Source organism: Leifsonia sp. McL0627 (assembly GCF_058244615.1).
Genome location: NZ_JBZCGM010000001.1, coordinates 1 through 57,671, shown reverse-complemented (window position 1 = coordinate 57,671; position 57,671 = coordinate 1). Strand labels below are relative to the sequence as shown.

At 69.0% G+C, this 57,671-nt stretch carries 51 protein-coding genes and 2 pseudogenes (1 of these 53 running past the window's edge); 25 read left to right on the top strand and 28 right to left on the bottom strand.

From position 1 onward, the window contains the following. Positions 1–292: the 5' portion of a LacI family DNA-binding transcriptional regulator gene (locus tag AC37TH_RS00265; RefSeq protein WP_490762379.1), read on the bottom strand. The gene continues 788 nt to the left of window position 1, outside the view; only the first 292 of its 1,080 coding nucleotides appear in the window; it begins with the start codon at positions 290–292; the stop codon falls past the left edge of the window. A gap of 255 nt (positions 293–547) precedes the next feature. On the opposite strand from AC37TH_RS00265, the gene AC37TH_RS00260 reads away from it, so the two are divergent. The 5 genes from AC37TH_RS00260 to AC37TH_RS00240 all read left to right on the top strand — a co-directional run bounded on the left by AC37TH_RS00260 (position 548) and on the right by AC37TH_RS00240 (position 5,347). After that, positions 548–1,924: an ABC transporter substrate-binding protein gene (locus AC37TH_RS00260; RefSeq protein WP_490762346.1), complete on the top strand. Its 1,377-nt coding sequence runs from the start codon at positions 548–550 to the stop codon at positions 1,922–1,924. 4 nt (positions 1,925–1,928) lie between these two features. Beyond that, on the top strand, positions 1,929–2,852 hold the full coding sequence (locus AC37TH_RS00255; protein WP_490762345.1) for a carbohydrate ABC transporter permease: 924 nt from the start codon (positions 1,929–1,931) through the stop codon (positions 2,850–2,852). After that, on the top strand, positions 2,849–3,757 hold the full coding sequence (locus AC37TH_RS00250) for a carbohydrate ABC transporter permease (RefSeq protein WP_490762344.1): 909 nt from the start codon (positions 2,849–2,851) through the stop codon (positions 3,755–3,757). The genes AC37TH_RS00255 and AC37TH_RS00250 overlap by 4 nt, the downstream gene beginning before the upstream one ends. Before the next feature lie 43 nt (positions 3,758–3,800). Continuing rightward, entirely contained in the window at positions 3,801–4,835 is a 1,035-nt protein-coding gene (locus AC37TH_RS00245) for a DUF2804 domain-containing protein (RefSeq protein ID WP_490762343.1), read from the top strand. A gap of 158 nt (positions 4,836–4,993) precedes the next feature. Then, positions 4,994–5,347, top strand: coding sequence for a hypothetical protein (locus AC37TH_RS00240; protein ID WP_490762342.1), 354 nt, complete (start codon positions 4,994–4,996; stop codon positions 5,345–5,347). Between the two features lie 13 nt (positions 5,348–5,360). Here the strand turns inward: AC37TH_RS00240 and AC37TH_RS00235 are convergent, their stop codons facing one another. From AC37TH_RS00235 to AC37TH_RS00195, 9 genes are all read right to left on the bottom strand, one after another. Beyond that, the gene (locus tag AC37TH_RS00235; protein ID WP_490762341.1) at positions 5,361–6,371 is read right to left on the bottom strand and encodes a DUF2804 domain-containing protein; all 1,011 of its coding nucleotides are present in this window, start codon (positions 6,369–6,371) and stop codon (positions 5,361–5,363) included. Continuing rightward, on the bottom strand, positions 6,346–8,169 hold the full coding sequence (locus AC37TH_RS00230) for a glycoside hydrolase family 2 protein (RefSeq protein WP_490762340.1): 1,824 nt from the start codon (positions 8,167–8,169) through the stop codon (positions 6,346–6,348). The genes AC37TH_RS00235 and AC37TH_RS00230 overlap by 26 nt, the downstream gene beginning before the upstream one ends. Further along, on the bottom strand, positions 8,166–9,482 hold the full coding sequence (locus AC37TH_RS00225) for an MFS transporter (RefSeq protein ID WP_490762339.1): 1,317 nt from the start codon (positions 9,480–9,482) through the stop codon (positions 8,166–8,168). Before AC37TH_RS00225 ends, AC37TH_RS00230 begins: the two co-directional genes overlap by 4 nt. 80 nt (positions 9,483–9,562) lie before the next feature. Then, positions 9,563–10,192, bottom strand: a complete 630-nt coding sequence (locus tag AC37TH_RS00220; protein WP_490762338.1) for a hypothetical protein — start codon at positions 10,190–10,192, stop codon at positions 9,563–9,565. Positions 10,193–10,317: 125 nt separating this feature from the next. After that, a complete protein-coding gene (locus AC37TH_RS00215; protein ID WP_490762337.1) occupies positions 10,318–11,097 on the bottom strand; it encodes an SDR family oxidoreductase in 780 nt (259 codons plus the stop codon). After that, on the bottom strand, positions 11,094–11,645 hold the full coding sequence (locus AC37TH_RS00210) for a MarR family winged helix-turn-helix transcriptional regulator (RefSeq protein ID WP_490762336.1): 552 nt from the start codon (positions 11,643–11,645) through the stop codon (positions 11,094–11,096). Before AC37TH_RS00210 ends, AC37TH_RS00215 begins: the two co-directional genes overlap by 4 nt. A gap of 75 nt (positions 11,646–11,720) precedes the next feature. After that, positions 11,721–12,389, bottom strand: coding sequence for a response regulator transcription factor (locus tag AC37TH_RS00205; protein WP_490762335.1), 669 nt, complete (start codon positions 12,387–12,389; stop codon positions 11,721–11,723). After that, positions 12,386–13,429 carry a sensor histidine kinase gene (locus tag AC37TH_RS00200; RefSeq protein ID WP_490762334.1) on the bottom strand — a complete coding sequence of 348 codons (1,044 nt, stop codon included), beginning with the start codon at positions 13,427–13,429 and terminating at the stop codon, positions 12,386–12,388. Before AC37TH_RS00200 ends, AC37TH_RS00205 begins: the two co-directional genes overlap by 4 nt. Before the next feature lie 13 nt (positions 13,430–13,442). Further along, positions 13,443–14,345, bottom strand: a complete 903-nt coding sequence (locus AC37TH_RS00195; RefSeq protein ID WP_490762333.1) for a UbiA family prenyltransferase — start codon at positions 14,343–14,345, stop codon at positions 13,443–13,445. Positions 14,346–14,788: 443 nt separating this feature from the next. Here AC37TH_RS00195 and AC37TH_RS00190 point away from each other — a divergent pair, with 443 nt between their 5' ends. The 6 genes from AC37TH_RS00190 (at position 14,789) to arfA (ending at position 21,911) form a co-directional block, all read left to right on the top strand. Beyond that, on the top strand, positions 14,789–15,823 hold the full coding sequence (locus AC37TH_RS00190; protein WP_490762332.1) for a LacI family DNA-binding transcriptional regulator: 1,035 nt from the start codon (positions 14,789–14,791) through the stop codon (positions 15,821–15,823). Between the two features lie 113 nt (positions 15,824–15,936). Then, positions 15,937–17,199 (top strand): ABC transporter substrate-binding protein, encoded by a 1,263-nt coding sequence (locus tag AC37TH_RS00185; RefSeq protein ID WP_490762331.1) that lies wholly within the window; start codon positions 15,937–15,939, stop codon positions 17,197–17,199. Positions 17,200–17,262: 63 nt separating this feature from the next. After that, positions 17,263–18,213 (top strand): carbohydrate ABC transporter permease, encoded by a 951-nt coding sequence (locus AC37TH_RS00180; protein WP_490762330.1) that lies wholly within the window; start codon positions 17,263–17,265, stop codon positions 18,211–18,213. Continuing rightward, the gene (locus AC37TH_RS00175) at positions 18,213–19,091 is read left to right on the top strand and encodes a carbohydrate ABC transporter permease (protein ID WP_490762329.1); all 879 of its coding nucleotides are present in this window, start codon (positions 18,213–18,215) and stop codon (positions 19,089–19,091) included. Before AC37TH_RS00180 ends, AC37TH_RS00175 begins: the two co-directional genes overlap by 1 nt. A gap of 5 nt (positions 19,092–19,096) precedes the next feature. Beyond that, a complete protein-coding gene (locus tag AC37TH_RS00170) occupies positions 19,097–20,374 on the top strand; it encodes a family 1 glycosylhydrolase (protein WP_490762328.1) in 1,278 nt (425 codons plus the stop codon). A 13-nt stretch (positions 20,375–20,387) separates the two neighbouring features. Next, entirely contained in the window at positions 20,388–21,911 is a 1,524-nt protein-coding gene (gene arfA, locus AC37TH_RS00165; RefSeq protein ID WP_490762327.1) for an arabinosylfuranosidase ArfA, read from the top strand. A gap of 43 nt (positions 21,912–21,954) precedes the next feature. Here the strand turns inward: arfA and AC37TH_RS00160 are convergent, their stop codons facing one another. After that, positions 21,955–24,324 (bottom strand): ATP-binding cassette domain-containing protein, encoded by a 2,370-nt coding sequence (locus AC37TH_RS00160; protein WP_490762326.1) that lies wholly within the window; start codon positions 24,322–24,324, stop codon positions 21,955–21,957. 186 nt (positions 24,325–24,510) lie between these two features. Here AC37TH_RS00160 and AC37TH_RS00155 point away from each other — a divergent pair, with 186 nt between their 5' ends. Continuing rightward, positions 24,511–26,106, top strand: a complete 1,596-nt coding sequence (locus AC37TH_RS00155) for a phospholipase D-like domain-containing protein (protein ID WP_490762325.1) — start codon at positions 24,511–24,513, stop codon at positions 26,104–26,106. 61 nt (positions 26,107–26,167) lie between these two features. Here the strand turns inward: AC37TH_RS00155 and AC37TH_RS00150 are convergent, their stop codons facing one another. The 8 genes from AC37TH_RS00150 to AC37TH_RS00115 form a co-directional block, all read right to left on the bottom strand. Continuing rightward, positions 26,168–28,093: an arabinofuranosidase catalytic domain-containing protein gene (locus AC37TH_RS00150; protein WP_490762324.1), complete on the bottom strand. Its 1,926-nt coding sequence runs from the start codon at positions 28,091–28,093 to the stop codon at positions 26,168–26,170. Between the two features lie 146 nt (positions 28,094–28,239). After that, the gene (locus AC37TH_RS00145; RefSeq protein WP_490762323.1) at positions 28,240–29,337 is read right to left on the bottom strand and encodes a LacI family DNA-binding transcriptional regulator; all 1,098 of its coding nucleotides are present in this window, start codon (positions 29,335–29,337) and stop codon (positions 28,240–28,242) included. A gap of 49 nt (positions 29,338–29,386) precedes the next feature. Continuing rightward, positions 29,387–31,216: a glycoside hydrolase family 2 protein gene (locus AC37TH_RS00140; RefSeq protein WP_490762322.1), complete on the bottom strand. Its 1,830-nt coding sequence runs from the start codon at positions 31,214–31,216 to the stop codon at positions 29,387–29,389. Between the two features lie 4 nt (positions 31,217–31,220). After that, complete coding sequence (locus AC37TH_RS00135) at positions 31,221–32,546, bottom strand: family 1 glycosylhydrolase (RefSeq protein WP_490762321.1); 1,326 nt, start codon at positions 32,544–32,546, stop codon at positions 31,221–31,223. Beyond that, the gene (locus tag AC37TH_RS00130) at positions 32,543–33,397 is read right to left on the bottom strand and encodes a carbohydrate ABC transporter permease (RefSeq protein WP_490762320.1); all 855 of its coding nucleotides are present in this window, start codon (positions 33,395–33,397) and stop codon (positions 32,543–32,545) included. The genes AC37TH_RS00135 and AC37TH_RS00130 overlap by 4 nt, the downstream gene beginning before the upstream one ends. Further along, a complete protein-coding gene (locus AC37TH_RS00125; protein WP_490762319.1) occupies positions 33,387–34,337 on the bottom strand; it encodes a carbohydrate ABC transporter permease in 951 nt (316 codons plus the stop codon). Before AC37TH_RS00125 ends, AC37TH_RS00130 begins: the two co-directional genes overlap by 11 nt. Further along, on the bottom strand, positions 34,334–35,590 hold the full coding sequence (locus tag AC37TH_RS00120) for an ABC transporter substrate-binding protein (protein ID WP_490762318.1): 1,257 nt from the start codon (positions 35,588–35,590) through the stop codon (positions 34,334–34,336). Before AC37TH_RS00120 ends, AC37TH_RS00125 begins: the two co-directional genes overlap by 4 nt. 326 nt (positions 35,591–35,916) lie before the next feature. After that, a complete protein-coding gene (locus AC37TH_RS00115; RefSeq protein ID WP_490762317.1) occupies positions 35,917–36,261 on the bottom strand; it encodes a hypothetical protein in 345 nt (114 codons plus the stop codon). A 91-nt stretch (positions 36,262–36,352) separates the two neighbouring features. Between AC37TH_RS00115 and AC37TH_RS00110 the strand changes: the two genes are divergently transcribed. Further along, a complete protein-coding gene (locus AC37TH_RS00110; RefSeq protein ID WP_490762316.1) occupies positions 36,353–36,565 on the top strand; it encodes a hypothetical protein in 213 nt (70 codons plus the stop codon). 62 nt (positions 36,566–36,627) lie between these two features. Here the strand turns inward: AC37TH_RS00110 and AC37TH_RS00105 are convergent, their stop codons facing one another. Both AC37TH_RS00105 and AC37TH_RS00100 read right to left on the bottom strand, forming a co-directional pair. After that, complete coding sequence (locus AC37TH_RS00105; RefSeq protein ID WP_490762315.1) at positions 36,628–37,194, bottom strand: GIY-YIG nuclease family protein; 567 nt, start codon at positions 37,192–37,194, stop codon at positions 36,628–36,630. Between the two features lie 54 nt (positions 37,195–37,248). Beyond that, on the bottom strand, positions 37,249–38,433 hold the full coding sequence (locus tag AC37TH_RS00100) for an ROK family transcriptional regulator (RefSeq protein WP_490762314.1): 1,185 nt from the start codon (positions 38,431–38,433) through the stop codon (positions 37,249–37,251). Between the two features lie 243 nt (positions 38,434–38,676). Here AC37TH_RS00100 and AC37TH_RS00095 point away from each other — a divergent pair, with 243 nt between their 5' ends. The 7 genes from AC37TH_RS00095 (at position 38,677) to AC37TH_RS00065 (ending at position 45,852) form a co-directional block, all read left to right on the top strand. After that, positions 38,677–39,801 carry a substrate-binding domain-containing protein gene (locus AC37TH_RS00095; RefSeq protein WP_490762313.1) on the top strand — a complete coding sequence of 375 codons (1,125 nt, stop codon included), beginning with the start codon at positions 38,677–38,679 and terminating at the stop codon, positions 39,799–39,801. A 95-nt stretch (positions 39,802–39,896) separates the two neighbouring features. Beyond that, positions 39,897–40,907, top strand: coding sequence for a phosphotriesterase family protein (locus AC37TH_RS00090; RefSeq protein WP_490762312.1), 1,011 nt, complete (start codon positions 39,897–39,899; stop codon positions 40,905–40,907). Next, complete coding sequence (locus tag AC37TH_RS00085; protein WP_490762311.1) at positions 40,904–41,842, top strand: ROK family protein; 939 nt, start codon at positions 40,904–40,906, stop codon at positions 41,840–41,842. The genes AC37TH_RS00090 and AC37TH_RS00085 overlap by 4 nt, the downstream gene beginning before the upstream one ends. Beyond that, positions 41,839–42,819, top strand: a complete 981-nt coding sequence (locus tag AC37TH_RS00080) for an ABC transporter permease (protein WP_490762310.1) — start codon at positions 41,839–41,841, stop codon at positions 42,817–42,819. Before AC37TH_RS00085 ends, AC37TH_RS00080 begins: the two co-directional genes overlap by 4 nt. 8 nt (positions 42,820–42,827) lie before the next feature. After that, positions 42,828–44,054 carry an alanine racemase gene (locus AC37TH_RS00075; RefSeq protein WP_490762309.1) on the top strand — a complete coding sequence of 409 codons (1,227 nt, stop codon included), beginning with the start codon at positions 42,828–42,830 and terminating at the stop codon, positions 44,052–44,054. Further along, positions 44,051–44,806: an ATP-binding cassette domain-containing protein gene (locus tag AC37TH_RS00070; protein WP_490762308.1), complete on the top strand. Its 756-nt coding sequence runs from the start codon at positions 44,051–44,053 to the stop codon at positions 44,804–44,806. Before AC37TH_RS00075 ends, AC37TH_RS00070 begins: the two co-directional genes overlap by 4 nt. After that, positions 44,803–45,852, top strand: a complete 1,050-nt coding sequence (locus AC37TH_RS00065) for an SIS domain-containing protein (RefSeq protein ID WP_490762307.1) — start codon at positions 44,803–44,805, stop codon at positions 45,850–45,852. Before AC37TH_RS00070 ends, AC37TH_RS00065 begins: the two co-directional genes overlap by 4 nt. Here the strand turns inward: AC37TH_RS00065 and AC37TH_RS00060 are convergent. After that, positions 45,849–46,730: a LysR substrate-binding domain-containing protein gene (locus AC37TH_RS00060; protein ID WP_490762306.1), complete on the bottom strand. Its 882-nt coding sequence runs from the start codon at positions 46,728–46,730 to the stop codon at positions 45,849–45,851. The genes AC37TH_RS00065 and AC37TH_RS00060 overlap by 4 nt on opposite strands. Before the next feature lie 160 nt (positions 46,731–46,890). Between AC37TH_RS00060 and AC37TH_RS00055 the strand changes: the two are divergent. The 5 genes and pseudogenes from AC37TH_RS00055 to AC37TH_RS00035 form a co-directional block, all read left to right on the top strand. After that, positions 46,891–51,331: pseudogene (locus AC37TH_RS00055) on the top strand (ExeM/NucH family extracellular endonuclease); the annotation flags it as partial. Positions 51,332–51,421: 90 nt separating this feature from the next. Beyond that, entirely contained in the window at positions 51,422–51,895 is a 474-nt protein-coding gene (locus tag AC37TH_RS00050; RefSeq protein WP_490762380.1) for a hypothetical protein, read from the top strand. 180 nt (positions 51,896–52,075) lie between these two features. Then, positions 52,076–52,495, top strand: coding sequence for a hypothetical protein (locus AC37TH_RS00045; RefSeq protein WP_490762305.1), 420 nt, complete (start codon positions 52,076–52,078; stop codon positions 52,493–52,495). Beyond that, entirely contained in the window at positions 52,489–52,707 is a 219-nt protein-coding gene (locus AC37TH_RS00040; protein WP_490762304.1) for a helix-turn-helix transcriptional regulator, read from the top strand. The genes AC37TH_RS00045 and AC37TH_RS00040 overlap by 7 nt, the downstream gene beginning before the upstream one ends. Before the next feature lie 22 nt (positions 52,708–52,729). Then, complete coding sequence (locus AC37TH_RS00035; RefSeq protein WP_490762303.1) at positions 52,730–53,722, top strand: NAD(P)-dependent alcohol dehydrogenase; 993 nt, start codon at positions 52,730–52,732, stop codon at positions 53,720–53,722. Positions 53,723–53,740: 18 nt separating this feature from the next. On the opposite strand, the gene AC37TH_RS00030 is transcribed toward AC37TH_RS00035, so the two are convergent. The 6 genes and pseudogenes from AC37TH_RS00030 to AC37TH_RS00005 form a co-directional block, all read right to left on the bottom strand. Then, positions 53,741–54,061, bottom strand: a complete 321-nt coding sequence (locus AC37TH_RS00030) for a CHY zinc finger protein (RefSeq protein ID WP_490762302.1) — start codon at positions 54,059–54,061, stop codon at positions 53,741–53,743. A 37-nt stretch (positions 54,062–54,098) separates the two neighbouring features. After that, complete coding sequence (locus AC37TH_RS00025; RefSeq protein ID WP_490762301.1) at positions 54,099–54,695, bottom strand: energy-coupling factor transporter transmembrane component T family protein; 597 nt, start codon at positions 54,693–54,695, stop codon at positions 54,099–54,101. Positions 54,696–54,702: 7 nt separating this feature from the next. Then, positions 54,703–55,431 carry an energy-coupling factor ABC transporter ATP-binding protein gene (locus AC37TH_RS00020; protein WP_490762378.1) on the bottom strand — a complete coding sequence of 243 codons (729 nt, stop codon included), beginning with the start codon at positions 55,429–55,431 and terminating at the stop codon, positions 54,703–54,705. Beyond that, positions 55,428–56,072 (bottom strand): thiolase family protein, encoded by a 645-nt coding sequence (locus AC37TH_RS00015; protein WP_490762377.1) that lies wholly within the window; start codon positions 56,070–56,072, stop codon positions 55,428–55,430. The genes AC37TH_RS00020 and AC37TH_RS00015 overlap by 4 nt, the downstream gene beginning before the upstream one ends. After that, positions 56,053–56,577, bottom strand: a pseudogene (locus tag AC37TH_RS00010) (thiolase family protein); the annotation flags it as partial. The gene AC37TH_RS00015 and the pseudogene AC37TH_RS00010, both read right to left, overlap by 20 nt. Before the next feature lie 32 nt (positions 56,578–56,609). Further along, positions 56,610–57,671: class I adenylate-forming enzyme family protein (locus AC37TH_RS00005; RefSeq protein WP_490762300.1), on the bottom strand; the 1,062-nt coding region annotated here is incomplete at its 5' end.

Genomic DNA, 57,671 nt, shown 5'->3' with positions numbered 1-57,671 from the left:
GCTCCGCCTCGGTCACCACTGCGTGCGCGAGCTGGGCGAAGTACGGGTGCGACACGAATGGCACGGAGAGCGTGAGCAGGTTGCTCCGGCCGCTGCGCAGCTGCCGCGCGGCGAGCTGGGGCCGGTAGCCGACCTCGGCGATGGCCGCTTCGACCTTGGCGCGGGTCGCATCGCTGATGTACTTGTGCCCGTTGACCACGTTCGACACCGTGCGATAGGAAACGCCGGCGAGCGCCGCGACGTCTTTGATCGTCGGCGCTCCTGAGCGGCGGCCCGGTGTCTGCTCGTCCATGCTGGTCACGCTCACATCGTAGTGAGGCTTTTGTTGCAACGTTGACATGAATCGATATTTCCACGTTGCAATATTCTGAGAACTCTGCTTGAGTGTCACTGCAGAGCAGCCCGTCGGGACCCGGCGTCAGCTCTCCGGCATCCACATTCCGGCCGGAAACCCGTTTCGCCCGCGACACCGAGGCACCCCCTCCTCGGCCGCGCCCAGCGGATGCCCGACCACGAACATCCATTCAATGACGAGGAGATGATCTGTATGACAGCAGGCACCCAACGGCGGCCGAGACGGCTCATGGCGGTCGCAGGCGCGGCAGCACTCAGCCTGATCGCACTCACCGCCTGCACCGGCACCGGCGCGAGCGACAAGCCGACCACGGTCGACGGCGGCGGCATCGGCACGGCCGACAAACACGTGAAGATCACCATGATGTCGAACGACGCGTTCGCCCAGCAGTGGCAGGACCAGCTCGTCCCCGAGTTCAACAAGGAGTTCCCGTACATCGACGTCACCATCGACGCCGTCCCGTACACGGAGCTGCTCGCCAAGGGCCTCCTGAACGGCACGGATCCCGAGCCCCAGTACGACCTGATCACGCTCGACGACCCGTGGACGCCCCAGCTGGCGAACGCGGGTGTGCTCCTGAACCTCAAGGACGACGCCAAGCAGTGGACGGACAAGTCGTACGACTGGGCCGACTTCAACGCGGCGCCGCTGGCATCGAGCGAGTGGGACGGCAAGCAGTACGGCGTCCCGCTGCGCTCCAACATGCTGCTGATGTTCTACAACAAGGACCTTTACAAGAAGGCAGGCCTCTCCGATCCCACGCCCGAGCTGACCTGGGACCAGTACGTGAAGGAAGCCCCCAAGCTGGTGCAGGACACCGACGGCGACGGCAAGGTCGACTCCTGGGCCGTCGGGCTCACCTGGATGCGCGGCGTGCTGTCCCCACCGGTCTGGCAGGCCGTCCTCAACTCCAACGGCGGCGCCCTGTTCGACAAGAACATGAAGCCGACGTTCGACACCAAGGCGGGCGCCGCCGCGCTGCAGACGCAGGTCGATCTGCTCAAGTACGCACCTCCCGGCGCGACGAACTACAACTACACCGAGCCTCTGGATGCGTTCCGCCAGGGCAAGGTCGCGTCCATCTTCACCTGGGGCAGCGCGTACAAGAGCGCGGCCGTCGACCCCGCCGTCACCACGCTGACACCGGACCAGGTGGGCATCCAGACGATGCCGGCCGGCTCGGACGGGCCGAGCACGCACCGCGGGATCTGGAGCGGCTCCGTCTTCAAGAACTCCGCGCACCCTGAGGCGGCGTGGACGTTCCTGCAGTGGATGACGTCGAAGAAGGGTGAGGTCTGGACGACCAACACGCTCGGATCGTTCCCTGCGCGCAAATCCACTCTCGCGAGCACCCCGACGCAGGACTGGCTGAAGCCGGTCTTCTCGACCATCCAGAGTGCGTACGACGTCGCGGACAAGGGTCAGATGTGGCGGCCCCGCAGCCCGGAGTCGAACGCGATCCAGGAGATCTTGGCCGACCAGACGAGCGCGGCCGTGCAAGGCCAGACGTCCTCGGCGGACGCGCTCAAGAAGGCCTCGGATCAGATCAACCAGCTCCTGAAGAAGTAGGACGATGACGGTCGAACTCACGAGACAGCGCGTGGACCGCGCTCGTCGGATCTCGCGCACGCGGGACATCTTCAGCAGATGGGCGTTCATGCTGCCGGCCACGGTGCTCCTCGCCGCTGTGCTCGCATACCCGTTGCTCTACACGCTGCAGATCAGCTTCTCCAAGTTCGACCTCGCCACGTTCTCCCCGTCGGAATGGGTGGGCCTCGAGAACTACACGGCCGCACTGCAGAACGAGACGTTCCAGAACTCCCTGGTCGTCACCGGCATCTACCTGGTGCTGGCTCTGCCGCTGCAGATCGTGCTCGGTTTCGGGATCGCCTATCTGATGAACGCCGAGTGGAGGGGGCGCGGCATCATCCGCGCCCTCTTCCTCATCCCGATGGTCGTCGCGCCCGTCGTCTCCGGCGGCATCTGGAAGATGATCCTCGACCCGCTCTGGGGCGTCGTCGGCTGGTTCCTCGGCCTGTTCGGCATCCCGGCGATCGACTGGTTCGGCAGCGCGAGCATGTCGATGATCAGCGTCGTCATCATCGACACCTGGCGCTCGGTGCCGTTCGTCGCCCTGATCGCAGCCGCCGCGCTGCTCGCCCTGCCGAAAGACGTCTTCGAGGCGGCCAAGGTGGACGGCGCGAACTGGTGGCAGACGCTCTGGTCGGTCAGCCTCCCCATGCTCGGCCCGATCATCGCGGCGACCTTCGTGGTGCGCTGGCTGGGCGCGGTGAAGATGTTCGACATCATCCTCGCGACCACGAACGGCGGCCCGGGCGAGGCGACCAACGTCGTCAACCTGTTCATCTATCAACAGGCGTTCCGATTGCTCAAGTTCAGTGAGTCGTCGGCGATGGCGGTGATCGTGCTCGTCATCACGATGATCCTGACCTTCGTGTTCCTTCTGGGCAGCAAGAAACTGGAGGACAGGCTGTGACCACCATCACCAGGAACCGCAACCGCGGAGACGAACGTGTCGCCGACCGGGCGCCGGAGCCCCGCGTCTCCGCCGTCGTTCGCCGACGCCGCAGCGAACGGGCCCGCATCTGGTCCGGCGTGATCATCTGCATCCTGTTCCTGCTCCCGCTGGTCTGGATGCTCCTCACCTCGTTCAAGCAGCAGCGCGACATCTTCACGACGCCGCCGACGTTCTTCTTCGACCCGACGCTCAATCAGTATGTGCAGGCGTTCGTGGCGGGCGGGCTCGGCCCGAAGATGATCAACACGATCATCGTGGCGGGCGGGGCAGGCATCGTCTCGCTGGTCGCCGGAGCGATGGCCGGGTATGCGCTGTCCCGGCTCAAGATCAAGGGCGCTGCCACCATCGGCGTGCTGATCCTCGCCTCCCGCGGAGTGCCGCCGATCGCGCTGGCCGTGCCGATGTTCCTCGTCGCCCGCACCCTCGGCATCACGGACACGCACATCACGCTGATCCTGGCGTACTGCTCGTTCGTGATCCCGTACGTGATGTGGCTGATGCGCGGCTTCTTCCTCGGGCTGCCGAAGGAGCTGGAGGAGTCCGCCATGATCGACGGCTGCTCCCGGATGGGCGCGTTCTTCCGGATCATCGTGCCGCTCTCGGCGCCCGGGCTCATCTCGACTTTCATCTTCAGCATCATCCTGGCGTGGGAGGAACTCCTGTTCGCCCTGGTGCTGACCAACCGTCATGCCTCGACGCTCCCGGTCGCCATCGCCGGGATGGCGGGGGACACCGAGCACGGCGCGAACTGGGGAGCCCTGTCCGCCGCCGGGATGCTCACCGTGGTGCCCGTCGTGATCCTCGCGCTGCTCGTGCAGAAGTGGCTGATCCGCGGTCTCGCCGACGGCGCGACCAAGGGCTGAAGGCTGACGACATGACACCCACCGAACAGAAAGGCTGGAACGAGTGAGGCTACCTCTCAAACAGGTCGCGACAGGCGGCGAGGCTGTCGCCGAGCGCGAGATCACGGAGACCACGGAGCTCTGCCTCCCTTCGGGGAGGCTGAACCCGGCGGCCGTCGGCTGGACGCGCACGGCGCTGCACAGGACGGGCCTCACCGGCTGGGGCCGCAACAAGCGCTTCGAGTACTGGTCCATCGTCACGCCGACCTCCATCGTGACGATGAACATCTCGCACCACGACTACCGGGCGAACGTGTCCGTGACCTATCTCGACCGTGCCACCTACGGCGAGATCGTGCAGGGCGGCAACACCTGGTTCCCCGCGCACGGCGGGATGCGCGACGACACGAACACGGAGCCGATGGAGGCGAGCCGGAAGGACGTGCTGGTCCGGATGACCCCGCGCGGCGTGGGCACCGTGCTGCACGCGGAGTCCCCGCGGATCTCCGTGGATCTGCGCATCGTCGGAGAACAGGACCACGAGTCGATGGGCGTCGTGGTGCCGTGGAGCGACCGCGCCTTCCAGTACACCAAGAAGGACAACTGCCTCCGGGCGCAGGGCGTCGTCATCGTCGACGGCGTCACCCATCGCATCGAACCGGACGAGTCGTATGCCGTGCACGACCGCGGCAGGGGCCGCTGGCCGTACTTCACCTTCTGGAACTGGGGCGCAGGCAACGGCGTGAGCGTCGACGGCCGCGAGATCGGCCTGCAGTTCGGCGGCAAGTGGACGGACGGCACCCCGTCGACCGAGAACTGGATGCGCGTCGACGGCCGCCTGCACAAGATCAGCTCGCACCTCGACTGGCGGTACGACCCCACCCAGTGGCTGAGGCCGTGGACGCTCGTCGGCCCCGGCGTCGATGTCACCTTCACCCCTGTGCACCACACCAGGCATCTGTTCGACCGCTGGATCGTGATGAGCAGGGGAGACACCTGCTTCGGCCACTACGACGGTCGGATCACGCTCGAGACCGGGGAGACGATCGAGTTCGCGAACGTCTTCGGTCACGTCGAAGAGGTCGAGCGCCGCTGGTGACCTGACCGTCCCATCCTGAGCACCCCCACCCCCAGACCGCTCCGGACCCCCCTGCGGAGGTCCACTGACGCAGCCGGAGCCGAGCGGGGCGCCGTACCGATATGCGGCGCCCCGCTCACCATCACCAGCCGAACACCCACCGAACGGAAGGCAGGCCCATGTCAGCGAAGACCACCCGCGCCACCCGCGCCACCCGCGCCACCCGCGCCACACCCAGCGTGCTGCGCGTCTCAGATGCCGCGCTCGCGATCGCCCATCCGCGTTCGGGCGACGACCGCGGTGGATGCACGGCGTGGCTGAGCGGGCCGGCCGGCTCCGGCACGGCGCGCATCCTGCACCTGGATGCGAACGCGCCGCACCACGAGCTGATCGTGGTCGACTACGAGAGCGCGAGCGGCGCATACAGCAGGTCGTGGGTGCTGCACAGCGTCGTCGGCGAGCTGGCCGTCTACAGCATGCTCGCCGAGTCGCCGTCGTCGTTCCCCGGCCGGGCGCACGCGCTCGCCGGGTGATCGTCACGGCCTGTCACCAGCGGTTTCGAACGTCCTCCGCCCAGCCGGGCAGCGCATCGACGTGGATGCGCCCCTCTTCGGTGTCCACCCATCCGGAGTAGTGCCCGAAGCACTGGTGACCGCGGCTGCCGAAGACGAGGAGCTCCGTGGAGCTGACGTGGTCCCAGAACGGCACGAATTCGAGGTCGAGGCTCGCGCCCTGGATGTGCCACGGGGCCAGCCAGTTGCTCTCGTCGTAGAGCCAGTCGAGCTCTTCGCTGATCTTGTGCAGCCTGCCGTCGACGAGCACACCGTTCTCGGTCGAGCCGCTTCCGTCCGTCCACTTCCCGCCGAGCTGCAGACCGATCGTGCGTCCGTCGACGACGCCGGACGCCGCTCCCCAGTTCCACTGCATCCGGTACGGCCAGCGGCCCCTGCCGTGGTCGAGCACGGCCCAGCTCTCGCCGGACGGCAGGTCGACGGTTCCTCCGTCGACCTCCAGCCAGCCGACGGCCGGGCGGCCGACGTCCTTGACCGTGTACTGGAAGCGCGTGTCCGACCAGGGCACGACGACCGCGAGCACCTCGTACCCGGCCGGCCGCTCGGCGGTGATGTCGAAGGCGACCCCCTCCGCGCGCCCGCGCAACCGGGTGCCGGACGGCAGCTCGTCGATGTCGATCGAAAGCGACCGTGTGCGCGCCAGCGCCGACGAGGCGCCGAGGCGTGCCGGGAGGGTCGCGCTCGACCCGAGTGGTGCGACAGCGCCGCGCTCCACCGTCGCCCCCGACCGGATGTCGTGGACCAGGATGCCGTGCACCGCCGCGTAGTCGAGCGACGAGACGGTCAGCGACACGATGTGCGTCGGCGTGGTGACCGCCCAGTACTCCCAGCGCTTGTTGCGGCCCCAGACCCTCCGGCCGTCGATGCCGGAGGTGTCGTGCAGCGGGGTCCTGCTCCAGCCGACAGCCTCTGGGTTGAGCTTCCCGTTCGGGAGGCACAGCTGCACCGGTTCCGTCAGCTCACGCTCGTCGATCCTGCGACCCATCCGGGACCCCTTCCTGTGTCGGCGTGCTCGGTCGCGCGACCTGCGCGAACCGCTTGGCGAGCTCCTGGTTGACCGCGCGGACGATGGCTGCGTCCGCCTTCGAAACGGTGCGGTCGGCGGTCAGGAGGCCGTTCAGCTCGTCCTCGACATCGGCGAGCTGCGTGTACACGATCCCGGAAAGTCCGGCGTCGATGGCGGGGAGGATCTCCTCCCGGTGCAGCTTCGCGAACGCGTCGCCGAACGCCTGCGTCGTCGGCAGCTTCCGGTAGCCGAACTCGCGGTCGCTGAATTCGTGCCCGGGCAGGCGAAGGCTGTACCCGCCGTACTCCGACACGACGACGGCGCGCCCGTCCCTGCCCCAGCGCCGCCCTGGACGCACCCGCCGGAAGTAGATGTGGAAGCTGCGCAGGTCTCCACCGCCCTGATCGTGCCAGCCGCTCGCGTGGTCGATCACCCGATCCTGGTCGATCGCCCGGATGCGCGCGACGGCGTCGAGGGCGTCGAACTGCCCCCAGCCCTCGTTGAACGGCACCCAGACCACGACGCTCGGCACGTTCTTCAGCAGCAGCACGGTCTGGTCGAGTTCCGCACGGAACTCGTCCCTGCCCGCGGCGTCCTGGCGGCCGAACGCGCGGTGGCGGCGGTCGTCCAGCCGCACGGGCAGCAGGACGGGGGCGGTGATGACGGCCGGGTTGTAGCGGCGGCCGCCGTTGACCATGTCCTGCCAGACGAGCATCCCGAGCCGGTCGCAATGGTGGTACCAGCGCAGCGACTCTATCTTGATGTGCTTGCGCAGCATCGTGAAGCCGAGCTCCTTCATGCTGCGGATGTCGTGGATGAGCGCGTCGTCGGACGGCGCCGTCAGCAGCCCGTCCGGCCAGTAGCCCTGGTCGAGGACGCCGGCATGGAAGTACGGACGCCCGTTGAGGATGAGCCGCGGCCTGCCAGCGCTGTCGCGCTCCACGCCGACCGACCGCATCCCGACGTAGCTGGTCACCGTGTCCGTTCCGAGGCGCACCTCGATGTCGTAGAGGTACGGGTCCTCCGGGCTCCATTCGCGGACATCGTCGATGGGCAGGACGATCGGCCGGCCCGTCCGTCCGTCGGCGGTCGCGACGATCTCGCCATCGGCACGCAGCACGACGGCGGTCGCCGCGTCGGCCGCCTCCGCGCTTCCCGTCACCGTGATCTCGACCGCCAGGTCGGAGAGCAGCGGACGGATGTCGAGCCTCTCGATGTGGCGGAGCGGCACGGACTCGATCCAGACGGTCTGCCAGATCCCGGACTGCGCGGTGTACCAGATCCCGCCGCGGCGCAGCGCCTGCTTTCCCCGGGAGCGGTGGCTCGAATCGCTGACGTCGACCACATCCACCGTGAGCACGTGCTCGTCGCCGTCGGAGAGAGCGGATCCGACGTCGATGGCGAACGGCAGGAATCCGCCGGAGTGGCCGCCGACCAGCTCGCCGTCGACGAAGACGCGGCAGTCCTGATCGACGGCGCCGAAGTGCAGCAGAACGCGCTCGTCTGCGAAGCCGTCCGGGAGGCGGACGGTGCGCCGGTACCAGAGGTGCTGCCCAGGCAGGAGCTGGCGGTCCACACCGGAGAGCGCAGCTTCCGGCGAGAACGGGACGAGGATCTCCCCGTCGAAGCCGGCCGGGTGCTCGTCGCTGCCGGTGATCGCGTACTCCCACCGGCCGTTGAGGTTGAGGTAGCTCGCGCGCGCCAGCTGCGGGCGCGGGTACTCCTGGAGGACGGCATCCGGATCGATGGCGTCCGCCCACGGTGTTCTCAGGCTCACGGGCGCACCAGCTTCGCACGCACGGCGACGAGCACGGGCACCAGCACGAGCACGACGGCCGCTGCGCCGAAGATCTCCGGCCCTGGCACCGGCTGGACGACGCCGAGGGACGTGTAGGTGTTCTTCGCTCCGGAGATCACGGCGGCGCCGAGGAACGGCCCGACGATCATCGGGATCATGACCGCCAGGATCATCCGGATGCCCTGCACGGAGCCGGCGCGGTCGCTGGGGGTGTGGTCGCGGGTCATCGCAGACACCGTCGCGAGCGACGCCATCATCCCGGCCATCATGATGGTCGCGGCGATGATGACCATCGGCAGCTCTCTGGCGAACGCCATGGCGATCAGCCCGATCGCGAACACGCCGACGGCGGGCAGCAGGAACGTGGTCTTGCCGATCCTGTCCATCAGCCGCCCGGCGACGATGCTCAGCACCGAGGCGAGGATCAGCACGATGCCGAGCGCGAGCGCATACGCCTCGATTCGGAGGTAGCGCTGCAGGTAGATGATCACGTACGGCAGGAAGACCTGCGAGCTGGTGCCGATCACGGTCCAGAGCGCGAGCGTGAGGTAGAGCGCAGGCTGCGACCTGATCGTGCTCGGGCGCAGGCCGTGCAGGACGGCCGTCAGGATGCGGTCGTTGCGCGCGAGGATGCCCCTGTCCGTGACGAGGAACCAGGACAGCGCGCCGGTCACGATGGTGACGATTCCCACGATGCCGAAGAAGAGCTTCCAGTCTCCGGCGTGGGTGAAGCCGTCGAGGAGCCCGAACACCAGCAGCATCGCGACGAGCGGAAGCACGGCGAGCGCCCCGTCCACGCGACCCCGGTTGGCCGGCGCCGTCGAGTCCGTCACCCAGGCCGTGAACGCGGCGTCGTTGGCTCCCGAACCGAACATGCTCATCACACAGTCGAGCACGACGATGGCGACGATCGCGCCGACGAGGGCGGCTCCCGTCGGCAGCGCGCCGCCCGCCGGGGCGCCGACGAAGCCGAAACCGGCGGTGCAGATCCCCCAGGCGATGTAGCCGACCGAGATGATCGCGCGGCGTCGGCCCATCCGGTCGGACCACGCCCCGACCAGAATCGTCGCGACCGTCGCCGCGACGGCGCTCGCCCCGACCAGGATGGCGATGACGTTCGGGTCAGCGGAGATCGTGTCGTACACGTACACATTGAGGTACATGTTCTCGACCGTCCAGGCCAGTTGGCCGACCAGGCCGACGACGATCATCGCCAGCCAGGTCCTGCCGCCGATCGCTGGTCGGGTCGAGCGGAGTGCTTCGGGGGCTGAGGGTTCGATTCGTGGACCCATCACATCCTCATCGTCGAGAAATTGCAACGTGGAAATATCGTTCCGACAATAGCAACAAAATCGAGGGCGCTGCGACGTCCTCAGATCTTGATCGGGAACGTCAGCCCCACGACGATGCCGACGAGCGCCACCACGACGCCCAGGCCAAGGAATGTCCAGGCCGCCCAGTCGCTGATGCGGCGTTGCGACATCGCGGTGAGGAAGAGGACGAGTGCGAACAGGACGGTGAGCAGCGAGTAGTTGTCGCCGCGCTGGTTGTCGACGAGAGCGGTCGCGTACCTCGCGTCCGCCCGCTTGTTCCACTGGGCGGCCTCCGTGGTGCCGGCCGGAACGTATGCGTCCACCGCGAGCGGCGAGTTCTCGACCTTCCCGTCGGCGACCCAGGCGTCGAATGCGACGGCGAATTCGGGGGTGAACCTCGCCTGGATGTAGTCGGCGAGCTGGGTGTTCCCCGCGAAACCCGCTTCGACCCACTGGGCGTAGATGGTCAAGTCGAACTGGCGTGCATCGCGCGCCTCGCCGTCGTAGTTGCCCGCCTGGGTGCGGGCGCTCGACGCCTGGCTGAACGCGATCGACATCTCGCCGCCCCACTTCGAGGCCTCGAACCCGCACCACGCAGTGAGGACGGCGGTGACGGAGAGCAGGACGACGGCGAGGATCTCGCGAAACTCGCCCATCCGGTGTTTCCGGGTCTGTGCCTGATCGGTCATCGTGCCCCCCCCTGGACTCGCAGTCATCCTCCACCCCGGATGCGTCCGGCGAGTGCGGACACGCTCAGAAGGTGTCGCTGAGACTGTCGACGACAATGGCGATCAGGCGTCGGCGCCCAGCGGCATCACCAGGTGCTGTCGCCGCGAACGGTCACGTCGTATCCGCCGTCGACGAAGACCACCTGTCCGCACAGGTGCGAGTTCTCCTCGCTCGCGAGCCAGACCAGCAGCCGGGCGGCGACCTCGGCATCGAACGGGCCGTTGAGCGGCATCGGAACCTGCTCGTTCAAGCGCGCGCGTCCCTCCGGGGTTGCGACGAGCTCGGCCGTCATCGGGGTGAGCACGACGCCGGGGGCGATGGCGTTGAGCGGGATGCCCGCCCCTGCCCACTCCGGTGTCGCGGCGTTGCGACGCAGCCACCGCGCGAGCGCCCGCTTGCTGGACGAGTAGATCTGGTGGACCGTCGCGGGCGACTCCGCGAGCACGGCGGCACGGTCGAGCGCATCCTGTTCGGTGCCGTCCAGGAGGAGCTCCACCAGCTGGTCGTCGTGGTCCTGCAGCGAGGCCATCGACGCCACGGCGACGGCACGCGGGGCCGTGGATTCGGTCAGCAGCGGGCGCAGTCCGTCGAGCGTTGCGATGGCGCCGTAATAGTTGACGGCCGCCGTCACCGGGATCCCGGCGCTGAGTCCTGCGACCGCGAGGACGCCGTCGAGCACGCCGCCGGACAGTTCGGTGGCCTGCTCGATCAGGGTCGTGCGCCCCTCCGGCGTGGACAGGTCGGCGGCGATGTCCACGCCGCGGAGGTCAGCGCCGATCACGCGGTGGCCACGGCTGCGGAGGAGTTCGGCGGTCGCTTTGCCGATGCCGCTCGCGGCTCCGGTGACGAGGTAGGTGCGGGTCATGATTCTGCTTTCTCGGGATTCTGCGGGGTGGTGGGTGTTGGCGACCGAACGGGCTCCGTGACACGCTCGGCGTACGAGACGGCCTCGTCTTTGAACCGGCGGAGGAGCCGGTCGAAGTCGGCGCGGTCGGCCTCCGGCCAGGACTGCAGCAGGTCGGCCATCATCGCGTCTCCGCCGCGGACGAGTGCGGCGGCGATGTCCAGGCCGTCCGGTGAGAGCGCGAGCAGGGTCGCCCGCGAGTCCTCCGGATCCTGGCGCTTCTCGACCAGGCCGTGAGCGCCGAGCCTGGCGCTCAGCTTCGAGATGGCGGACGCCCCGACGTGGAGCCGGGCCGCCAGGCTCGACGCTCTCTGCTCGCCGTCGCGGGCCAGCAGCGTGATTGCGACGATCGCCGTGGCGTCCAGGTCGATCCCGACGCCGGTGGCCAGCCCGCGGATGAACGCGCCGGACGACCAGAGCGAGAAGACCTCGAGCAGCGCGGCGAGCTGACCGGAGCGGTAGGGAAGGCCGGGCGGTTCACCGGGGACCGCATCCAGGGGGGAAGGCATGGGCCGGCCTTTCAGTCGCGGTTCAATATGCTGTCTTCAAGACAGTATATCCCTGTGTCGACTGGACGGCTCCGTTCAGCCGCGTAGCGATCCCGACCCAGGCGCATACGACTCCGGCGCATACGGCGCCGGCCCGTCGAGCAGCCCCAGTCGCGCGGCTTTGCGCACCGCGTCGATGCGCGAGGTCGCGCCGAGCTTCACGTACATGTTGGTGGTGTGGCGCTTCACGGTACCCTCTGCGATGTGCAGCTGCGCGCTGATGTCGCGGTTCGTGTACGCCTGGGCGATCATCCTGAGCACGTCGAGCTCCCGGCTGGTCAGGATGGCCTTCGCGCTCGCATCCACGTCGTCGGTGGGCGGAGTGCCGGAGGCGGGGGCCGGGCGTGCGCCCGAGACGATCATCGAGAGGTCGTCGCCGCTGATCTTCTTGGTGACGTAGTGGCTCGCTCCCGCCCGCAGCAGCTGGCGTTCGAGGGCGACGTCGTTGTGCATCGTGAGTACGACGACCGCCACGTCCGGGTGGTCGCGCCGGATGCGGGTGATCGTCTGCTCGGCGGGGATGCCGGGCAGTTCGACGTCGAGGAGGAGCACGTCGGGGGAGGTGTCGGCGACCAGCCGGAGCGCGTCGTAGCTGGTGCCGCCCTCGCCGACGATCTCGAACGTGCCTTCCAGCAGCGCGCGGACGCCCTGCCGGAACAGGCTGTGGTCGTCGATGATGACGATGGTGCGGCGCTCGGCGGTCATGCGACGGCCTCCTGGACGGGGATGATGAGCTCGACGTGGGTGCCTCGCCCGGCGCCCGGGTCGATCGTGAGGTCGGCGCCGATGAGCTCCGCCCGCTCCTGCGCCGCGATGAGCCCGAGCGCTCCGGAGCGGATCCTGTCGTGCTCGAACCCGCGCCCGTCGTCTCGCACCGAGAGGTGGACGCTCTCCGGCTGCCAGCTGGAACGGACGGTGATCGTGTCGGCGCGCGAGTGGCGGCGGGCGTTGTGGATGGCCTCGCGCACGATGATGAACGCCTCCTCCTGCGTGCCGGTGGACAGGCGGAACGGCAAGCCGTCGAGCTCGACCACCACGGGAGGGCCGGCCTCGTCGAGGTCGGCGACGTAGTCGTTCAGAGCTTCGTCGAGGCGTTTGTCCCCGACGAAGTGGCGCAGGTCGCGCGCGATGGCGCGGGTCTCGTCGAGGGCGCCGTCGAACAGCGCCATGGCGTCGGCGAGGCGCGCCTGGGCCGCCGTGCCCTCCGGGTCGGCGAGCCCGCTGAGGTCGACGCGCTGCATCCCCGCCGCGATGCTGTGGGCGACGCGGTCGTGCAGTTCGCGGGAGATGCCGAGGCGCTCCTCGCTGTGCGCGACGGCGAGCCGTTCCAGCAGCACGTTCACGTAGGCGACGGAGGCGGGGATCACGTTGCCCATGATCGAGGAGTTGAGCGCCCTGGCGACATCGTCGCGCCCGGCCTGGTCGCCCACCGCATCCACCAGGACGCCGAGGCTCAGGTCGAACAGCATCGTCGCGGCCCGCAGGCTGTCGACGGGATGCACGTTCTGGCGTGCCCGGCTCTCTCCCGTCTCTGCGCCGCGCGGCGCCTGCCGGGGTTCGGACGGCGGCAGCAGTCCGAGCGTGGCGAACGTCTGCGACAGGATGCGCTCGATCTGGGCGACGAACTCCGCCTCGATGTACGGGTCCGAGACGAGCGCGCTCTCGGCGGCGCGCAACGCGGACGTCACCCTCTCGATGATCGCGGTGCGGGCGGCGGAGAGGTCGTCGATCGGTCTGGTAGCCATCTCGGACTTTCTATCATGCGGCGGCCGCGACGCCGATGGCCAGGAGGTTGACGGCGTACTGGGACACCATGAACGCGCGGTACGGGCGGCGGAGGGAGCGACGGTCGGCACGCTGCCGTCGGAAAGCGAAAAGGCACACCATCACGCCGCACGGGCCGAGAGCCGCCAGCGACAGGAGCTCCGGGTCGAGGGCGGCGATCAGCATGCCGGCCCCGCCGAGCGTGACGGCCCCCACCGCGACGATCGCCCGCGCGGGAATCTCCCCGATGGCGATCGGCAGGGTCGCGCGTCCGGCGATGCGGTCGCCGACGGTGTCCCCGAAGTCTTTCGTGTGGCCGACGACCGCGATCCAGAGCGCCATCACTACGGCGAACCTCAGCACGGCCGGCGAGATCGTGGCGTGGAACGCCTCAGCCCCGGCGAGGTACGTCAGCATCCCGCCCGCCGCCGCGACGGCCAGGGCGGGAACGGCCCACTTCTTCGCAGCGTGCGCGCCCAGTGAGTACGTCAGTCCGAGGGTCAGCATCATGGCGACCAGCAGCAGGAACACCACGCCGACGTGCACGGCGATGCCGAGAGAGCCGAGGCCGAGCACGACGCTCCACACGACGGCGGCGTGCTCGGTCACCACTCCGGATGCGAGGGGCCGGCGCGACCCGTTCGCCCGGTCGCCGGCGATATCCGTGATGCCGTTCACCAAGTAGACGACCCACACGGCGAGGAACCAGGATGCCGCCCCGACCACAGCCTTGACGATCACGATCTCCCCGCCCAACGCCAGCATCCCGCCCGCGACGAACCGCAGGTTGAACACCCAGAGCACGATGGGACGGGCTTCGGTGTAGGACCAGCGCAGGGTACGCAGGACAGACTGGGGACCGTGCGGCGATGCGCGGCCCCCGAGGGATCGGGTCACCCGCTCATCATGCGTAGCCGTCGCGGCGAAAGACGATGCCGCGGACTACGACCAAAGTCACATCTTTGCTCCGCCGGCGATCGAAAATGCGACCAAAGTGCCATTTATGTATGCATTAGAGGCACTTACGGTGAGGGGGAGTGGCTTATTCGGCTTCGCTGCTCAGGCACCGACGGCGCTACGTCTCGGGTGGCGCAAGCGCCTCGCGCCTGTATGGGGGGATCGGTCAGACACTGGGTGAATACACCCGGTGTCTGACCGGCGGCGCGTCTTCTCCGGACTACGCTCATCCAGCGATCGAGTGGTCCCGAATTGCCGCGCGCGCGCATATCCCGCGCGGCAATTCGGGACCACTCGTTCGTGGCGGGTCCCTTGTCCTTCGCGAATCCTGCGCATCCTGTGCGAAGCTAGCAACGTTGTAAATCCGTCGAGGGAGGCGCCACATGGTCGCGACGCTGAAGGACATCGCCGCCGCGGCCGGCGTCTCGGTGAAGACCGCTTCGAATGTTGTAAACGGGTACGAGTTCGTCAAGGCGTCGACGCGCGAGAAGGTGCTCTCGGCCATCGACGAACTCGGTTACCAGCCGAATCTCGCTGCGCGGAATCTGCGTGCCGGCCGCACCGGTGTGATCGGTCTTGCCGTCCCCTCCCTTAGCTTCAGCTATTTCGCCGAGCTTGCCGACGCCGTGCTCGAGGCGTCAAGGAAGCTCGGCTTCGTCACCCTGATCGAGCAGACCGGCGGTGACCGGGAGGCCGAGCTCCAGCTCTTGCGGGGGCCCAGGTTGTCGATGCTCGACGGGCTCCTGTTCTCACCGCTCGGGATGTCCGACGCCGACGCCGAGTATCTCGACGTCGACTATCCGCTTGTGCTGCTCGGTGAGCGCATCTTCGGCGGCCCGACGGACCATGTCGTCATGCGAAATGTCGAAGGCGGATACGCGGCCACCGAGCATCTGCTCGCCTCTGGACGGCGCCGCATCGCGGTGCTCGGCGCGCACGTGGCGGAGCGGGTGGGGTCGGCCTCGCTGCGTCTGGAGGGTTATCGACGAGCGCTCGCCGACTTCGGCGTCGACACCGGCGACGAACTCGTCGTGTTCCGCGAGGGCTGGCACCGGACGGACGGGGCCGCCGCGACTCAGGAGCTGTTGGACACCGGCGTCTCCTTCGACGCGATCTTCGCTCTGAACGACGAGCTCGCGCTCGGCGCGCTGCGGGTGCTGCACCAGGAGAACGTCTCCGTGCCGGACGACGTCGCGGTCATCGGGTTCGACAACCTCATCGAGGGCCAGTTCGCCATGCCCAGCTTGAGCACGATCGATCCCGGTCGTGCCGACATCGCCGACCGCGCCGTGAACGCGCTCATCGAGCGGATCGGCGATCGCGACGGGGCCATCGGTGCACCGAGGGTGATCGATGTGCCGTTCGCGACAGTGGTTCGCGAGTCCACGAGCTCTCCTATCTCCGTCACCACTCGATAACGAACGTTGACATCGGGAAGAACGTGTTCCTATAATCCGATACAACGTTGTAAAAACAACGTTGTAAAAACCCGTGGATCGACGCTGCCGTCGGTCAATCTGAGAGGCATTCAATGAAGAAACTCATCGCGGCCGTCGCGCTCGCGGCGGGGGCGGCCGTCGCTCTGGCGGGCTGCTCCGGATCCGGCACCGGCTCATCCTCGTCCGCTCACGTCGACCTGACCTTCTGGCACGGATACACGGAGGCGGACGGCAAGGTTCTTGACACGATCGTCAACGACTTCAACAAGTCGCAGAAGAACATCACCATCACGACGACCACGAAGACCTGGGCCGTCATCGGCGACACCCTCCTTCCCGCGCTCAGTGCGAAGAAGGGTCCGGACATCGTCGCGCTGCCGGCAGAGAACCTTCCCGTCTACGCCAGCAAGGGCGCGTTCGCCAAGCTCGACGACTTCTACGCATCCGACAGCACCAAGAGCGCCAGCCTCAACCCGCGGGCGGTCGAGATGGAGAAAGTGAACGGCTCGTACTTCGGAGTTCCAACCGGATTCGTTCCGCTCTCCGTCATCTACAACAAGGGCCTCTTCGCGAAGGCGGGGATTACCACCTTCCCGACCACCTGGGACGAGTGGGTGGCGGACGCCAAGAAGCTGACGGTCGACGCCAACAGCGACGGCACCCCCGAGCAGTACGGCCTCGCCCTCCCCGACCACGCGACCGTCGGCAACGGCGTGTGGGCGAGCCTGTTCTACGGCAACGGCGGAGACATCGTCAAGAGCGGCACGTCCGCAGTCGACTCGGCCGCGAACGTCGAGACCCTGAAGTTCTGGTCGGATGCGGTGAAGACCGGACACATCTCGCCCACTGGCCTCGACGGGGTCGCCTCCGACAAACTGTTCAGCTCCGGCAAAGCCGCGATGGAGATTGGCGGCCCCTGGATGGCCGGGGTCGCCGCCGACGCGAAGATCGACTGGGGAATCGCAGCCATCCCGGCCGGACCGAAGGAGCAAGCCGCGTCCGCGATCGGCATCAGCGCGGCCGTGACTGCGCAGGCCGATCCCACCAAGCAGGCCGCTGCGAAGAAGTTCTTCGACTACTTCTTCACCAAGGAGGTGGCCACGAAGTGGTCGCTCGGCTCGGGCTGGCCGCCGCTGCGCACCGACATCCCAGCCTCCGCCGTGTCGTCGAACCCGGTCGTCGCCGACCTGACCGCCATCGCGGGGACGGCCCGCCCACTTCTCCCGGGGATCGCCAACAGCGTGGATGTGCTCACCGCGGTCGACGAGGCAACCCAGAAGTCGCTCGCGGGAGGCAACCCGAGCGATCTGCTATCGGCCGCGTCCGTCAAGGTCAAGCAGGCGCTGAGCAAGTAGACATTCCGACAACACGGTGGCCGCCGCCCGCAGGCGCGGCGGCCACCGACCTGGAGACACACCATGACAACGACCGTCCGACCGCCCAAGCGGGCATACCGGCCGCCGGCGCCCCTCGGGGGTCGCGGACCGATCAGGACGCGGCGCGGGTCCGTCCGCATCGCCCTGATCTTCCTGCTGCCAGCGCTCGTCATCCTGACCGCCTTCGTCGCCTGGCCGATGTTGTCCGCACTCCGCACATCGTTCACCGACAGCAGTGGGTTCGGCGCAGAGCAGTGGGTGGGGCTCGACAACTACGTCACGATCTTCTCCGACCCGAGCATCCTGGGCACACTGTCGACGACGGCCCTCTACGCGGTGCTGTTCACGCCGACAGCGCTTGTGGGTGCGCTCGCGCTCGCCCTCCTGCTCAACAACCCCCGGCTTGCGGGCCGCGGGTTCTTCCGCACCGCGCTGTTCGTGCCGTTCATCGTCTCGCTCGCAGTTGCCGCATTCGCCTGGTCGTACCTGCTCGACCCGCAGGTCGGACTCCTCAACTACTGGTTGCGGTCCGTCGGCATCCAGCTCGGCAACGTGCTCCAGGATCCGGTGCTCGCGATGCCGACGGTGGTGCTGGTGGCCGTGTGGAAAAGTTTCGGGTTCTACATGGTCATCTTCATCGCCGGCCTGCAGGAGATCCCGGTCAGCCTCTACGAGGCGGCACGGATCGACGGCGCGGGAGCGTGGAAGCGCTTCACGAACATCACCATCCCGCAGCTCAGCAACACCCTTGCGTTCGTCGTGATCTTCGCGCTGATCGCCGCACTGCAGGCGTTCGACCAGATCTACGTGATGACCGGCGGAGGGCCGTATCGCAGCACCCAGACCGTGGTGATGGAGATCTACCAGGAGGGCTTCAAGAAGCTCGACCTCGGGCTCGCATCCGCCCTGTCGTACGTGCTGCTGCTGGCGACGCTCATCCTCAGCCTCGTACAGTTCCGCTTCTTCGGCCGTCGTGAAAAGGACCTGAGCTGATGACTACCTCGACCCTCCAGAACCGCACCGGCACGGTGACGCGACCTCGCCTCCGCATCGGTAGACGCGCATCCCGCTGGTTGTTGTTCGCCGCGGTGCTCGCCTTGACGCTGATCGTGCTCCTGCCGGTGATCGTCATCGTCTTCACCGCGTTCAAGCCCTCCGCCGAGATCAACGCGTACCCGCCGACGCTTGCGCCGGGCGCATGGACCCTCGACAATTTCACGCGGATCTTCGCAGACCTGCCGTTCGCCCGGCTGTTCCTGAACAGCTTCGTGTTCGCGGGCGGTGTGACATTGTTCGCCCTGGTCTTCGATTCGCTGGCCGCGTACGCACTCGCCAGGCTGGACTTCCGCGGGAACCGCGTGCTCCTCATCGTGATCGTGGCCAGCCTGATGATCCCGTTCCAAGCGACGCTCATCCCGATCTATCAGCTGGTCGGCAACCTCGGACTGGTGAACACCTTCGCCGGGCTGATCCTGCCGCGGGCGGCGGATGCATTCGGGATCTTTTTCCTCCGCCAGTTCTTCATCGCCCTTCCGCGCGACCTCGACAACGCGGCCCGGATCGACGGGGCGAGTGAGTTCCGGGTGTTCCGGAGCGTCGTGTTGCCGAACGCGCTGCCTGCGCTGCTCACGCTCGGCATCTTCACGTTCGTGAACAACTGGAACGACCTGCTCTGGCCGCTGGTCTTCACCACGACCCCCGACATGGGAACGGTGACCTCGGGGCTCACACTCCTCACGGGCCCGAGCGGGATCATTCCCTACGGCACCATGATGGCCGGCTCGCTGATCGCGGTACTGCCGCTCGCCATCCTGTTCCTGATCGTGCAGCGCCGGTTCATCGAATCCGTCGCGACAACCGGATTGAAGTGATCGGCATGACCTCCACTCCCGCGCCCCGCTGGTTCGAGGACGGCAGGATGCACTTCGCGCTCGGCATCGAGGACACCTTCGTTCCGCAGTCGCGGCACGGTGAACGCGCCATCGACGAGTACGAACTGACCGAGCACTACGAGCGGTTCGACGACGACTTCCGGCTCGCCGCCGGGGTCGGCGCCGAACTACTCCGCTGGGGTGCACCGTGGTACCGCATCGCGCCGGAACGCGGACGGTGGGACTGGTCGTGGACCGACAGGGCGATGGCGAGCATGGCGGATGCCGGCCTGCGGCCGATCGTCGATCTGCTGCACTACGGCACCCCCACCTGGCTGGACGACCAGTTCGCACACCAGGACTATCCCGAGCACATCGCCGAGTATGCCGTGACGTTCGCGGAACGCTACGCCGACGTCGCGACCGAATACACACCCGTGAACGAGCCGGTCATCCACGCACTGTTCGCTGGCGAGTACGCGTACTGGCCGCCGTATCTCTCCGGCGCCCGCGGCTTCACGACCGTCGCCGCCAACCTCGCGCGCGGCTTCGTGCTGACGCAGCGCGGGATCGCCGAGGCAATCCCCGGCGCTTCCTTCGTCCACGTGGATGCGGCGATGACCTTCGCCGGGGCGGACACGGCTCCCGAGCACGCGACGGAAGCCGCGCGGCTCTCAGAGCAGGTTCATCTGGTCGAGGACCTCGTCACCGGCCGCGTCGGCGACGCCCATGCCCTCAGCGCAGCTCTCCGCAGCAATGGTCTCAGCGACGACGATCTCCGCTGGTTCGGAGAGAACGCGGTGAAGCCGGACGTCATGGGAGTCAACTACTACCCGAAGCACTCCACTGAGCTCTTCGAGGCCGGTGTGCACCACGCCGGTGGCTTCGCCGACCCTCGTCCCTCCGTCGACAGGGGGACCGACGGACTCAGGGAGGCGCTGGAGTCGTACGCGGTGCGCTACGGCGCTCCAGTGATGGTCACAGAAACCTGCGTCACCGGCAGCATCGCGGAGCGGATCGCCTGGCTGGACGACTCCGTCGCCCTGGTCCAGCAGATGTGCGACGAGGGCGTCCCGATCGTCGGATACACCTGGTGGCCGCTCTTCGACATGTACGAGTGGACTTGGCGGCACAGCGAGAATCCACGCTCCGACCATCTCCTGACGATGGGCCTCTACGACCTCGTCGAGACGAACAGCGGCCTTGTCCGCTCCGAGAACCCGGTCGCCGACCGCTATCGGCACCACGCCCTGTCCGCCCGCAGTATCACTGCGAACCCGTAACGGAATCCATCCCATGCACGCAGCACGACTCAGCATCAATACCGCAGCCAGGATCGGCGTCATCAACCCTCGGCTCTTCGGCTCTTTCGTCGAGCACCTCGGGCGCTCCGTCTACGACGGCATCTACGAACCCGGCCACCCGCTGGCGAACGAGGACGGCTTCCGAACCGACGTCATCGAACTCGTGAAAGAGCTCGGCGTCACCGCCATCCGGTATCCGGGAGGGAACTTCGTCTCCGGCTTCGCCTGGGAGGACAGTGTCGGCCCGCGCGAAGAGCGACCGAGGAGGCTCGACCTCGCCTGGCACACCACCGAGACCAACGAGGTCGGCCTGCATGAGTTCCAGCGCTGGCTCGATGTCGTGGGGAGTGAACTCATGCTCGCGGTGAACCTCGGCACGCGGGGGACTCCGGAGGCGCTCGAGTTGCTCGAATACGCCAACCTCGCCGAGGGCACGGCGCGTGCGGACCGTCGGGCGGCGAACGGCAGGACAGAGCCGTTCGACGTGCGAATCTGGTGCCTCGGCAACGAGATGGACGGGCCGTGGCAGCTCGGCCATCGGTCGGCAGACGACTACGGCAAGCTCGCGGCGCAGACGGCGCGCGCAATGAAGGCGTTCGATCCGGAGCTTGAGCTTGTCATCTGCGGGTCGTCCAGCTCGTCGATGCCGACCTTCGCCGAGTGGGAGCGCGTGGTGCTCACGCATGCGTACGACGCCGTGGACTACATCTCCTGCCACGCGTACTACGAGAACACCGGCGACCTGCCGAGCTTCCTCGCCTCCGGGATCGACATGGACCGCTTCATCCGCAGCGTCACGGCGACGGCGGACCACGTCAAAGCGGTGCGCGGCAGCGACAAGACGATCGACATCTCGTTCGACGAGTGGAACATCTGGTACAACAGCCGCTACGAGAATGTCGACAAGATCACCGGAGTCGACAATTGGCCCATCGCCCCCCGCCTCTTGGAAGACGAGTACACCGTCGCGGACGCCGTGGTCTTCGGGAGCCTGCTGATCACTCTGCTGAAGCACGCCGACCGGGTGACCAGCGCATCCCTCGCGCAGCTGGTGAACGTGATCGCGCCGATCATGACGGAGCCGGGAGGCGCATCCTGGCGGCAGACCACGTTCTTCCCGTTCGCCGCGACCGCGGTCAACGCGAACGGTGTCGCCCTCGACGTGACCCCGGTGAGCGGCACATATCCGACAGGGACGTTCGGCGAGGTCCCGCTGGTCGACGCCGTCGCGTGCCTCGACGAGAGCACCGGCCGTATTGCCGTCTACGTCGTCAACCGGTCGATGTCGGAGGGCTCCTCGCTCGAGATCGACCTGCCGAGCCGTGCGGGCGCCGGGGAGTACTCCGTCACGGCGCGCACCCTGAGCGACGACGACATCACCGCATCCAACAACAGGGAGCACCCAGAGCGCGTCGCCCTCGCCGACAACGAAACAGCGACCACGAACGGGAACGTCGTGCGGATCGACCTGCCTGCCGTCTCCTGGACCGAGATCCTGCTGACCCCTCGGGCGTGACGACGCGCGTCGACGGGAGTCGCCCTGCTGCCCCCGCCTCCGCTCACGCCCCCACGTACGCCGCCAGGTGCTCGCCCGTCAGGGTCGACCGCGCCGCGACCAGGTCCGCGGGGGTGCCCTCGAACACGATCCGCCCTCCGTCGTGGCCTGCGCCTGGACCGAGGTCGATGATCCAGTCGGCGTGCGCCATCACGGCCTGGTGGTGCTCGACCACGATCACCGACTTGCCGGAGTCGACCAGGCGGTCGAGCAGGCCGAGGAGCTGTTCGACGTCGGCCAGGTGCAGGCCGGTCGTCGGCTCGTCGAGCACGTAGACGCCGCCCTCCTCGGAGAGGTGGGTGGCCAGCTTGAGGCGCTGACGCTCTCCGCCGGAGAGGGTGGTGAGCGGCTGCCCGAGGCTCAGGTAGCCGAGGCCGACATCCGCGAGCCTGCTCAGGATGCCGTGGGCGGCCGGGGTGCGCGCGTCACCGCCGCCGAAGAAGTCCTCCGCCTCGATCACCGACATCGCCAGCACCTCGCTGATGTCTTTGCCGCCGAGGTGGTATTCGAGCACGGACGCCTGGAACCGTTTGCCTTCGCAGACCTCGCAGACCGTGGAGACGCCCGCCATGATGCCGAGGTCGGTGTAGATGACGCCCGCACCGTTGCAGTTCGGGCAGGCGCCCTCGGAGTTGGAACTGAACAGGGCGGGCTTCACGCCGTTGGCCTTGGCGAACGCCTTGCGGATCGGGTCGAGCAGGCCGGTGTATGTGGCCGGGTTGCTGCGCCGGGAGCCGCGGATCGCGGCCTGGTCGATGGAGACGACGCCCTCGCTGTCCGGGATGGAGCCGTGCACGAGGGAGCTCTTGCCGGAGCCGGCGACACCGGTGATCACCACGAGCATCCCAAGTGGGATGTCGACATCCACGTCGTGCAGGTTGTGGGCGTTCGCGCCGCGGATCGCGAGCGTGCCCGTCGCGGTGCGCACCGCCTCCTTCAGCCGCGCCCTGTCGTCGAGGTGGTGGCCGGTGAGGGTGTCGCTCGCGCGAAGCCCGTCGAGGGTGCCCTCGTAGGTGATCGTGCCGCCCGCTGCTCCCGCGCGGGGTCCGAGATCGACCACGTGGTCGGCGATCGCGATCATCTCCGGCTTGTGCTCGACCACGAGCACCGTGTTGCCTTTGTCGCGCAGGCGCAGCAGCAGCTCGTTCATCCGCTGGATGTCGTGCGGGTGCAGCCCGATGGTCGGCTCGTCGAACACGTAGGTGACGTCGGTCAGCGACGACCCGAGGTGCCGGATGATCTTGGTGCGCTGCGCCTCCCCGCCGGACAGCGTGCCGGCCGGACGATCGAGCGAGAGGTAGCCGAGGCCGATCTCCACGAACGACTGCAGGGTCTCGCGCAGCGACGTGAGCAGCGGCCCGACCGACGGTTCGTCCAGCCCCCGCACCCACTCGGCAAGGTCGCTGATCTGCATCGCGCACGCGTCCGCGATGCTGATGCCGCCGACCTTCGACGACCGGGCCGCCTCGCTCAGCCGGGTGCCGCCGCAGTCCGGGCAGGTGGTGAAGGTGACGGCGCGGTCGACGAACGCCCGGATGTGCGGCTGCATCGCCTCGCGGTCCTTCGACAGGAACGACTTCTGCACCTTCGGCACCAGACCCTCATAGGTGAGGTTCATGTCGCCGATCTTCACCTTGGTGGGCTCGTGATAGAGGAAGTCGTGCAGCTCCTTCTTCGTGTAGTCCTTGATCGGCTTGTCGCCGTCCACGAACCCGGAGCTGGCGTAGATCCGCACGTTCCAGCCGTCGGGGGTGTAGCCCGGGATGGTCAGGGCGCCCTCCGCGAGCGACTTCGATTCGTCGAACAGCTGCGTGAGGTCGATGTCATTGACACTGCCCATGCCTTCGCAGCGCGGGCACATCCCGCCGGTGATCGAGAAGCTCCTGCGCTCCTTGGTGGTGCTCCCTGCCCGCTCGATCGTGACGGCTCCTGCCCCGGACACCGACGCGACGTTAAATGAGAACGCCTGCGGCGACCCGATGTGCGGCTGCCCCAACCGGCTGAACAGGATGCGCAGCATCGCGTTCACGTCGGTCGCGGTGCCGACGGTGGACCTGGCGTTGGCGCCCATCCGCTCCTGGTCGACCAGGATCGCGGTGGTCAGCCCGTCGAGCACATCCACATCCGGCCGGGCGAGCGTCGGCATGAACCCCTGCACGAACGCGCTGTACGTCTCGTTGATCATTCGCTGCGACTCGGCGGCGATCGTCCCGAACACGAGGGAGCTCTTGCCGGAGCCGGAGACGCCAGTGAACACCGTCAGCCGGCGCTTCGGGATCTCGACGCTCACGTCTTTGAGGTTGTTGACGCGTGCGCCCTGCACACGGATCACGTCATGGCTGTCGGCGCGGTGTTTGTCGGCAGGCGTGGTCATCGTGGAGCTCCCTCAGTCTGGCTTGCGCCTCATCCTATGGTCGCCATCCGACAAGCCGCCCGGCGCACGGGGCAGGCGTCGCGGGACTCGTGCGAAACGTGCGGTGCGCACGGGTCTGACCGCGCCTTTCGCACGAGTCGTGCGCCCGTGCTGGCGCCGGGGCCGGAAGGGGAGTATCCCGGAGGTATGGCGAATCTCGGCACTGTCATCCGTGACCACCTCGACGCGTTCCGGCTGCCGGGGGCGCTCAGCGCCCGGCCGGGATACCTGCTGGTGGACGGGTGGATCACCGACACCCCGGCCATCGTGGTGACCATCGCCCGGGATGCGGCCGTGGCGGCCGTGCGCGCCGCCCTGCCACGCGAGGTCGGCGGCGTTCCGGTCGATGTCCGGGTCGCGTCGGCGGCGAAGGAGCGGATGCTGACGGAACCGGCCGCGTTCGCCCGCACCGCTGGGCCGGCGCCCGACCGCGGCGCCGTGCCGGAGTTCGCGGACGAGGTCGACCTGACCGGCGACCCCGGCCACCCCGGCGCATCCGGCGCATCCGGCGCATCCGGAGCCGTCGTCCCCGCGGTGGAGTTCGCCGCCGCCTCGAAACCCCAGCTCCCATACACGCCGCCCCACACCGCGGCCCTCACCCCGATCACCGGGTCCATGCGCGTCACGCTGAGCGCGAGCCCCGACTCCGGCTGGCCGACGCTCGGCGCTTTCCTCGCCGGTGTGCGCGAGACGCTGACCGTCGGCCTCTACGACTTCACGTCGAGCCACATCCTGCAGACCGTCGAGACCACACTCGCGGGCAAGACCGTGCGTCTCGTCCTCGACCATCCCGCCAAGAACCCGACCGCCGACCAGACCGACGAGCAGACCGTCGCAGCGCTCACGACCGCGTTCGGCGATCGGCTCACCCAGGCGTGGGCGCTCGACCGGATGGACCCGCTGGCCGCAGCGTGGATCTTCCCCTCGGCGTACCACATCAAGGTCGCTGTGCGGGATTCGTCGGCCGTCTGGCTGTCGAGCGGCAACTGGAACAACTCGAACCAGCCCGACATCGATCCGGTCACGACGCCGGGCGACGCGGACGCCGCCCGTTCGGGCGACAGGGACTGGCACGTCGTCATCGAGAACGCAGAGCTCGCGCAGACGTTCGAGACGTACCTGCTCAACGACCTCTCCGTCGCGTCCGCGCACCAGGCCGCCGGCCCGGTGGCGGTTCCGGCGGCTGCGCTGCTCGCGCCGCGGGCGACGACGCCGCCGTTCCAGCAGTTCTTCGCGGCGGACACCAGCACCCGAGCACTGACCGTGACCCCGTTGCTCACCCCGGATGCGGGAAGCTACGCGCCGCACATCCTCGCCCTCATCCGGAGCGCGCAGTCGTCGCTGCTGATGCAGTTCCAGTACATCGAGCTGCCGAAGACCGCCTCGGAGGCGACGGCCGGGTTCGCCGCACTGGTGGATGCGGTGGTCGAGCGGCAGAAGGCGGGCGTCGACGTGCGCATCATCATGAGCGAGTTCGAGACGGCGGGCTACCTGGAGAAACTGCAGGCGGCCGGCCTCGACGTCGTGAACAGGGTGAAGCTGCAGAACAACGTGCACAACAAGGGCATCGTCGTCGACGGCCGGGCTGCCCTGGTCAGCAGCCAGAACTGGTCGCCCGCCGGAACCCTGAGCAACCGGGATGCGGGCGTGATTCTCGAGAACACGGAGGTCGCCGCATACTTCACCCGGCTCTTCGAACACGACTGGGCCACGCTCGCCAGCCGCACGGTGGCGCCGGACTGACGTCAGAGAGGCGGCGCGACCATCTGGCCGCGCCGCTCTGACCTCTCTATACTCCCGTGTCTCAGTTGAGGACGAACTGCTGGGCGGGAGCCCCGTTGCACACCCAGATCCGCAGCGCCGTGCCGTTGGCCGTCGCGCCGTTCGGGGAGTCCAGGCAGTATCCGGATGCGGGGTTCAGCAGAGAGCCGTTGGCCTGCGGAACCCAGTGCTGACCCCCGACGTTGTTGCAGTCGTAGAGTTCGACGCCGGTGCCCATCGTGGTCGAGTTGCCGTTGATGTCGAGGCAGCGGCCGATGGTCCGGGCGCTCTGATCTGCCGGGTTGTACGTCCACTGCTGGTCGCGTGCCTCCGCTCGTCCGCCCGGCGCCCCGGTGACCACGTTCTGGCAGGTCCAGAGCTGCACCACCTGCCCGCTCCCGTTCACGTCGTCCCCGGCCACGTCGACGCACTTCGAGGCCGCTCCTGCCACGGGGTAGAGGATCGGCGTCGCGGCGGAGAACTTCTGCGCCGCCGCGCCGTTGCACGTCCAGATCCGCAGTGCCGTGCCGTTGGCGGTCGCGCCATTCGGGGAGTCCAAGCACAGGCCGGAGGCAGGGTTCTTGATCGACCCGTCGGCCTGCGGGATCCATTGCTGCCCAGCGGCCCCGTTGCAGTCGTAGAGTTCGACGCCCGTGCCGAGCGTCGTCACGTTGCCGTCGATGTCGAGACAGCGGCCGAGCGTGTTGAGGGTGCCTTCGCGGAGCGCGCTTCCGACCCAGTGCTGGTCGGCGGCGAGAGTCTTGCAGTCCCAGAGCTGCACCGTGGCGAGGTTGCCGCCGACGTCGTCTCCGGCCACGTCGACACACTTGCCGCCCGGGCCCACGATGGTTCTGCCTGGACCACCGCCCGTGCTGACGCCCTGATAGTTCTGGGCGACGATGTTGGTCTGGACGGAGTTCTCGGTGGCGTCGCCGGCATAGCCCGACGTCATCACACCCTCGAAGAACGACTGCGTGCCGCGGTTGGAGTTGTCACCGCCGGCGCCCAGCCCGATCGAGCCTTCGAGCTTCATCGGCTTCCAGGTGCTGCCGAAACGGTCGGTGCCGTCTGGCAGGGTCCCGTTGTACCAGGTGGAGAGGCCCCCGGACTGCGCGTTGCCGCCCTTGAGCGCGAACGTGTCGACGCCGTTGTTCTTGAGCACGGCAGTGACGAACTTCGAGGCGTTGCCCTGGTTGGGTGTCCAGACTGCCGTCTTGCCTTGGAAGACGCCCTCTTCGAGATCGGCCTGCACCCACGGTCCGTGCCCCGTGGCACCTGCGGCGCCGAGGGTCGAGAGGTTGAGCGTGTCCATGTGGCCCGCGCCGGTGTCGACCGTGTCGGTCTCGACGTTCCCGAAGTCGGAGCAGCAGGCACTGTTCACGTTGGTGCCGCTCGCCACCTCGTACATCGACTCGGGGTTCGCCCCGCGCGCAGTGCCGGTGGTGACGGTGCTGGAACGTCGGTATGCGACGCCCGGCGGCAGGTAGAGCCCGTACGCCTCGGTGCCCGCGATCGTGATCGGCAGAGCGGCGGCGTCGGCGGGAGCGTTCGCGGCGCCCTGTTCGCCCGCTGGCGCGGGGGTGAGGTCGTTGTGGTTGGGGGACTGGTCGTAGACGATCGGGATGACGCAGGTCGTGCCGGCGCAGAAAGTGTCCTGCTGGCTCGCGTCGGCGTAGCCGCCTGCGGAGAGCAGCCCCACGTTCCTGGTGGCGCCGTCTGAGGCGCGCTTCACCTGGTACAGCGGACCGTTGTATGACGCGTAGAGCGCACGCGCCGGGCTGTACGCGGCGACGCACGGGGTTCCTCCCGCCGCGTAGATGTCGCACGGCCCGTTGGGCGCGGCCGAGGCGGGGGAAGAGGCCGCCAGTGGCGAGGCGACGAGGGCGAGTATGAGAGTGAAGAGACCCAGCGCGGCGGCGAGATACCGCTTGCCGGTCGTTGTCGACACGATCTGCACGGTGTTGTCCATCCTTTCGAGCATCGTTGCTTGCAGGAGATTTATCGTTAAAGCACCCGATCGTCACTGGTCGGAGATGAGCATGCTTTAACGATTAAACAGAGTGTAGGGCAGTGATGGATCTGAGGGAAGAGGGGAAAGGAAGTGGTGCCGAGCGCTCAGCCCGGCAGCCCGCCGGTGCCGACCGGGAGCACGACCGCGTCGTCCTCCGTCGCGTCGGGGGACGTGCATCCACAGGACTGTCGCAACACCAGCTCGACGCCGACCTCGTGCCGCTGCCAGCCGTCCTCTCCCGCCATGATCTCGAACAGCCGTTCGCTCGCGATGCGCGCGAGGCGCTGGGCGGGGACGCGCACGGTGGTGATGCTCGGGGTGGTCACACGGGCCAGCCCGAAGTCGTCGAAGCCGACGATCGCAATGCTGCCCGGCACGTCGATGGATGCGCTCCGCAGCGTCGTGAGAGCACCGAACGCCATGTCGTCGTTGGCGGCGACGATCCCGTCGAACGCGTCGATGCCCGCCCCGAGTGCACGCAGAGCGGCGACGCCGGACACCTCGCTGAGGTCCCCCTCCACGACCGACGACTGCTCCTCGACGCCGTGCTCGCGCACCGCGTCCAGGAAGCCGTCGCGCCGGTCGGCGCCGGTCTGGTGGTCGAGCGGGCCGCTGAGGTGCAGCAGGCGGGTGCGTCCGTGTGCCGTGATCAGATGCTCGGTGATCGCGCGGGACGCCGCGCGGTCGTCGATGCCGACGGTGACCGCGCTCGGCAGGTACGGGAAGTTGCCGATCATCACCACGGGGAGGCCGCTCGCGATCAGGCGCTCGACCGTCGGGTCGTCGATCGCGGCGCTGGTGAGGATCGCGCCGTCCGCGCTGTTGGAGCGCATCACCCGCTCGTATGCGGCCAGGCCGTGTTCATTGTCCGGGTTCGTGGAGATCAGTAGCTGCACGTCGTTCTCGTTGGCCACCGAGGAGGTGCCTTCGAGCACGAGCATGAAATAGCTGTGCCCGAAGACGTGGGTGGCCGTCGTCGGGACGATCAGTGCGATGGTCCCGGCGTGCTGGCTGCGGAGGGCGCGGGCGGCCGAGCTGGGCACGTACCCGAGCTCGGAGGCGGCGTCGAGCACGGCCTTTCGGGTGTCCTCGCCGATGCGCGGCTTTCCGGCCAGCGCCATCGAGACGGCTGAGGGTGTTATGCCCACCTTGTCGGCGATGTCTCGCAGGGTGACGCGCCTGGCGCTCGCCCGTTCTGGCATGTGCGGTTCCTTCCCGTGGGGGCGTCGCCCGTGCGATCCCCACCGTAGCTCATGACCGCCGACCGGCTCCGGTGACGATCGCCCGGATGGTCTCCGCGTCGAGTTTCGGCATCCGGTCCTCTGTGCACAGGCCGTTGGCCTCCTGCATCGTGTCCGTGAGCTGCGTGTAGCACGTGCCGGCGAGGACGGTGCTGGCGTGCAGCGCCCCGTACAGCGAGCGCAGCCGGTCCTCGAACTGCTCGGCCGTCGCCGCACTGGAGTACCCCCAGCTGTCGTCCGGCGCCGTCCGGTCGTCCGCGATGAACTCGATGCCACCGAACTCGGTCAGCATCAGCGGTGCGTCTTCGCGGAGCGCGTCGGTGAGCACCATCGCGCGGCCGGCCGGGCCGATGCCGTGCCGGAGGGCGTCGCGAGCGTCGGCGTCGAGGTAGCGCGCGCGGATCGCGTCGGCGTCGTGGTCGTAGTCGTGAACGGTCAGGATGTCCGACTCCAAGTGCTCCCAGCCGTCGTTCGAGATCACGGGCCTGGTGGGGTCGAGCGCCCTCGTCAGCTGCGCGAGCCCGCTTGCGAAGGCCCGCTGCGCCGGGTCGTGCGCGACATCCTGGATGCCCCAGCTCTCGTTCAGCGGCACCCAGGTGACGACCGATGGATGCGACCGGTCGCGGTCGACGGCGCGCATCCACTCGGTGGTCAGCCGCTCCATGGCGGTCGTCGAGAACGTGTACGCGGACGGAGTCTCCGCCCACAGCAGCAGCCCGAGCCGGTCTGCCCAGTAGAGGAAGCGCGGATCCTCGATCTTCTGGTGCACGCGCGCGGAGTTGAAGCCGAGCGACTGGATGAGTTCGATCTCGGCGCGCAGCGCGACCTCGCTGGGGGCGGCGAGGTGGGACTGCGGCCAGTAGCCCTGACTGAGCACCGAGCGCAGCTCGACGGGCAGGTCGTTCAGCAGGAAGCGCCCGTCGCGCACCGCCACCGTGCGGAGGCCGAGGTAGCTGTACACCGTGTCCGCAGTGCCGCCGGGGGACTCGATGGTGACGGTCGCATCCAGGAGGGTCGGGGAGTCGGGTGACCACAGGATGCCTTCGCGGTCCTGCCCGTTGCGCAGCCGCGGCACGGTGATCGTACCGGTGTGGCGCTGGCCGCCCACCGCCGTGGTGAGCTCGGCGACGGTCTCGTCTCCGTGCGTCAGTTCGATTCGGCAGCGCGTGCCGGGGGCCGGCGGCCGGTTCAGGCCAACCTCGAACCGGACGACGCCGGCAGGCACTTCCGGGGTCAGGTGGAGGTGCTCGATGAACACCTCCGGGGTGGCTTCGAGCCAGACCGGCTGCCAGATACCGGTCGTGCGGCGGTACCAGATGACGTGCGCGTCCTCCTGCCAGTCCTGCTTGCCGCGGGGCTGCTCGACGTCCGCCGCCCTGTCTTCCGCGCGCACCACGACGTGCTGGACGCCGCCGTCGACGATCACGCGCGTGACGTCGAACGAGAACGGTGTGTGGCCGCCCTCGTGGCTCCCCACGAACGCGCCGTTCACCCAGACACTCGCCCGGTAGTCGACCGCGCCGAAGTGCAGGTGCAGCCGGGGACGGTCGCGGTGGTGGCCGGCTTCGAGCACGTTGTCCCACGAGACGTCGCGCTGATACCAGACCACGTCGTGGTAGCGGTCGTCTCCGACGCCGGAGGCCGGGCTTTCCGGCGGATACGGCACGGTGATGGTCCCGTCGAGGCGGTGGCCGGGAGCGTACCAGCCGTCGCGCTCCCCGACCTCCGCGTCGTCGTGCGCGAAGCCCCAGCGGCCGTCGAGCTCCGCCCAGTTCTCGCGGAGGAGCTGGGGCCTCGGACGCGCGACGGAGAGGCGGCTGGCCCGGAGGATGTCGTTCACGGTCTCAGTATCCTTCCGGCAGCGCAGCCGGCTCGCGCGGGAACGACGGCGCGGCCTCGGTCGGGGTGCGCAGGAGGGAGCCGTCGTCGTCTTCGCTGAGCTCGATCAGACCCATCCTGCGCAGGAACGGCTCGACGCCGCCCGCCGGATCGGCGAACGTCTCGGAGGTCGCATCGTGCGATGTCTCCGGATGCAGCACGAACTCCTCCACGTTGCGCCCGCCCGAGGCGAACGACCAGTCCACGAAGTCGAGCAGCGGCCACCAGGTCAGGCCGCGCACGTCGACGCCGTCCGCGTGCAGCTCGCGCACCGTCTGCGTCGCGGCCTCCAGCCACTCGCGGCGCACCGTCTGCGTGCCCTCGATGCTGGTCTCCGTGACGAGCATCGGCATCCCGTAGCGGTCCCGCCAGCGCAGGAGCACCGAGCGGAGACCGTCCGCCCACCGGTTCGCGGTGACCTGGCGGGTGGCGCCGTCGACCGACTCCAGGATGCGCGGCGTGAGGTCGGGGTAGTAGTTGACGCCCATCAGGTCGACGGCGGGAGCGCCCGCGCGCAGCTCGGCCAGGTGCTCGGCCGCCGCTCCGTGCTGGGTGAGCCAGCCCAGCAGCGGATGCGCGGGGTCGACCAGGCCCAGGATGAGGTCGGTCGGCAGGGTGGAGAGGGAGCGCAGCAGCTCGACTTCGCCGAGGAGACCGTCGTCCTCCGTCTCGTAGATCTGCGATGCCTCCACGTGCACGACCACGGCGCCCGGGTTCGCATCCCGGATCGCCGCGATGGCCCGCTGGACGCCCCTGGCGATCCCGATGGCCACGGTCGTCCAGCCGTCCCAGCCCGTCAGTGCCGGGGGCCAGACGCCGCGCAGCCCGCAGAACGACGCCGTGGTGATCGGCTCGTTGAGCGGGGTGATGTGGTCGACCACGCCGCGGTACCGCTCCGCGAACGCCCCGGCGAACTCCGCGAGCGCCTCGGGGAACATCGCGTCGGCGAACGACCCGTCGAGCCAGGACGGCGTGCCGTAGTGCACCAAGTCGGCGATCACTGTCAGGCCGTGCTCGTTCACGGCCACGTCGATCCGCTCGTCGAGCGCGCTCCAGTCGAACCGTCCTGGCGCGACGTGCACCAGCGGCCAGCTCACGCCGTAGCGGAGGCCCGTCGCGCCGAGCCCGGCGGCGGTCGCCAGGTCGTCGCGCCAGTGCTCGTCGTGCCCGGTGAGCGCGAACTCGTTCAGCGCGCCCATCGATGAACCGGGGGCCGGGTACACGCAGGTGTCCTCGATCCCGATCAGCCAGCGCAGCCGGTCGTGGGGGAAGCCGTCGATGAAGGTGGTCACTTGAGTCCTGTCGTTGCGACGCCGGCGACGAAATATCGCTGCGCGAGGAAGAAGGCGATGGCGATCGGGAGCAGCGAGATCACGGCTCCGGCCATCAGTACGGCGTGGTCGGTCACGTGCTGTCCGCCGAACAGCGCGAGCCCGGCCGGGAGGGTGCGCATCTCGGTCGAGCTCGTGACGACGAGTGGCCAGAGGAGGTCGTTCCAGAGTGCGGTGAAGTTGAGCACCGCGACGGTCGCGATGGCGGGCTTCGCCAGCGGCAGGATGATCTGCCAGTAGATTCGGAAGTGTCCTGCCCCGTCGATCCTGGCGGCCTCGTCGAGGTCGCGCGGGATGGAGACGAAGAACTGGCGGAACAGGAAGATCCCGAACGCGCTGGTGGCTCGCGGGATGATCAGCCCCTGATAGGTGTTCAGCCAGTTCAGGTGGAACAGCTCGATGAACACCGGGATGAGCGTCACTTGGAACGGCACCATCAGCGTCACGAGGACCAGCCAGAACGCGATGTTCCTGCCGGGGAAGTCGATCCTGGCGAGGGCGTATGCGCACATCGAGTCGAACAACAGCGTGAGCAGGGTGGTGATCCCGGCGAAGACGATCGTGTTGAACACCAGCAGCAGGAACGGCAGCTGCTCCCACACCCCCTGGTAGCCGTGCAGCGTCCATTCGGTGGGGAACAGGCTGGCGGGGTTGCTGAAGAGGTCCTTCTCGGTGCGGAACGAGGTGGAGATCATCCAGATGAACGGCACAAGCGCGAGCACGAGCCCGACGCAGAGGAAGATCCACTTCGAGGCGGCAGCGAGAGGCGACGGGGTCCGGACTGTGCGCCCGCGCAGCGTGTCAGTCGACATCGTTGTACCTGAAGATTCTGAGTTGGAGTGCGGAGATGATGACGATGACGAGGAACAGCGCCCACGAGATCGCCGCCGCGTATCCGGTGTGGAAGTTCACGAATCCCTCGCGGAAGAGCAGGGTGACCAACGTCTCGGTGGAGAACAGCGGGCCGCCGCCCGTCATCACGTAGACCAGGTCGAACAGCTGGAACGACTGGATCGTCATGATGAGGGTCGCGAAGAGCATCGTGGGGCGCAGCGCGGGGAGCGTGATGTAGCGCAGCAGCTGCACGGAGCCCGCCCCGTCGAGCCTGGCGGCCTCGTAGCGCTCGGACGGGACGCTCTTCAGCCCGGCGATCAGGATGATCATGACGAATCCGGCGTTCTTCCAGATGTTCACGAAGATGATCGTCGGCAGTGCGAGCTCCGGGGACTGCAGGAACCCGATCTTGCCGAGGCCGATGGCGGAGGTGATCCCGCTGACGAGCCCGAGCTCCGGGTCGAGCAGGAAGCGCCAGACCAGGCCGATCGAGGTCAGCGAGACCACTGTGGGGAAGAAGAAGGCCGAGCGGATGATGCGCGTACCGAGCCCCTCGGCGGCGAGCGCGATGGCGAGGGCCAGCCCGACCACGACGATCCCGACGACCGAGATGACCGTGATGAGAGTGGTGTGGACGAGGGCGTTCCAGAACGTCGGGTCCTGCGCGAGCGCGACGTAGTTGCCGAAGCCCACCCACGGCTGGTCGTCTGCGCCGATGGTCCAGTCGTGCAGGCTGTACCAGAACGAGACCAGGATCGGCCAGAGCACGAAGATGCCCAGGATCAGGAAGCTGGGAGCGATGAAGAGCAGGGCTGGGCCGAGCTGGAAGCGCCGGCGCCTTCTGCGCTGATCGACTGTCCCGGTGGGGCGGACCCGGGAGCCGCTGCGCGACTCCCGGGTCTTGGTGATGACGGTCATTTGCCGGAGCAGCCCGTGAGGTCGTTGATCTTCGTGGAGGCGGTCTTCGTTCCGTCGTCGATGGAGGTGCCTCTGGTGAGGCTCCCGATCAGCGGGACGTATGCGTCCGTGTCGACCTGGGTGGCGTTCGGCACCTGCGGCAGGTAGAGCCGGGAGTCCGGCACCTGCGACGAGAAGACTTTCACGACGGGGTTGGCCGCCAGGTCCGGATCGTCGGCGAGGTCGGTCCGCAGAGACGGGAAGCCGGTCGAGAGCGAGAACTTCTTCTGCGCGGTCTTGCCTGTCCAGTACGCCAGGAACTGCTGCGCCTCATCCGGGTGCTTGGTCTTCGCGGAGATCGCCAGTGGGGCGGTCGAGCCGAGCGTGACCGGCTTGCCCGCGGTGTCGACGGGCACCTGGACGATGCCGAGGTCGATGCCCGCCGACTTGTAGCCGGGAGCCGCCCATGGTCCGTTGATCTCCATCGCGGCCTTGCCTGCGGAGAACAGGGCGTCCGCTTCCGCACCGGTGAGGCCGACGGGCGAGATCTTGTCGTTGACGACGAGGTCGACCCAGGGCTTGAGGCTGTCGCGGCCCTTCGTGCTGTCGAGGACGCTGCAGTTCTTCTGGTCGACGATGTCGCCACCCTCGAGCCATTGCAGGACGGGCCACATCTGGATGGTGTTGTTGTCGGCCAGGACGAGCCCGTATGTGTCGCCCTTGGTCAGCTTCTTGGCCGCGGCCTTGAGTTCGTCGACGGTGGTCGGCGGGGTGACGCCGGCTGCCGTGAACAGGGCCTTGTTGTAGTAGAGGCTGAGCGTGGCGTAGTTGGCGGGGACGGCGTAGAGCTTCTTGTCGTAGGTGAATTCCTTCACCAGCGCCGGGGCGAACTTCGAGACGTTGATCGTCGTCGCCGAGTCCCCGGTGTTCGTGATCGGCAGCACAGACTTCGTCTTGACGTACTGCGCGATGACGTTCGGGTCGGAGGCGGGGGCTGCGATGTCCGGTCCCTGGCCGGTCATCCACGCGGAGGGCAGCTTCTGCTGGATGGTGTCCCACGGCTCGGCGGACATGGTGACCTTGATCTTCTTCTGGGACGCGTTGAAGTCCTTGACGATCTGCTCGTAGCCCGGTGCGTCGCCGCCTGTGAACCCGGTCCAGACCGTGAGCTGGACAGGCCCGCTGGAGTTGGAGCCGCCACCGGAGCACCCGGTGGCGAGCAAGCCGATCGCGGCCGCGACGGCGACGACCCCGAGCTGTTTCTTGTAGTGCATGGAGACTCTCCCTTGAGCGAATGACGATGATCGGATGAACGGTGCTTCATCGTTAAAGCACGATAGTAGACGAGGGCGGCGAGGAACACAATGCGGTCGCTGAATCGCGCTGAATCGCGCTGAATCGCGCTGAATCGCGCTGAATCGCGCTGAATCGCGCTGAATCGCGCTGAATCGCGCTGAATCGCGCCGATTCGCGCCGAATCGCGCCGATTCGCGCCGCGTAGTCCCGCATCGCGCCGCCTCCCGCCGCTCGACTCGTGCGAAACGTGCGGTGCGCACGGCCGAGACCGCACCTTTCGCACGAGGCGTGCGCCGCAGGAGCGCTAGTCGCTCGTGAACGCGACGACCGTCTCCGTGGTGCCCTCGTCGGCTGGCTTTCCGTAGACGCGCACGTGGTAGAGCTGCTCCGCGAGGATGCCGTCACCGCGGATGCCGTGGTCGATGGCCTGCACCAGCACTTCGCACGAGCCGCCGGGGAACCGTGCCGCTTCCGCCTCCGCCCAGGCGATGACCTCCGTCACATCGCGGGCGTCCGTGACGGCCCAGTCGTCGAGCATCCAGCCGGTGTACGGTTCGGGCGACGGCACCCAGATGCGCACGCGGTACACGGTCTGCGGGTCCCGCGCCCAGGTCGACGGCTCGCCGCCCGCCAGCCACGTCGCTTCCATGCAGCGAGCCTATCGGGGACGTGTGCGCATTCTCATGGCCCTGACTGCGGAACCGTGCCCGTTTGCCAGCCCGGCTCGCGAGACTCTGCTCATGCGTTGGTTCGGTCGGCCGGGGGATGCCGCGATTCGGGAGGCGGTCATCCCGCTGACCGGCGCGCCGGCGCTCGCCTCCGGGGGCGTGCCCGCCGCCTCCGGAGAAGCGGTCCGCGACCGCCTCTACCGACTCACCGAGTGCGTCCCGCCCTCCGTCTCCGCCGGCTGGTTGTCCCCAGCCCCGGCCCCCGATTCGCCGAGATACCAGTAACTGTCGCGAAACGCCCGGGATTCCGCGCAGTTACTGGTATCTCGCGGCCCGAGGGGTCTGTGCTACCCGCGCAGCGCGAGCGCCTCGCTCCGCCATCGCGCGAGCAGCGACCACGGATCGGCAACGCCGGCGCTCACCGCCGCGACGTGCGCATCCAGTGCGTCGCTGCGCTCGAACCACTCGGTGCGCGGGATGCGGTCGGCCGCGAACTGCGCGTGCCTGCGCTGCTCCAGCATCCGGTCGCCGCGCTCGAACGCGAGCACCTCGTCGTGCGGCAGGCTTGAGAAACGCACCCGCGGGTTGGCCGTCGTGCCGATCTTGATCCTGTCGCGGAACCGCAGGTAGTAGACCACGTCGACGCGCGGCGGAGGCAGCTCGCCGGACACGGTCTCGCCCACCCTCCACTCGCACACTGCACACAGCCAGCCGGACGGATACCGCACCCCGAGACGTGAGCCGCAGAACGCGCACGGCGACGGCAGCGCATCCAGGTGCCCGTACTCGTCGGCCACCCAGTCGGCCGCCGCCAGCAGGTGCTGCAGACACAGCGGCACCGGCGCCCCCGGATGCGCGGGGTTCGGGCATGCGTCGCCATCGACGACGATGGTGCACGCAGGGGCGTCGATCATGCCGGAAAGCGTAACCCCGGCTGCCGACACGGAATGCACCCAGGCGGGGAGTCGCTACCCGCGCGCCCTGGCCAGCGCGACCTCCTGTGCCACCAGCGCATCCCCGTTCGGAAGCTGCACGATGGTCGACTCCTCCACGCCCAGGCCGGCGTAGACCGTGTGCAGGGCGGCGACGACCGAGCCGACCGCTCCGGAGAAGTCTCCCAGTTGCGCGGTGGCGAGCTCGGGGGAGACGCGGAGGTTCTGCTCCAGGGCCGTCCGGTAGCGGTCGAGGGAGGAGGTGAGGGAGTTGGCGATGCCGCCGCCGAGCACGATGGTCTGCGGGTCGCAGGACACCGTGGTGGCGGTCAGTACGACGAGAAGCGCCTGGTCGAAGTGCGCTCGGAGGGATTGCAGGCCAGGTCCGGCGTCCGCGGCGAAGAGTTCGGCAGGGGCGTCGAGGTGCAGCCCGGCCTCTGCGGCGCGACGAAGGATGCCGCCGCCGGTCACGAGATGCTCCAGGCGGGTGCCGAGCGGGCCGATCGGAAGCTGGCCGAATTCGCCGATGAGTCCGCGTTCTCCTTGCAGGATGCGTCCGTCGATCGCGAGCCCGGCGCCGAGGCCGAAGCCGATCGTGAGCATGGCGGCGTTCGGTGCTCCGCGGGCGGCGCCGAAGTGGAGTTCGCCGAGGAGGGCGTAGTTCGCATCGTTGTCGAAGTGCATGGCGCGCCCCATCGCCCGCTCGACGGAGGCGAGGAAGGTCGGCGATTCGACCTCGGGCAGGTTGGGGGCGTTGGAGACGCTGAGGTCCCGTTGGTTGACGGCGCCGGGGAGGCCGAGGCAGACGTGCTCCACCCTGTCCCAGACCTCGGCCGCCGCTGCGTGCACAGTCGCGGCGATCCACTCGGCCAGGTCCGCTTCGGGCAGGGTGGCCGGTGTCGGGGTCTCGGTTGCGAACACCGGATGCGCGAGAAGGTCGGCGACGATGATGCGGGTGTTGGAGGCGCCCAGGTCCACTCCGACCACATATGCGCGGTCGGCGACGATGTCGAGCTCGACGGCGCGGCGGCCTCTGGCCTCGGAGACGATCTCGATGGTCTCCGTGACGATCCCCTCTGCGAGGAGCTGGTCGACCGACCGGGTCACGGTGGCGGCGGAGATGCCGGTGAGCTCTGCGATGTGCTTGCGGCTGGCCGGACGGGATCCGAGGAGGGCGGTGAGGACGGCGTTGCGATTGATCGCGCGGGTGTCCTGAACCATTCACGCCCCCTTTGTCTTCAACGTGAACTCAAAACTAGTCCACCTGTCGCCGCATTCGCCACTCTCAGCCCATTTTCGCCAGGTTTTACGGGCTCGAAACCTATTCGATACATTCAGGCGCTTGACTTTGATTGCTTGTTGAAATCAAAATGGCTTCAGCAAGTCAACGGTGACGGGGTCATGAGCTACCCGGGGGACGCCACCACGACAGGATTTTCAACCCGGTCCCGGAAGGTCACCCACATGAGCACAGCACGTCCCACCCGGCGGCTCCGCGCACGCGCCGCCGTCGTCGGCACACTCGCCATCGCCCTCGCACTCGCCGGCTGTTCCGCCGGAACACAGGCGTCGACATCGTCCACCCCGGCCGCCAAGCCCAGCTTGGAGTTCGCCGGCCCCAACGGTGAGAAGCCAGGCGCTCTCTCCGAGCTCTCGCTCACGAGCGACGAGCAGGCCAAGGTCAAGGAGGGGAAGTACACGGCGGCGTTCGTGTGGCACACCTCCTCCGACTTCGTCACCGCTGTGGAGAAGGGTGCCCGCGACGAGTTCAAGAAGCTCGGCATCGACGTCGTGGCCAGCACGCAGGCCAACTTCAACGCCGCGACGCAGGCGAACAACGTCCAGACCGTGCTCGCACTGCACCCGAGCATCATCGTCACCATCGCCGTCGACCCGACGTCGGCAGCGAAGGCGTTCAAACCGGCTGTCGACGCCGGAACCAAGCTCGTGGTGATGACGACGCCGCCCGCCGGCTACAAGGCCGGAAAGGACTTCGTCTCCATCGTCACCGAAGACCTCACAGCCGCAGGACGCGACAACGCCGAGATCCTCGGCGATGCTCTCGGCAAGAAGGGCGAGGTCGGCTACCTCTCCTACAACGCCAACTTCTGGTTCACCAACCAGCGGGACAAGGCGTTCAAGGACTGGCTCGCGTACGAGTACCCGGACGTGAAGATCGTCGACTCCGAGGGCTTCGCCGACGAGACGGCCACCCAGACCATCGCAGCGGCGATGATCGCCAAGAACCCGAACCTCAAGGGCATCTACGTGTCGTGGGCGACCGCGGCGCAGGGTGTCGTCGCCGCCATCAAGGCTGCAGGGCGCACCGACATCAAGGTCGTGACCAACGACCTCGACACCACCCTCGGCGCAGCGATGATGTCGGGCACCAACGTCGCCGGCATGGTCGGAAACGGGTCGATCGGCATCGGCGAAGGTCTCGCACTCGCCGGAGCGTACGGCGTGCTCGACAAGAACGCGCCGGAACTCGTCGCCTCCGTCCCGACCAAGGTCACCAAAGCCAACCTCGACGATGGCTGGAAGTCCGACTACGGCACAAAGCCGCCGTCGAGCGTCACCGGCGGCTGACCTCCCCCGACCGGCTGAGCGGCCGGACTCCCCCTCTGGCCGCTCAGCCTCTCCACGATCCAGATCCACGCACCACGCACCATGAAGGAGGACCGATGACACGGCACGTCATGACCGTGCTCGGCCCGGTCGACCCAGCGACCCTCGGGAGGGTCATGCCGCACGAGCACCTGCTGTCGCTCACACCCGGCCCCTGGCTCACCGGAGGCACCCACGACGACAGCGTCGACCGGGCGGTGGATGCACTGGCCGGCCTCCGCGGTCTCGGTTTCGGCACCGTCGTCGACCTCAGCCCGTACAACGTCGTCGGCCGCGACGAGAACGGGGACAACGCCGCCCTGCTGGCCGAGATCTCTCGGCGGAGCGGCCTGCACATCGTCTCCGGCACGGCGCTCTACCTCGAGTCGTACTCACCCGGCTGGGCGAAGACCGCCGACCTCGGCACGCTGACCGCCCGGCTGGTCCGCGATGCGGAGACGGGGATCGGCGACTCCGGCATCCGCGCCGGGGTCTTCGGGGAGCAGGCGACCAGCCTCGGCGAAATCACTCCGCACGAGGAGAAGTGCCTCCGTGCCGTCGCGAGGGCGCAGCGGGAGACCGGTCTCGGCATCATGACGCACACGACCCACGGCACCCAGGCGCTCGAACAGCTCGACATCCTCCGCTCGGAAGGTGTCGACCTCGATCGTGTCGTCGTCGGTCACCTGGACACGCAGCTCGGGATCGACCTCATGCGCCGGGTGATCGATGCTGGCGCCCGAGTCGCGGTCGACACCATCGGCAAAGAGGACTGGGAGTTCTTCCTCGGCCCCGTTCCAGATTTGCGAGCGGACGGCGAGTACGCCAAGCGGTCCTTCCACCGCTCCGACGAGGGCCGCGCCGATCTGGTCGCGCAGCTCGTCGCTGAGGGTCTGACGAACCGCATCCTGCTCGCTCAGGATCTGACCGGCGCCGAGGTCTGGATGAACCCCGGCACCCACGGCGCGCACGGATACTCGTATCTCGGTGCCGTCTTCGTGCCTGCGCTCGCCGAACGAGGCGTCCCGGACGACGCGATCGAGCAGTTGCTCGCCGCCAATCCTGCTGCTGTCCTGGAGGCGGCGTGAACGCCTCGGAGCCCGGCTACGTCGTCGGGATCGACCTCGGCGGCACCAAAGTCCGGGCCGGAATCGCCACGCTCGACGGCGTCGTGCTCCACCAGGCCACCGAACCCACCCTCGGCGGCCACGCCATCATCGCCCAGCTCGCGGAGATCGTGACCAGGCTGAGAGCCTCGGTCCACTCCCCGGGTCATTCCGCTGTCGTGGCGACTGCGATCGGCGGAGCAGGGGTGCCAGACGCCGAAGCCGGCCGCTTCGGACTCGCGCCGAACCTCGGCGACCTCACCGGCGTCGACTTCGTCGCCGAGCTCGAAGCGCGCCTCGGGCATCCGGTCGTGATCGACAACGACGTGAACATCGCCGCACTCGGCGAACTGCACGACGGGGTCGGAACCGAGCTCGACAGCTTCGCTTTCGTGTCCATCGGCACCGGGATCGGGGTCGGACTCGTGCTCGACCGCCGTGTCTGGCCCGGTGTGCGAGGCGGAGCGGGCGAGGTCGGCTACCTGCCGATCGGCGCCGACCCGCTCGACCCGCGCAACCAGCGCCGCGGCGCCCTCGAAGAGGTCGTGGCCGGCGACGCCATCGTGCGGCGTTTCCAGAGCGCATCCGGTCGCAGCAGCGCGACCGCGGTCGAGGTGTTCGAGCGGGCAGCGGCCGGCGATCCGGATGCGCAGGCCGCCCTCGACGACGAAGCACGCTGGCTGGCGCACGCGATCGTCGCCGTCGACGCGGTCGTCGATCCTGGGCCGTTCATCCTCGGCGGCGGCATCGGCAGCCGGGTGGAACTGCTCGCCCCCGTCCTCCACTGGCTCGGCCTACTCGGCCGGCCGGACATCGAGGTGCGCATCAGCCGCCTCGGCTCCCACGCACCCATCGCCGGGGCCGTGCGCCTCGCCATCGACGCCGCACGGCTCAGCACCGAAAGAGAAGCATCATGACTGTGACCACCACCGACGGCACGCCGACCGTCGGCGAACGGCTGCGCCACGCGGACTGGCGCCAGTACGTCGTCTACATCGGCTTCGTCGTCGTCTTCCTCTACTTCGCGATCACGCAGGGCGCGAACTTCCTCAACGGGACGACCCTGGTCAACATCATCACCCAGGCGACGCCGATCACGGTGATGGCGATCGGGACGGTCTTCGTCCTGAGCCTCGGCGAGATCGACCTCTCGATCGGATCGACCGTCGCTCTCGCCTCACTGGTCGCGGCGGTCACCCTGCAGTCGACGCACCAGTGGTGGATCGCCGCCATCGCGGGCCTCGCCGTCGGCGCTGCCGTCGGAGCGGTCAACGGGCTCTTCGTGACGCTCGTGCGGCTTCCGTCGTTCCTCGTGACGCTGGCGACGATGGGGTTGATCGCCGGTCTCGCCCAGCAGGCGACGAACCTCCAGTCGGTTCCGGTCACCGAGTCCGTGTTCGGCTGGCTGTTCGGCGGCGGGACGCTTCTCGGCATCCCGATCCTGATCTGGTGGTCGGTCGTCGTGACGGCGATCGGCTGGCACGTCCTGCGGCAGCGCGCGTTCGGCGCGCACGTCCTCGCCGTCGGGAACAAGGCGGCGGCCGCCTCGGTCAGCGGCATCAAGGTGAACAGGGTCAGGATGGCGGTGTTCATCCTGAGCGGCGTCACCGCCGCACTCGCCGGTCTGCTCTACGCCGGACGCCTCGCCGGGGCGACATACACGCTCGGCAGCTCCGACCTGATGAGCGTCCTCGCGGCGGTGATCGTGGGAGGAACCGCCCTCACCGGCGGGAAGGGCTCGGTGATCGGCGCCCTTGTCGGCAGCCTGTTCATGAGCATGATCAACTACGGCCTCCTGCTCGGCGGGCTCACCGTCGCCCAGCAGATGATCGTGCGCGGTGCGATCATCCTCGTCGCCGTGTCCCTGTCGCTCCGCGCCAAGAAGAGCAGTTAGGAAAAACGATGTTCCTCGACCTCCTCCGCCGCCGCAATCCCGCGCTGCTCGACGCCGCGATCCGGCTGCACCAGAGTGGTGCGATCCCGCCCAACACCTCCGTGATCGACCTGGATGCCGTCTCCCGCAATACAGCCTCCGTCGCTGCGGAGTCCGCGCGGCTCGGCCTCACCCCGTTCGCGATGACCAAGCAGATCGGACGGAACCCCGACGCGTCCAGAGCCATCGCAGCGGGCGGAATCCGGCACGCTGTCGGAGTCGACCTGGAGTGCGCCATCGCGGCGGCGGCCGGTGGACTCGCCACCGGGCACCTGGGGCATCTCGTGCAGATCCCGCGGCACCGTGCGTCGGACGCCGCAGCGCTCGAACCGCTGTACTGGACGGTGTTCTCCGAACAGAAAGCGCGCGAGGCCGGTGCTGCTGCCGCAGAGCGGGGGCGCGTTCAGGATGTCCTGCTGCGCATCACAGCGCCGGGAGACCGCTTCTATCGCGGCCACGAAGGCGGCTTCGACGCTGCGGAGATCGTGGCGGCCGCCGACCGGATCGACGCGATCGCCGGCGTCAGATTCGCCGGGATCACGACCTTCCCCGCCACCCTCTTCGATGCGCAGACCGGCACGGCCGTGTCGACGCCGAACCTCGGGACGCTGACGACGGCACTGCGAGCGCTCGAAGCGGCCGGGCGCACCGACGTCCAGGTCAACGCCCCGGGCACTACGTCGGTGTCGATCCTGGAGACCCTCGCCGAAGCCGGAGCGACCCAGGTCGAGCCCGGTCACGGCCTCACCGGGACGACGCCCCTGCACGCGGTGCAGGATCTCGTCGAGGAGCCGGCGATCGCGTACGTCTCCGAGGTGTCGCACCTGTGGAACGGCGACGCGTACGTCTTCGGAGGCGGCCTGTACGTCGACCCGGTGCTCGGAGGCACGACGACCGACGCGCTGATCGTCGGCCAGGGCGGAGACAGTGCCGGCGCGCAGCGGCTCCCGGTGGACATGCCGGCGGCGGACGCGATCGACTACTACGCGACGATCCCGCTCGGCGACAGCACGGCGCAGCCGGGCGACACCGTGCTCTTCGGGTTCCGGCCCCAGGTCTTCGTCACTCGCGGCCTCACCGCGGGCATCGCCGGGCTCAGCACCGGCACCCCCACCGTCGCCGGACTCTGGTCGGCCGACGGCTCCGCACCCCTCACCACCGCTCTCGCGCTCGCCGCGACAGGGAGGACAGCATGACCCCCGACACCGCCACCACCGTCCAGCCGCTCCGCCTGGAAGGGATCACCAAGCACTTCGGCGGGATCGTCGCCATCAAGCGCTTCGACCTGCAGATCGAGCCGGGCGAGATCGTCGCCCTCGTCGGCGACAACGGCGCAGGGAAGTCCACTCTCGTCAAGATCGTGTCAGGGATGTACCAGCCGACCGATGGCGAGATCTGGCTGAACGGGGAGCGCGCGAGTTTCCGCGACCCCTCCGATGCCAGGAACAAGGGCGTCGAGGTCGTCTACCAGGACCTCGCGCTCGTGGACCTGCAGCCGGTTTACATGAACCTCTTCCTCGGCCGCGAACTCCGGCGCAAGCCGTTCGGCACGCTCGACAGGAAGACGATGGCCGCGCGGACACAAGCACTCGTCGACGAACTGGATGTGCGCATCCCGTCGGCGCGCGCGACCCTGAGCGACCTCTCCGGCGGCCAGCGTCAGGGCATCGCCATCGCACGCGCCACGCACTGGGCCAGCAGCCTAGTCCTGATGGATGAGCCGACTGCGGCGCTCGGCGTCGCAGAGACGGCGAAGGTCGAGGAGCTGATCCTCAAGCTCAAAGCGCGCGGCGCCGCCGTCCTCATCGTGAGCCACAACATGGAGCAGGTGTTCCGCGTCGCCGACAGGGTGACCGTCTTGCGCCGGGGGACCCAGGTGGCGACCAAGCACATCGCCGACACCTCGCACAACGAGCTGGTCGCCATGATCACCGGCCTCAGCTCGTGACACAGCTCTCAGCCGGCCACCGGATGCGCGCCGAGATCGCCGAGCAGCCGGAGCGCTGGCTCGACCTCCTGTCCGGCCGAGAAGCCATCGACGAGGCGGCCGACCTGCTCGTGCGCGAGCGGCCGGAGTTGCTGGTGCTCGTGGCGCGCGGTTCGAGCGACCACGCGGCGATGTACGCCCAGTACCTCGCCCACAACCTGCTGCGCATCCCGGCCATGCTGGCGACCCCGGCGAGCGTCACGGGGTTCGGCACACAGCTCGCGTATCCGCGCTCGGTCGCGCTCGCCGTCTCGCAGTCCGGCCGGTCGCCCGACCTGCTGGCCACCGTCGCCGCCATCGCCGCGGCCGGAGTGCCGGTCGTCGCATATTCGAACGACGTGACCAGCGAGCTGGCGGAGGTGGCAGACGTCCACGTCCCGCTCCGCGCAGGGGCGGAGACGTCGGTCGCCGCCACGAAGACGTACACCGCCGAGCTCCTCGCGCTCGCCCTGACACTGCACCGCGCCGCCCGGACGAGCTGGCCGGAACTGGAGGAGCGGGTGCGGGCGCTGGCGGCTGCCGTCGCTGCCGACCTCGCGCATCCGGAGGCCGTGTCGGAGGCCGTCGCGATCCTCGACGGCGTCGAGCGCGTCCTGCTGGTCGGCCGCGGATACTCGATGGCGTCGGCCCGCGAGGGGGCGCTGAAGCTGATGGAGACGAACGCCATCGCCGCATCGGGCTGGAGCGCCGCCGACGCCACGCACGGACCGCTCGGGCAGGTCGTGCCCGGCACCGTCGTGGTCGCCCTCACCGGGAGCACGGCCGGGCGGGACTCGGTGCTGTCGTTCGCGTCGGCGGCTTCGGCTCTCGGCGGCTCGGTGATCGAGGTCGGCCCCGGCCTGATCGGCGACGCGGCAGCCCTCATCCGGCTCGACGAGCAGGACGACGATCTTCTTCCCGTCCGCGAGATCGTGCCGCTGCAGCGCATCGCCCTCGACCTCGCCCTGCGTCGCGGCCTCGATCCAGACAACCCGCCTGGCCTGCGAAAGGTCACCCTGACGCGCTAGCGCCGCTCGTCGCGGCGCAGCTCCTCGCGCACGAAGCGCGCGAACTGCGCCGCCGCCGCCGACTCGCTGCGCGTCAGGTTCCGGGCCAGCCCGATCACGCGCACCGCCTCCTCCGCGAGCGGCACCAGCGTCACGCCCGGCTCCGTCGACGAGTCAGGCAGCAGCGCGATGCCGACGCCGTCGCGCACCAGCGCCTGCAGCGTGACCAGCTCGGTCACCTCCAGGACGATGTCCGGCACGATCCCGCGCGTGGCGAAGTAGGCGTCGGCGATGTGCCGCAGCCCGGAGCCGGTGCGCAGCGCGACGAACTCGAACGGCTCCAGGTCGCGCACGTCGATCACGTCGCGTCCGGCCAGTGGATGCGCGTCCGGCACCCCGAGCGCCAGCCGCTCAGCGGTCAGCGGCTGCCATTCGATCTCGCGGTCGCGTGGGTCAGGGCTGGTGAACGCGAGGTCGGCCGCTCCGTCGCGCAGCGCATCCAGGACCGTGTCGTTGGTGCCGCCGCGCAGCACGAACCGGATGTCAGGGAACAGGTTCCGGTATTCGCTGACCACGCGGGGGATCAGCCAGCTTCCGAACGAGGACACGTACGCCACCGAGACTGTGCCGGCGGACGGGTCGCGGAGCGCGTCGATGCGGGCACGCGCCTCCTCCAGTTCCGTCTGGGCGCGGATGCCGTGGGCGAGCAGGATCTCGCCGTACTGGTTCAGCTCGTAGTGGTTCTTCTTGCGGTCGAACAATTCGACGCCCATCTCGGCCTCGAGTTTCGCGATGGACCGCGACAGGGTCGACTGCGACACGTTCAGGGCGTCCGCCGTGTCGGCCAGGTGCCCGTCCGCTGCCAGGGCCCGGAAGTGGGCGATCTCTTCGATCCGCATTCTGCCATCATGCCCGAGCCGCCGCGCCTGCTCGAATGAGCACCCGCAAACGGGGGGTGTTTTCTGTACGTTCACTCAGGAGTCAGAGTCCCGCCCACCGCGATCCATACGGTGTGCGAGGACTCAGCAGTCCGACCCCCTTTTCCGACTAAGGAGAACCATGTCTAGAAGATTCGGCAGAGTGTGGCAGATCGCCACCGCAGCCGCTGTGGGGGTCGGTCTCGCTGCCGCACCCCTCACGGCGTTGCCGGCTACGGCCAGCACCGATGCCACCGGCGTCGTCATCAACGAGGTGTACCTGTCCGGCGGCAGCGCCGGCGCTGCGTACGCCAACAAGTTCGTCGAGCTGTACAACCCGGGCACGCAGGCCGTGTCGCTCGACGGCTGGTCCGTCCAGTACCGGTCTGGCACGGGAACGGGCGCGTCCAACGGCGTGACGGCGCTCGCCGGAAGCATGGCTCCGCACACGTACTACCTCGTGCAGGGCAGCACCAACGGGGCCAACGGCGCCGCGCTGCCGACACCGGATGCGGTGGGGACGCTGAACTTCTCCGGCTCGGGTGGCACGATCATCCTGGCGTCGACGGCGACAGCGGTCACCGCGCCCGTCGGCGACGTGAAGAGCGCCTCCGGGATCGTCGATGTCGTCGGCTACGGAACCTCCAACACCTTCGAGACCAAGGCCGCGACGGCACCGGCGGGCAACTCCGACGTCAAGTCGCTGGTCCGCGGCACCTTCTGGGACACCGACGACAACAGCGTCGACCTCTCCCTGACCGCCACCATCACGCCGCAGAACTCCGCGACCGCTCCCGGCGGACCGGCGACCGAACCCGTTCCGGGTGGCACCGACCCCGGCACAGGGACCGACCCTGGTCCTCCGGCCGGTGACAGCATCCCGATCGCCGAGGTGCAGGGCACGGGCGACGCGAGCCCGAAGGCCGGCACCACGGTCACCACCAGCGGTTTCGTCACGGCGGCGTACGCCACCGGCGGCTTCAACGGCTTCTTCATCCAGACCCCCGGCACCGGCGGAGCGATCGACCTCGCGACCCACACGGCGTCCGACGCGGTCTACGTCTACGGCACCGCCGCCACCGCGGCCGTCGCCATCGGCGACTACGTGCAGGTCACCGGAGCGGTCAGCGAGTTCGCGGGCCTCACCGAGATCACCCCGGCCGCGGCCTCCGCGGTTGTCAAGCTCGACGCGGCGGGACTGGCGGCGCCCACCCCGGCGACCATCGCCCTCCCCGGAACGGACGCGCAGCGCGAGAGCCTCGAAGGCATGCTGCTCGCCCCGCAGGGCGCGTTCACCGTCACCGACGTGTATGCGACCAACCAGTACGGCGAGATCGGCCTCGCGGCCGGCGACAAGCCGCTGGTGCAGGCCACGGAGACCGCACGCCCAGGCACGCCGGAGTACGCGGCGGCCGTCGCGGCCAACGCGGCCCGCGCCGTCACCCTCGACGACGGGGCATCGACCAACTTCCTCAGCGCGGCCAACAAGGCCAAGCCGCTGCCGTACCTGTCGCAGACCGCGCCCGTGCGCGTGGGAGCGCCGGTGACGTTCACCAAGCCGGTCGTCCTCGACTTCCGCAACAACGTGTGGAAGTTCCAGCCGACCTCCGAGCTCACCCCGGCCACCGCCTCCACGGTGCAGCCCGTCACCTTCGGGAACACCCGCACCGCGGCTCCCGAGAACGTCGGCGGCGACCTCAAACTCGCCACCTTCAACGTGCTGAACTACTTCACCACCACCGGCGACCAGCTCACCGGATGCACGTTCTACACCGACCGCGACGGCAACAAGATCACCGTCAACTCCGGATGCGACGCCAGAGGCGCGGCCGACGCCGCCAGCCTCAAGCGCCAGCAGGACAAGATCGTCGCCGCCATCAACGGCCTCACCGCCGACGTGGTGTCGCTGGAGGAGATCGAGAACTCCGCGCGGTTCGGCAAGACCCGCGACGACGCGCTGACGAAGCTGGTCGTGGCCCTCAACGCCGCGGCGGGCAGCCAGGTCTGGGCGTTCGTGCCGTCCCCGGCGAGCGTCCCGTCCAGCGAGGACGTCATCCGCACGGCCTTCATCTATAAGAAGGCGCACGCTGTGCCGGTCGGCGAGTCGCACATCCTGATGGATGCCGCGTTCGTCAACGCCCGCCAGCCGCTCGCGCAGGCGTTCAAGAAGATCGGCACGCCGGACTCGGCCGCGTTCATCGCCATCGTGAACCACTTCAAGTCGAAGGGCTCGGGAACCGGTGCAGACGCCGACCAGGGCGACGGGCAGGGCGCATCCAACGCGTCCCGTGTCGCTCAGGCGCACGCCCTGGTCGGGTTCGCCGACACGATGAAGTCGACGCTCGGCTCCGACAGGGTGCTGCTGATCGGTGATTTCAACGCCTACCTCAACGAAGACCCGATCACGGTCATCACCGACGCGGGCTACATCGACCAGGTGCACACCCGCACCAGCAAGCAGACGTACTCGTTCGGCGGAACGGTCGGCTCGCTCGACCACGTGCTCGCCTCCCCTGCGGCGAATGCGGTGATCACCGGCGCGGACGTCTGGAACATCAACTCCGGCGAGTCCATCGCCCTCGAGTACAGCCGCTACAACTACAACGCGACGAACTTCTACGCCGCCGACCAGTACCGGTCGAGCGACCACGACCCGATCGTGGTCGGGCTGGGGCTGGGAGCCGGCGCGAAGACCGTCAACCTGTTGAACATCAACGACTTCCACGGTCGGATCGACAGCAACACGGTCAAGTTCGCCGGCACCATCGAGAAGCTGCGCGCGGCGGCGGGGGAGGACAACACCCTCTTCCTCTCCGCGGGCGACAACATCGGCGCCTCGCTGTTCGCCTCGGCATCGGCCGGTGACCTCCCGACGATCGACGTGCTCAACGCGCTGGGTCTGAAGGCGAGCGCCGTCGGCAACCACGAGTTCGACAAGGGCTTCTCCGACCTCACCGGCCGGGTGAAGGACGCGGCCGACTTCCCGTACCTCGGCGCGAACGTCTACACGAAGGGCACGACCACCCCGGCACTGCCGGAGTACGCGAGCTTCACCGTGGACGGCCTGAAGGTGGCCGTCATCGGCACCGTCACGCAGGAGACTCCGACGCTCGTCTCACCCGGTGGCGTCGCCTCCCTCGACTTCGGCGACCCCATCGCCGCGGTCAACAGGGTCGCTGCGAAGCTGAGCGACGGCGACACCTCCAACGGCGAGGCCGACGTGATCGTGGCCGAGTACCACGAAGGCGCCGGCTTCGGCACACCGGACGGTGCGACGCTCGACAAGGAGATCGCTGCAGGAGGCGCGTTCGCCGACATCGTGACCAAGACGTCCGCGAAGGTGTCCGCGATCTTCACCGGCCACACCCACAAGCAGTACGCGTGGGATGCACCCGTGCCGGGTGTCGCAGGCACGACCCGTCCGATCGTCCAGACCGGCAGCTACGGCGAGAACATCGGCCGGATCACCCTCTCGGTCGACGGCGACACCAAGAAGGTCACCGGATACACGGCGGCCAACGTGGCACGCACGACCGACGCGGACTCCGCACTGGTCTCGGCGTACCCGCGGGTCGCTGCGGTGAAGACGATTGTCGACAAGGCGCTCGCCGACGCCGACGTGATCGGCAGCCAGAAGATCGGCTCCGTGACCGCGGACATCACCACGGCGTACATCGGCAGCGCGCGCGACGACCGGATGTCCGAAGTCCACGCTCGGCAACCTCGTCGCCGACTCGCTGGTGTCGACCCTCTCCGCCCCCGACCTCGGCGGCGCGGAGATCGGCGTGGTGAACCCCGGCGGCCTTCGGGCCGAGCTCCTGAAGGGCGCGGACGGTTCTGTGACGTATGCGCAGGCCAACGCGGTGCTGCCGTTCGTGAACAACCTGTGGACGACGAGCCTCACCGGCGCGCAGTTCAAGCAGGCGCTCGAACAGCAGTGGCAGACGAACGCCGGCGGGTCCGTCCCGAGCCGCGCGTTCCTCAACCTCGGGCTGTCGAAGAACGTCAGCTACACCTACGACGCCGCGCGGGCGGCCGGAGACCGGATCACCAGCATCCTGGTGAACGGCGCGCCGATCGACCCGGCGAAGTCGTACAGGATCGGGTCGTTCAGCTTCCTCCTGCAGGGCGGGGACAACTTCCGCGCCTTCGCCGCCGGGAAGAACACGAAGGACTCCGGACTGATCGACCGGGACGCCTGGATCGCGTACATCACCGCGCACAGCCCGCTGTCGCCCAGCTTCGAGCGCCGGGGAGTCGCCGTCTCCGGCGTGCCGACCGGCACCCTCGACCGCGGCCAGCAGGTCACCTTCCAGGTGTCGAAGCTCAACCTGACCTCCCTGGGCAGCCCGGCGAACACCTCGCTGGAGCTGACCTGGCAGGGCAGCGCGGGCACCATCGCGTCCATCCCGGTGGATGCGAGCGGTGCGGCGACCGTGAGCCTCACGGTCCCGGCGGACGCGGCGGGGCCAAGCGTGCTCGTGCTGCGCGCGCCGGACTCCGGAACGACGGTGCGCATCCCGTTGCTGGTTGCTGCGGCCACCGGTCCTGGGACGGACCCGAAGCCGACGACCAACCCGATCGCGGCCGCCATCGAGAAGCTGATCGCCGCGCTCAAGGATCTGATCCAGGCCATCGGCGGCGACCACGGCGTCTTCCACCCCGGTGGGAAGGTGACGGTCAACGTCGGGACGGCGTTCCAGGGCAAGTGGGTCTCGGTGTGGGTGCACTCCACCCCGCAGAACCTCGGCGGCGGCTGGCTGCAGGTGCCGGCGAGCGGTCAGCTGCAGGTGACTCTGCCGGCTGACCTCCCGACGGGTGAGCACCGCATCGCGGTGCTCGACGCCAACGGCAATGTGATCGGCTGGACGGCGATCACGGTGGCCGCGGCGACCGGTCCTGGCGACCCCGGCACGCCGGGCGACCCCGGAACCGGTGAGCCTGGCACGCCGGGCGACCCGGGCTCCGGCACGGGCACGGCAGGGAACGGTGGCGGCAACGGCATCATCCAGTCGGGGCTTGCCAATACGGGCTCCGACCTGGCGCCGGCGTTCGGGATCGCCCTGCTGGGCATCCTGGGCGGGTTCGCAGCATTGCTGATCGCCGCGCGACGCCGCGGACGCGGCTCGCAGGAGTCGCAGGGCTAGCGGGCTAGCCCCGGGCACCTCCGATCGAGTGGTCCCGAATTGCCGCGCTCCACGAGCGCACACGGCAATTCGGGACCACTCGTTCTTTGCGGGACGGGGTGCGTGTTAAGAATTATTGACACGAGGTTAGGAGTGCTTTACATTGAGGCGTGTCAGGTTTTTTTGACACGAGGAGCTGAGATGACGTACGACGAGAAGAACGCGTGGGCGTTCCTGACGATCGCGGTGGCGGGATACGCCACCTACCTGATCGTCCTGTTCGCGAGTGCGGCGGGCGCGGCGCTGACCGACGTCGACTACGCGCCCATCCTGCTCTGGACGGTGGGCGGCGGGATCGTGGCCGGCATCGTCGCCGGCATCCTGATCGGGATGTTCTCCCCGCGAGACGCAGACCAGCGCGACCGCGAGGTGAAGGCCTTCGGCAGCAGGGTCGGGCAGTCGTTCGTGGTCATCGGCGCCGTCGCCGCCCTCCTGCTCGCGCTGATCCGAGCCGACTGGTTCTGGATCGCGAACGTCGTCTACCTGATGTTCGTGCTTTCCGCGGTCGTCGGGTCGATCGCCACGCTGGTGGCATACCGCAAGGGTCTGCCGACGTGGTGAAGCCGACCAGGGTGACCAACAGCATCCGGTCGTTGCGGTTCGCGGCGGGCGAGATGACGCAGGCCGAACTGGCCGACAGGGTCGGGGTGACCAGACAGACCGTCATCGCCATCGAGCAAGGGCGGTACTCGCCGTCGCTCGAGATGGCCTTCCAGCTCGCGCGGGTCTTCGGGGTGCCGCTCGACGATGTGTTCCAGTATCCCGAGTCGTAGGACGACAGGAATCGAGACCACCATGGACGACACCACCACAGCGACGACGATGTCCGCCGTCGTTCAGCACGCGTACGGCGCGAGCGACGCCCTCCGCGTGGAGACCGTTCCCGTCCCTGTGCCCGGCCCCGCCGAGGTGCTGGTCGCGGTCCGGGCAGCAGGCGTGGATGCGGGCACGTGGCACCTGATGACCGGCCGTCCTTATCTGATGCGCGTGATCGGCTTCGGGTTCCGCGGGCCGAAGGCGGCGGTCCGTGGCCTGGCGTTCTCCGGCAGGGTCGCGGCTGTCGGCTCCGCTGTGACCGACCTGCGCGCGGGCGACGACGTGTTCGGTTCGGCCGACGGCGCGTTCGCGGAGTTCGTGCTCGCGCCGCGCGCCGCGCTGGTGCGGATGCCAGCCTCCCTCGGCTACGAGCAGGCGGCGGCGGTGCCGGTCTCCGCTGTCACCGCGCTGGAGGCGCTGCGGGCGGCGGCCGTCCCGGACGGCGGACGGGTGCTCGTGCTCGGCGCGTCCGGCGGTGTCGGTCACTACGCCGTGCAGCTCGCCGTCGCGGCGGGGGCGACGGTCACCGGGGTGTGCAGCGCGGCCAAGGCGACGTTCGTGCGCGAGCTCGGCGCCGCCGAGGTGATCGACTACCGCGCCACGGACGTGACCGCCACCGGCCGTCGCTGGGACGCGATCATCGACACAGCGGGCGACCGGCGTCTCTCCCGGCTGCGCGGCATCCTGGCGTCGACGGGCAGCCTGGTGATCGTCGGAGGCTCAGGCGGGCCGGTGCTCGGCGGCATGGAGCGCGTCCTCGCCGCCGCGGTCGCGAATCTGTTCACCGGGCAGCGCCTCATCGGCCTGGTGTCGAAGGAGAACCCCACCGACCTCGCCGAGCTGGCCGCGCTCGTCGACGCCGGTGCGTTCACGCCGGCCGTGGATGCGGTGTTCCCGCTCGACCGCGCGGGCGACGCGATCGACCTGGTCGCGTCCGGCGGGGTGCGCGGCAAGGTGGTCGTGACGCCTTGAACCCCGCTCAGACCCGGCTCACACCTGGAAGTACAGCTCGGTGTGCAGCTTGCAGCCGGGGTTGAACGCGGCCGCGCACGCCGGGCAGGCGTCCACCCCCAGATACTCCGCGATGGTCAGCTCGTGCCCGCACACCCCGCAGAGCACCGCGCGGGTTCCCCGCTGATCGAGCGGCCACTGCTCGGCCGGATGGTCGGCCGCCTCCGCATGGCAGAGGTGGCACGGGTAGTACTCGCCGCAGCAGGCGAAGCGGATCGCGATCACGTCCAGGTCGGTCCGATAGTGGATGCACCTGGTCTGGTCGTCGACGGTCGGCCCGAGCACGCGCGGCCCGTTCACCGCACACCCCGTCCCATCACCGCACACGCCGGCCCGTTCACCGCACACCCCTGGCCGTCAGGGCGTCCCCGAGGTCGTCCGCGTGCTTCAGCGAGACGACCAGGAATGGGACCACGAAGCCGACGATACCCGCCCTGGCGCCGCGGGCGCGCTGCGCCTCCCGCACGCCGGTCGCCAGCCGGGCGAGCACCGGGATCGTGTTGATCGTGACGGCGAGCAGGATGGCGACCCGCTGCGCGTCGACGCCGATCCGCTCGAACGGCCGCAGCCCGCGCTCGAACGCGTCGAGGAGCGCGGCGACCCGGGTGGTGAGCACGAGCATCCCCGCCAGCAGGATGGCCGCGAGCACCCGCGACGTGTTGGCGACGGCGGCCTCGGCGTCGAGGAAGATCAGCTGGCCGCCGAGCGTGATCACGATCACCCAGCGCACGGCCAGCACCTGGCGCGCGAGTTCGCCCATCCCGAGCCCGGTGATCAGATAGCCGAGAAGCGTGATCGCCGCCGCGACGCCTGCCGCCCACCAGGTGGAGGGCAGGAACGACACGGCGAGGACGATCGCGAGCAGCACGGCCGCCTTCGGCCCGGCCGCCGCGCGGTGCATCCAGCCGTCGCCCGGCCGGTAGAGGGTCAGCATCGGGCCCTCACCACCGCAGGCTCGTCTCGTACTCGGCGATCACGTCGGAGGGGGCGCCGACCGCGGAGATCCGTCCGGCGTCGAACAGCACAGCGACATCGCACCGCTCCGCCAGCCGTAGGTCGTGGGTGAGGAGGACGAGCCGGTGGCCCGGCCCAGTGGCCGCCCCATCGGCAAGGCGGTCGTCGACCTGGCGGTCGTCGAACAGGTGCTCGGCCACCCGCCTGGCGTTCCGCGCATCCAGGTAGGCGGTCGGCTCGTCCGCGATCACGAGCTGCGGCCGCCGGATGAACGCCCCGCACAGCGCGAGCAGCTGCTTCTGCCCTCCCGACAGGTCGTGGGCTGCGCGGTCCGCGAGGTCGGTCAGCCCGAACCGGTCGAGCGCCTCGGCGACGCGGGCGGCGGACTCGGCACGAGGGATCCGCTCGCTGCGCAGCGAGAACGCGGCGTCCTCGGCGACGGTCGGCATGATGATCTGCGCGTCCGGGTTGCTGAACACCATGCTCACCAGGCGCCGGAGCTGCGCCGCCTGCCTGGCAGGGTCGAGCCCGTGCACGCTCACGCGGCCCGTCGTCGGGGCGACGAGGCCCGCGAGCAGCCGGGCGAACGTCGACTTGCCGGAGCCGTTCGCGCCCACCACCGCGATCCGGGCGGCGTCGAGCGCCACAGTCACGTCGTCGAGGGCGACGGTGTCGCCGAGGCGAACGGTGACGCCGTCGAGCCGGATGCCTGTCATCGCACCACCTCGAAGACGGCGGCGACGCCCATCCCGCCGCCGACCGACGCCGCGGCGACGCCGACGGTACCCGACGGAGCGCCGGAGCGGACCAGCCTGCTGAACAGCCGCACCACCGCGACGGCCCCGCTCGCACCCCACGGGTGCCCGAGGGCGAGCGCGCCGCCGTCCGCGCAGACGCGGTCGTCGTCGTCGGCCACGCCGATCCGGTCGAGCACGGCGATGGTCTGGGAGGCGAACGCCTCCACGATCTCGAACGCGGCGACCTCGGCGACCGTGCGGCCGGCGCGGTCGAGCGCGTCCAGGATCGCCGGGGCGGCGCCGAGGCCGGGGAGGGCGGGGTCGGAGCCGAGGATCGCGTGCGCCCGCAGCGCCAGCCCGGGCTGCAGCCGCGTCCCGGCATACGCGCCGGACCCCGGCACGATCAGCACCGCAGCCGCGCCGTCGCTCACCCGGCAGGCGTTCCCGCCGGTGACGGTTCCGCCGTCGAACAGTGGACGGAACCGCGCGAGTGCCCGCTCGTCCGCACCCGGAGGCGCCGGCCGGCTCGTCGCGCTGGGCACGCCCGAGCGCCACCAGCTCGGCGTCGAACCGTCCGGCCGCGGCTGCCGCAGCCCCCCGGCGTCGGCTGCGCGCGGCATACGCGTCCTGGCGCGACCGCGGGATGCCGTCGGCCGCTGCCAGCTGCTCCGCCGCCTCCGTCATGCCGGGGTCGGGGAATCCGGTGGGCGCGAACGGCGCTCTGTCATACGGGACGCCGTCGATGGAGCGGACCGGCGCGGTCGACGCGCTCTCCACACCTCCGGCGATCCGCGCACGGTCGTCGCCCGCCCTGATCGCCGTGGCGGCGTCGATGACGGCGGCCAGGCCGCTGCCGCACTGCCGGTCGACGGTCACGCCAGGCACCTCCTGGCCGAGCCCGGCGAGCAGAGCGGCGACCCTGGCCGGGTTCCCGCCGGGGCCCATACAGTTGCCGAGCACGACATCGGCGACGGGGGTGGCAGGTAGCTCGCCGCGCATCCCATCGTCGAGCACAGCGCGCAGCGCCGGTGCTGCCAGGCGGTCGACGGTGAGTTCGGCCAGCCCCCGGCCGCGCGTGGCGATGGGCGTTCGCCGGGCGGCGATGACGACCGGGTCACCTGTCACAGCCCGCTCACCTGTCACAGCCCGCTCACCTCTCACAGCCCGCTCACCTCTCCGGCGACGACGCTGCGCACCAGCTCGGCCCTGGCAGGCTTGCCCGTCGCCGTGCGGGGGAGGGTGGCGGAGACGAACCAGCGGCGCGGCAGGTGCGACGGCGCGAGGACGGCCCGTGCGTGCTCCCGGAGCTGTGCGGGAGTCGGGCCGTGGTCGGCGACCTCGAGCACAGCGGCCACCAGCGAGCCGACGCCGTCGTTCGGCAGCCCGAACACCACAGCGTCCGTCACGAACGGGATGCTGCGGAGCGCCGCCTCCACCTCGGCGGGCACGACGGTGGCGGCCGCGGTGATGATCGCGTCGTCCGCCCGTCCGAGCAACCGGATGCGCCCGTCAGCGTACGCCGCCCTGTCGCCGACCGTCCGCCACGCGCCGTCAGCTCGGAGCGGTCCGTCGCCGTCGAGGTAGCGGTCGGCCACGAACGGGGACCGCACCCACAGCTCTCCGTCGCGCACCTCGACTTCGACGCCGGGAAACGGCCGGAGCCCGTCGCCGTGGTCCACAGCGACGAACGACAATTCGGCGGCGCCGTAGTACGACGCCACGCGCACGCCGCGTGCCTCGGCCCTGGCACGGAGTGCAGGGTCCAGGTCGGCGCCGCCGACCAGGGCGGCGCGAAGACGAGGTGCTGCGTCGGCGTCGAGCAGCGAGCGGAGCGCACGCGGGGTGCCGTGGAAGAGGGTGGCGTCGGCGAGATCGGCCGCGACCAGCGCGGTTCCGGTCGGGAGCGCCAGCGCAGGTCCTCCCTCGGCGGCTCGCGCGATCGAGAACAGCGACAGCGACGACGCGGGAGGCGACGGCAGCGCGAGCACGTCGCCGGGGTGCACGCCGAGGAGCGCGTCCACCGCGGCGAAGGAGGCCGCCCACGACTCCGCCGTCCGCAGCACGATCCGCGGCGCGCCGGTGCTTCCGGAGGTCAGGGTCGCCCAGCCGATGCCGGGCAGCGGCGCGGCCTCGTCCGCCGCCGCGCACACCCGCCGCCACTGCTCGTCCGGCCAGCGGTCGTCGCCGACGAGCGGGATGTCGCCCGCGGCGCGCACCGC

Coding starts and splice junctions, on each gene's coding strand:
- AC37TH_RS00260 (WP_490762346.1), top strand. CDS start 548: ATGACAGCAGGCACCCAACGGCGGCCGAGACGGCTCATGGCGGTCGCA.
- AC37TH_RS00255 (WP_490762345.1), top strand. CDS start 1,929: ATGACGGTCGAACTCACGAGACAGCGCGTGGACCGCGCTCGTCGGATC.
- AC37TH_RS00240 (WP_490762342.1), top strand. CDS start 4,994: ATGTCAGCGAAGACCACCCGCGCCACCCGCGCCACCCGCGCCACCCGC.
- AC37TH_RS00235 (WP_490762341.1), bottom strand. CDS start 6,371: ATGGGTCGCAGGATCGACGAGCGTGAGCTGACGGAACCGGTGCAGCTG.
- AC37TH_RS00225 (WP_490762339.1), bottom strand. CDS start 9,482: ATGGGTCCACGAATCGAACCCTCAGCCCCCGAAGCACTCCGCTCGACC.
- AC37TH_RS00220 (WP_490762338.1), bottom strand. CDS start 10,192: ATGACCGATCAGGCACAGACCCGGAAACACCGGATGGGCGAGTTTCGC.
- AC37TH_RS00215 (WP_490762337.1), bottom strand. CDS start 11,097: ATGACCCGCACCTACCTCGTCACCGGAGCCGCGAGCGGCATCGGCAAA.
- AC37TH_RS00210 (WP_490762336.1), bottom strand. CDS start 11,645: ATGCCTTCCCCCCTGGATGCGGTCCCCGGTGAACCGCCCGGCCTTCCC.
- AC37TH_RS00205 (WP_490762335.1), bottom strand. CDS start 12,389: ATGACCGCCGAGCGCCGCACCATCGTCATCATCGACGACCACAGCCTG.
- AC37TH_RS00200 (WP_490762334.1), bottom strand. CDS start 13,429: ATGGCTACCAGACCGATCGACGACCTCTCCGCCGCCCGCACCGCGATC.
- AC37TH_RS00190 (WP_490762332.1), top strand. CDS start 14,789: ATGGTCGCGACGCTGAAGGACATCGCCGCCGCGGCCGGCGTCTCGGTG.
- AC37TH_RS00185 (WP_490762331.1), top strand. CDS start 15,937: ATGAAGAAACTCATCGCGGCCGTCGCGCTCGCGGCGGGGGCGGCCGTC.
- AC37TH_RS00180 (WP_490762330.1), top strand. CDS start 17,263: ATGACAACGACCGTCCGACCGCCCAAGCGGGCATACCGGCCGCCGGCG.
- AC37TH_RS00175 (WP_490762329.1), top strand. CDS start 18,213: ATGACTACCTCGACCCTCCAGAACCGCACCGGCACGGTGACGCGACCT.
- AC37TH_RS00170 (WP_490762328.1), top strand. CDS start 19,097: ATGACCTCCACTCCCGCGCCCCGCTGGTTCGAGGACGGCAGGATGCAC.
- arfA (WP_490762327.1), top strand. CDS start 20,388: ATGCACGCAGCACGACTCAGCATCAATACCGCAGCCAGGATCGGCGTC.
- AC37TH_RS00160 (WP_490762326.1), bottom strand. CDS start 24,324: ATGACCACGCCTGCCGACAAACACCGCGCCGACAGCCATGACGTGATC.
- AC37TH_RS00155 (WP_490762325.1), top strand. CDS start 24,511: ATGGCGAATCTCGGCACTGTCATCCGTGACCACCTCGACGCGTTCCGG.
- AC37TH_RS00150 (WP_490762324.1), bottom strand. CDS start 28,093: ATGGACAACACCGTGCAGATCGTGTCGACAACGACCGGCAAGCGGTAT.
- AC37TH_RS00145 (WP_490762323.1), bottom strand. CDS start 29,337: ATGCCAGAACGGGCGAGCGCCAGGCGCGTCACCCTGCGAGACATCGCC.
- AC37TH_RS00130 (WP_490762320.1), bottom strand. CDS start 33,397: ATGTCGACTGACACGCTGCGCGGGCGCACAGTCCGGACCCCGTCGCCT.
- AC37TH_RS00125 (WP_490762319.1), bottom strand. CDS start 34,337: ATGACCGTCATCACCAAGACCCGGGAGTCGCGCAGCGGCTCCCGGGTC.
- AC37TH_RS00120 (WP_490762318.1), bottom strand. CDS start 35,590: ATGCACTACAAGAAACAGCTCGGGGTCGTCGCCGTCGCGGCCGCGATC.
- AC37TH_RS00115 (WP_490762317.1), bottom strand. CDS start 36,261: ATGGAAGCGACGTGGCTGGCGGGCGGCGAGCCGTCGACCTGGGCGCGG.
- AC37TH_RS00110 (WP_490762316.1), top strand. CDS start 36,353: ATGCGTTGGTTCGGTCGGCCGGGGGATGCCGCGATTCGGGAGGCGGTC.
- AC37TH_RS00105 (WP_490762315.1), bottom strand. CDS start 37,194: ATGATCGACGCCCCTGCGTGCACCATCGTCGTCGATGGCGACGCATGC.
- AC37TH_RS00100 (WP_490762314.1), bottom strand. CDS start 38,433: ATGGTTCAGGACACCCGCGCGATCAATCGCAACGCCGTCCTCACCGCC.
- AC37TH_RS00095 (WP_490762313.1), top strand. CDS start 38,677: ATGAGCACAGCACGTCCCACCCGGCGGCTCCGCGCACGCGCCGCCGTC.
- AC37TH_RS00090 (WP_490762312.1), top strand. CDS start 39,897: ATGACACGGCACGTCATGACCGTGCTCGGCCCGGTCGACCCAGCGACC.
- AC37TH_RS00080 (WP_490762310.1), top strand. CDS start 41,839: ATGACTGTGACCACCACCGACGGCACGCCGACCGTCGGCGAACGGCTG.
- AC37TH_RS00075 (WP_490762309.1), top strand. CDS start 42,828: ATGTTCCTCGACCTCCTCCGCCGCCGCAATCCCGCGCTGCTCGACGCC.
- AC37TH_RS00070 (WP_490762308.1), top strand. CDS start 44,051: ATGACCCCCGACACCGCCACCACCGTCCAGCCGCTCCGCCTGGAAGGG.
- AC37TH_RS00060 (WP_490762306.1), bottom strand. CDS start 46,730: ATGCGGATCGAAGAGATCGCCCACTTCCGGGCCCTGGCAGCGGACGGG.
- AC37TH_RS00045 (WP_490762305.1), top strand. CDS start 52,076: ATGACGTACGACGAGAAGAACGCGTGGGCGTTCCTGACGATCGCGGTG.
- AC37TH_RS00035 (WP_490762303.1), top strand. CDS start 52,730: ATGGACGACACCACCACAGCGACGACGATGTCCGCCGTCGTTCAGCAC.
- AC37TH_RS00025 (WP_490762301.1), bottom strand. CDS start 54,695: ATGCTGACCCTCTACCGGCCGGGCGACGGCTGGATGCACCGCGCGGCG.
- AC37TH_RS00020 (WP_490762378.1), bottom strand. CDS start 55,431: ATGACAGGCATCCGGCTCGACGGCGTCACCGTTCGCCTCGGCGACACC.
- AC37TH_RS00015 (WP_490762377.1), bottom strand. CDS start 56,072: ATGCCGCGCGCAGCCGACGCCGGGGGGCTGCGGCAGCCGCGGCCGGAC.